49 protein-coding genes, 4 tRNA genes, 1 other RNA gene and 2 pseudogenes (2 of these 56 running past the window's edge) are annotated in these 57,671 nt (G+C 41.2%); 28 read left to right on the forward strand and 28 right to left on the reverse strand.

The genetic code is table 11. The features are described 5' to 3' along the window. Together A3217_RS06145 and A3217_RS06150 are read left to right on the forward strand one after the other, a co-directional pair. Positions 1 to 978: the 3' portion of a CCA tRNA nucleotidyltransferase gene (locus tag A3217_RS06145; RefSeq protein WP_066388941.1), read on the forward strand. It extends 375 nt beyond the left edge of the window; only the last 978 of its 1,353 coding nucleotides appear in the window; its start codon lies beyond the left edge, outside the window; its stop codon occupies positions 976 to 978. Next, on the forward strand, positions 975 to 2,879 hold the full coding sequence (locus tag A3217_RS06150; RefSeq protein ID WP_066388943.1) for an excinuclease ABC subunit UvrC: 1,905 nt from the start codon (positions 975 to 977) through the stop codon (positions 2,877 to 2,879). The genes A3217_RS06145 and A3217_RS06150 overlap by 4 nt, the downstream gene beginning before the upstream one ends. Positions 2,880 to 2,977: 98 nt before the next feature. Here the strand turns inward: A3217_RS06150 and A3217_RS06155 are convergent, their stop codons facing one another. The 4 genes and pseudogenes from A3217_RS06155 to A3217_RS09420 form a co-directional block, all read right to left on the reverse strand. Next, a complete protein-coding gene (locus A3217_RS06155; protein ID WP_066388944.1) occupies positions 2,978 to 5,866 on the reverse strand; it encodes a TonB-dependent receptor plug domain-containing protein in 2,889 nt (962 codons plus the stop codon). A 271-nt stretch (positions 5,867 to 6,137) separates the two neighbouring features. Next, positions 6,138 to 7,214: a UDP-N-acetylglucosamine--N-acetylmuramyl-(pentapeptide) pyrophosphoryl-undecaprenol N-acetylglucosamine transferase gene (locus tag A3217_RS06160; protein ID WP_066388948.1), complete on the reverse strand. Its 1,077-nt coding sequence runs from the start codon at positions 7,212 to 7,214 to the stop codon at positions 6,138 to 6,140. Continuing rightward, complete coding sequence (locus A3217_RS09415) at positions 7,214 to 7,900, reverse strand: rhodanese-like domain-containing protein (RefSeq protein ID WP_335339537.1); 687 nt, start codon at positions 7,898 to 7,900, stop codon at positions 7,214 to 7,216. Before A3217_RS09415 ends, A3217_RS06160 begins: the two co-directional genes overlap by 1 nt. A gap of 210 nt (positions 7,901 to 8,110) precedes the next feature. Further along, positions 8,111 to 8,599: pseudogene (locus A3217_RS09420) on the reverse strand (DedA family protein); the annotation flags it as partial. Between the two features lie 102 nt (positions 8,600 to 8,701). Between A3217_RS09420 and A3217_RS06170 the strand changes: the two are divergent. From A3217_RS06170 to pyrF, 5 genes are read left to right on the forward strand one after another with little or no spacing between them, the layout of a single operon-like run. Further along, positions 8,702 to 9,355: a carbonic anhydrase gene (locus A3217_RS06170; protein ID WP_066388949.1), complete on the forward strand. Its 654-nt coding sequence runs from the start codon at positions 8,702 to 8,704 to the stop codon at positions 9,353 to 9,355. Positions 9,356 to 9,376: 21 nt separating this feature from the next. Continuing rightward, complete coding sequence (gene kdsA, locus A3217_RS06175) at positions 9,377 to 10,198, forward strand: 3-deoxy-8-phosphooctulonate synthase (RefSeq protein WP_066388951.1); 822 nt, start codon at positions 9,377 to 9,379, stop codon at positions 10,196 to 10,198. Between the two features lie 31 nt (positions 10,199 to 10,229). Beyond that, complete coding sequence (ribH, locus tag A3217_RS06180; RefSeq protein ID WP_066388954.1) at positions 10,230 to 10,700, forward strand: 6,7-dimethyl-8-ribityllumazine synthase; 471 nt, start codon at positions 10,230 to 10,232, stop codon at positions 10,698 to 10,700. Between the two features lies 1 nt (position 10,701). Continuing rightward, entirely contained in the window at positions 10,702 to 11,352 is a 651-nt protein-coding gene (gene nusB, locus A3217_RS09625) for a transcription antitermination factor NusB (protein WP_082807902.1), read from the forward strand. A gap of 15 nt (positions 11,353 to 11,367) precedes the next feature. Next, positions 11,368 to 12,060, forward strand: a complete 693-nt coding sequence (pyrF, locus tag A3217_RS06190) for an orotidine-5'-phosphate decarboxylase (protein ID WP_066388956.1) — start codon at positions 11,368 to 11,370, stop codon at positions 12,058 to 12,060. 2 nt (positions 12,061 to 12,062) lie between these two features. Here pyrF and A3217_RS09050 read toward each other — a convergent pair whose 3' ends face one another. The 3 genes from A3217_RS09050 to A3217_RS06200 form a co-directional block, all read right to left on the reverse strand. Next, entirely contained in the window at positions 12,063 to 12,230 is a 168-nt protein-coding gene (locus A3217_RS09050; protein WP_156471871.1) for a hypothetical protein, read from the reverse strand. After that, positions 12,230 to 13,783, reverse strand: a complete 1,554-nt coding sequence (locus A3217_RS06195; protein ID WP_066388957.1) for a hypothetical protein — start codon at positions 13,781 to 13,783, stop codon at positions 12,230 to 12,232. The genes A3217_RS09050 and A3217_RS06195 overlap by 1 nt, the downstream gene beginning before the upstream one ends. 259 nt (positions 13,784 to 14,042) lie before the next feature. Further along, complete coding sequence (locus A3217_RS06200; RefSeq protein ID WP_066388958.1) at positions 14,043 to 14,831, reverse strand: purine nucleoside phosphorylase YfiH/LACC1 family protein; 789 nt, start codon at positions 14,829 to 14,831, stop codon at positions 14,043 to 14,045. Between the two features lie 507 nt (positions 14,832 to 15,338). Here A3217_RS06200 and nrfH point away from each other — a divergent pair. The 3 genes from nrfH to A3217_RS06215 all read left to right on the forward strand — a co-directional run bounded on the left by nrfH (position 15,339) and on the right by A3217_RS06215 (position 19,015). Beyond that, positions 15,339 to 15,848, forward strand: a complete 510-nt coding sequence (gene nrfH, locus A3217_RS06205; protein WP_066388959.1) for a cytochrome c nitrite reductase small subunit — start codon at positions 15,339 to 15,341, stop codon at positions 15,846 to 15,848. A gap of 32 nt (positions 15,849 to 15,880) precedes the next feature. Further along, the gene (locus A3217_RS06210; RefSeq protein WP_066388961.1) at positions 15,881 to 17,740 is read left to right on the forward strand and encodes an ammonia-forming cytochrome c nitrite reductase subunit c552; all 1,860 of its coding nucleotides are present in this window, start codon (positions 15,881 to 15,883) and stop codon (positions 17,738 to 17,740) included. A gap of 153 nt (positions 17,741 to 17,893) precedes the next feature. Beyond that, positions 17,894 to 19,015, forward strand: coding sequence for an ATP-binding protein (locus A3217_RS06215; RefSeq protein WP_066388962.1), 1,122 nt, complete (start codon positions 17,894 to 17,896; stop codon positions 19,013 to 19,015). A 56-nt stretch (positions 19,016 to 19,071) separates the two neighbouring features. Here A3217_RS06215 and A3217_RS06220 read toward each other — a convergent pair whose 3' ends face one another. Beyond that, positions 19,072 to 20,433, reverse strand: a complete 1,362-nt coding sequence (locus A3217_RS06220) for a patatin-like phospholipase family protein (RefSeq protein WP_066388963.1) — start codon at positions 20,431 to 20,433, stop codon at positions 19,072 to 19,074. Between the two features lie 140 nt (positions 20,434 to 20,573). On the opposite strand from A3217_RS06220, the gene A3217_RS08820 reads away from it, so the two are divergent. Continuing rightward, positions 20,574 to 21,077, forward strand: coding sequence for a MerR family transcriptional regulator (locus A3217_RS08820; protein WP_082807905.1), 504 nt, complete (start codon positions 20,574 to 20,576; stop codon positions 21,075 to 21,077). Between the two features lie 42 nt (positions 21,078 to 21,119). On the opposite strand, the gene A3217_RS06230 is transcribed toward A3217_RS08820, so the two are convergent. From A3217_RS06230 to A3217_RS06255, 6 genes are read right to left on the reverse strand one after another with little or no spacing between them, the layout of a single operon-like run. Continuing rightward, entirely contained in the window at positions 21,120 to 21,830 is a 711-nt protein-coding gene (locus tag A3217_RS06230) for a 1-acylglycerol-3-phosphate O-acyltransferase (RefSeq protein WP_066388965.1), read from the reverse strand. Then, positions 21,814 to 22,986 carry an SH3 domain-containing protein gene (locus tag A3217_RS06235; protein WP_066388966.1) on the reverse strand — a complete coding sequence of 391 codons (1,173 nt, stop codon included), beginning with the start codon at positions 22,984 to 22,986 and terminating at the stop codon, positions 21,814 to 21,816. The genes A3217_RS06230 and A3217_RS06235 overlap by 17 nt, the downstream gene beginning before the upstream one ends. Further along, a complete protein-coding gene (gene purQ, locus A3217_RS06240; protein WP_082807906.1) occupies positions 22,986 to 23,663 on the reverse strand; it encodes a phosphoribosylformylglycinamidine synthase subunit PurQ in 678 nt (225 codons plus the stop codon). Before purQ ends, A3217_RS06235 begins: the two co-directional genes overlap by 1 nt. Positions 23,664 to 23,672: 9 nt before the next feature. Further along, the gene (gene purS / locus A3217_RS06245; protein WP_066388967.1) at positions 23,673 to 23,912 is read right to left on the reverse strand and encodes a phosphoribosylformylglycinamidine synthase subunit PurS; all 240 of its coding nucleotides are present in this window, start codon (positions 23,910 to 23,912) and stop codon (positions 23,673 to 23,675) included. A gap of 24 nt (positions 23,913 to 23,936) precedes the next feature. Further along, positions 23,937 to 24,650, reverse strand: coding sequence for a phosphoribosylaminoimidazolesuccinocarboxamide synthase (gene purC, locus A3217_RS06250; protein WP_066388968.1), 714 nt, complete (start codon positions 24,648 to 24,650; stop codon positions 23,937 to 23,939). Between the two features lie 36 nt (positions 24,651 to 24,686). Further along, on the reverse strand, positions 24,687 to 26,021 hold the full coding sequence (locus A3217_RS06255) for a S41 family peptidase (RefSeq protein ID WP_066388969.1): 1,335 nt from the start codon (positions 26,019 to 26,021) through the stop codon (positions 24,687 to 24,689). Between the two features lie 192 nt (positions 26,022 to 26,213). Between A3217_RS06255 and A3217_RS06260 the strand changes: the two genes are divergently transcribed. Then, the gene (locus A3217_RS06260; protein WP_231860215.1) at positions 26,214 to 27,005 is read left to right on the forward strand and encodes a phosphatidate cytidylyltransferase; all 792 of its coding nucleotides are present in this window, start codon (positions 26,214 to 26,216) and stop codon (positions 27,003 to 27,005) included. 12 nt (positions 27,006 to 27,017) lie between these two features. Then, entirely contained in the window at positions 27,018 to 28,247 is a 1,230-nt protein-coding gene (dxr, locus tag A3217_RS06265; RefSeq protein ID WP_066388972.1) for a 1-deoxy-D-xylulose-5-phosphate reductoisomerase, read from the forward strand. A 22-nt stretch (positions 28,248 to 28,269) separates the two neighbouring features. On the opposite strand, the gene A3217_RS06270 is transcribed toward dxr, so the two are convergent. Then, the gene (locus A3217_RS06270) at positions 28,270 to 30,963 is read right to left on the reverse strand and encodes a valine--tRNA ligase (RefSeq protein WP_066388974.1); all 2,694 of its coding nucleotides are present in this window, start codon (positions 30,961 to 30,963) and stop codon (positions 28,270 to 28,272) included. Positions 30,964 to 31,032: 69 nt separating this feature from the next. Between A3217_RS06270 and fliW the strand changes: the two genes are divergently transcribed. From fliW to A3217_RS06320, 10 genes are all read left to right on the forward strand, one after another. Next, entirely contained in the window at positions 31,033 to 31,443 is a 411-nt protein-coding gene (gene fliW / locus A3217_RS06275; RefSeq protein WP_066388975.1) for a flagellar assembly protein FliW, read from the forward strand. A gap of 45 nt (positions 31,444 to 31,488) precedes the next feature. Further along, positions 31,489 to 33,522 carry an ATP-dependent helicase gene (locus A3217_RS06280; RefSeq protein WP_066388976.1) on the forward strand — a complete coding sequence of 678 codons (2,034 nt, stop codon included), beginning with the start codon at positions 31,489 to 31,491 and terminating at the stop codon, positions 33,520 to 33,522. A 69-nt stretch (positions 33,523 to 33,591) separates the two neighbouring features. Then, positions 33,592 to 33,667, forward strand: a tRNA-Lys gene (locus A3217_RS06285). Between the two features lie 73 nt (positions 33,668 to 33,740). Continuing rightward, positions 33,741 to 33,815: transfer RNA gene (locus tag A3217_RS06290), tRNA-Glu, on the forward strand. 16 nt (positions 33,816 to 33,831) lie between these two features. Then, positions 33,832 to 33,907: transfer RNA gene (locus tag A3217_RS06295), tRNA-Val, on the forward strand. Positions 33,908 to 33,944: 37 nt separating this feature from the next. Continuing rightward, positions 33,945 to 34,021: transfer RNA gene (locus tag A3217_RS06300), tRNA-Asp, on the forward strand. A gap of 298 nt (positions 34,022 to 34,319) precedes the next feature. Continuing rightward, positions 34,320 to 35,651 (forward strand): outer membrane family protein, encoded by a 1,332-nt coding sequence (locus A3217_RS06305; protein WP_066388977.1) that lies wholly within the window; start codon positions 34,320 to 34,322, stop codon positions 35,649 to 35,651. 30 nt (positions 35,652 to 35,681) lie between these two features. After that, positions 35,682 to 36,245, forward strand: coding sequence for a GTP cyclohydrolase I FolE (gene folE, locus A3217_RS06310; RefSeq protein ID WP_066388978.1), 564 nt, complete (start codon positions 35,682 to 35,684; stop codon positions 36,243 to 36,245). A gap of 51 nt (positions 36,246 to 36,296) precedes the next feature. Further along, on the forward strand, positions 36,297 to 36,623 hold the full coding sequence (locus A3217_RS06315) for a class I SAM-dependent methyltransferase (protein ID WP_066388981.1): 327 nt from the start codon (positions 36,297 to 36,299) through the stop codon (positions 36,621 to 36,623). A gap of 58 nt (positions 36,624 to 36,681) precedes the next feature. Next, a complete protein-coding gene (locus tag A3217_RS06320; protein WP_231860216.1) occupies positions 36,682 to 37,137 on the forward strand; it encodes a methyltransferase type 11 in 456 nt (151 codons plus the stop codon). 1,519 nt (positions 37,138 to 38,656) lie between these two features. Here A3217_RS06320 and A3217_RS09055 read toward each other — a convergent pair. The 3 genes and pseudogenes from A3217_RS09055 to A3217_RS06335 form a co-directional block, all read right to left on the reverse strand. After that, a pseudogene (locus tag A3217_RS09055) lies at positions 38,657 to 38,956 on the reverse strand (glycosyltransferase family A protein); the annotation flags it as partial. 77 nt (positions 38,957 to 39,033) lie between these two features. After that, positions 39,034 to 39,373: RNase P RNA component class A (gene rnpB, locus A3217_RS06330), an RNA gene on the reverse strand. A gap of 21 nt (positions 39,374 to 39,394) precedes the next feature. Further along, a complete protein-coding gene (locus A3217_RS06335; RefSeq protein ID WP_066388987.1) occupies positions 39,395 to 41,644 on the reverse strand; it encodes an AAA family ATPase in 2,250 nt (749 codons plus the stop codon). A gap of 163 nt (positions 41,645 to 41,807) precedes the next feature. On the opposite strand from A3217_RS06335, the gene A3217_RS06340 reads away from it, so the two are divergent. Next, positions 41,808 to 41,999 (forward strand): hypothetical protein, encoded by a 192-nt coding sequence (locus A3217_RS06340; protein WP_066388989.1) that lies wholly within the window; start codon positions 41,808 to 41,810, stop codon positions 41,997 to 41,999. A 143-nt stretch (positions 42,000 to 42,142) separates the two neighbouring features. Here A3217_RS06340 and A3217_RS06345 read toward each other — a convergent pair whose 3' ends face one another. From A3217_RS06345 to mraY, 4 genes are all read right to left on the reverse strand, one after another. Next, positions 42,143 to 42,439, reverse strand: coding sequence for an ATP-dependent Clp protease adaptor ClpS (locus A3217_RS06345; RefSeq protein WP_066388990.1), 297 nt, complete (start codon positions 42,437 to 42,439; stop codon positions 42,143 to 42,145). A 63-nt stretch (positions 42,440 to 42,502) separates the two neighbouring features. After that, on the reverse strand, positions 42,503 to 44,242 hold the full coding sequence (locus A3217_RS06350) for an ABC transporter ATP-binding protein (protein WP_082807907.1): 1,740 nt from the start codon (positions 44,240 to 44,242) through the stop codon (positions 42,503 to 42,505). After that, positions 44,239 to 45,681, reverse strand: coding sequence for a UDP-N-acetylmuramoyl-L-alanine--D-glutamate ligase (gene murD, locus A3217_RS06355; protein ID WP_066388991.1), 1,443 nt, complete (start codon positions 45,679 to 45,681; stop codon positions 44,239 to 44,241). The genes A3217_RS06350 and murD overlap by 4 nt, the downstream gene beginning before the upstream one ends. Positions 45,682 to 45,724: 43 nt before the next feature. Then, positions 45,725 to 46,816, reverse strand: coding sequence for a phospho-N-acetylmuramoyl-pentapeptide-transferase (gene mraY / locus A3217_RS06360; protein WP_066388992.1), 1,092 nt, complete (start codon positions 46,814 to 46,816; stop codon positions 45,725 to 45,727). Between the two features lie 143 nt (positions 46,817 to 46,959). On the opposite strand from mraY, the gene gpmI reads away from it, so the two are divergent. The 4 genes from gpmI (at position 46,960) to A3217_RS06380 (ending at position 51,619) form a co-directional block, all read left to right on the forward strand. Beyond that, positions 46,960 to 48,453, forward strand: coding sequence for a 2,3-bisphosphoglycerate-independent phosphoglycerate mutase (gene gpmI / locus A3217_RS06365; RefSeq protein ID WP_066388993.1), 1,494 nt, complete (start codon positions 46,960 to 46,962; stop codon positions 48,451 to 48,453). A gap of 215 nt (positions 48,454 to 48,668) precedes the next feature. After that, the gene (locus A3217_RS06370) at positions 48,669 to 49,931 is read left to right on the forward strand and encodes an MFS transporter (protein WP_066388994.1); all 1,263 of its coding nucleotides are present in this window, start codon (positions 48,669 to 48,671) and stop codon (positions 49,929 to 49,931) included. Positions 49,932 to 49,940: 9 nt separating this feature from the next. Continuing rightward, a complete protein-coding gene (locus tag A3217_RS06375; RefSeq protein ID WP_066388996.1) occupies positions 49,941 to 50,633 on the forward strand; it encodes a hypothetical protein in 693 nt (230 codons plus the stop codon). 131 nt (positions 50,634 to 50,764) lie between these two features. Then, the gene (locus A3217_RS06380; protein WP_066388997.1) at positions 50,765 to 51,619 is read left to right on the forward strand and encodes a YihY family inner membrane protein; all 855 of its coding nucleotides are present in this window, start codon (positions 50,765 to 50,767) and stop codon (positions 51,617 to 51,619) included. A gap of 79 nt (positions 51,620 to 51,698) precedes the next feature. Here the strand turns inward: A3217_RS06380 and pseI are convergent, their stop codons facing one another. The 6 genes from pseI to A3217_RS06410 all read right to left on the reverse strand — a co-directional run. Further along, the gene (gene pseI, locus A3217_RS06385) at positions 51,699 to 52,712 is read right to left on the reverse strand and encodes a pseudaminic acid synthase (protein WP_197456923.1); all 1,014 of its coding nucleotides are present in this window, start codon (positions 52,710 to 52,712) and stop codon (positions 51,699 to 51,701) included. Positions 52,713 to 53,429: 717 nt separating this feature from the next. Next, a complete protein-coding gene (locus A3217_RS06390; protein ID WP_066389003.1) occupies positions 53,430 to 54,422 on the reverse strand; it encodes a hypothetical protein in 993 nt (330 codons plus the stop codon). A gap of 10 nt (positions 54,423 to 54,432) precedes the next feature. Next, positions 54,433 to 55,197 carry a cytidylyltransferase domain-containing protein gene (locus A3217_RS06395; RefSeq protein WP_066389006.1) on the reverse strand — a complete coding sequence of 255 codons (765 nt, stop codon included), beginning with the start codon at positions 55,195 to 55,197 and terminating at the stop codon, positions 54,433 to 54,435. A 24-nt stretch (positions 55,198 to 55,221) separates the two neighbouring features. Continuing rightward, positions 55,222 to 55,935 carry a flagellar basal body L-ring protein FlgH gene (gene flgH, locus A3217_RS06400; RefSeq protein WP_066389008.1) on the reverse strand — a complete coding sequence of 238 codons (714 nt, stop codon included), beginning with the start codon at positions 55,933 to 55,935 and terminating at the stop codon, positions 55,222 to 55,224. 117 nt (positions 55,936 to 56,052) lie between these two features. Then, positions 56,053 to 56,673, reverse strand: coding sequence for a phosphoserine phosphatase SerB (gene serB / locus A3217_RS06405; protein ID WP_066389009.1), 621 nt, complete (start codon positions 56,671 to 56,673; stop codon positions 56,053 to 56,055). A 35-nt stretch (positions 56,674 to 56,708) separates the two neighbouring features. Next, positions 56,709 to 57,671, reverse strand: the 3' portion of a protein-coding gene (locus A3217_RS06410; protein ID WP_066389011.1) for an alanine racemase. 102 nt of this gene lie beyond the right edge of the window; 963 of the gene's 1,065 nt are visible here — the last part of the coding sequence; the start codon falls outside the window, past its right edge; it ends in the stop codon at positions 56,709 to 56,711.

Raw genomic sequence — 57,671 nt, forward strand, 5'->3', positions numbered from 1 at the left:
ATTTTTGGCAATGCTTTGAGCGAAGATGTGCAAAGACGCGATTTTAGGATAAATGCACTCGCCTTTGATGAAAATCTTCGTGTAATGGATTATGTGGGCGGATTACAGGATTTAAAAAGGCGTCAAATTGCTTGTATCGGCGAGCCAAAGGAACGCTTGAGCGAAGATAGTTTGAGAATCTTGCGTGCCTTGCGCTTTTGTGCGTGTTTAGGATTCACAATCCACGCACACACAAGAGACGCGCTTTTTGCTTGCGCGCCTTTAATGTTGCATTTAAGCAGTGAGCGCATAAAATCCGAACTTGACAAGCTCTTATTGGGTGAAAATTCTCACAAAGTGTTGGTGGAGTTTGATAGGATTTTTAAGATTATTTTTTTGGATTTTTGCAAGCTCACACAGAACCATCTTTCAAGCCAGTTAAAAGATTCTCTGCTTTTTAATCCACGCGCACTTGCCCTTTTACCACGTTTACCAAAAAAGCTAGAACTCCGCTGGGTAGCCTTGCTCTATGCATTTGCAATGGCGCAAAATATCTCACAAAAACAAGCGCACGAAAATGCCAAACAAATCTTAAGCGCGCTGAAAAGCCCAAAAAAATTTAGCGAGGAAGTTTTAAGCCTTTTTAGCGCATTTTTGCACTTTTGCACACTCCAAACAAGCCACAGCAAAGCGCTTTCAGACATCAAACTCAAACGCATTTTTTGCACCTTAAAGCGCGAAAGTTTAGAATCTTTCTTTACACTTGTGCGCGCCAAAGAGCCAAAGTTCAAAAGAGAATCTTTGCGTGCTTTAAGCGCAGTGCTAAATGTAAAAGAACTAAAAATTAATGGGAACGATATAAAATCCCTTGGTATAAGCGATGGTGCGCACATTGGCAGGATTCTTTGTCGGCTTTTAGAATCCGTGCTAAAAAATGAAGTGCCAAACACACACAACGCCTTATTGCAGCGCGCAAAAATCCTAAAGGAAATTTTATGAATCTCTCCCTCTCCACCCTGCCAGAAAGTGCTGGTGTGTATCAGTATTTTGACAAAGATGACAAACTACTCTATGTTGGCAAGGCAAAAAATCTCAAAAAGCGCATTAAAAGCTACTTTGCCAAAAATGCCAACCTAAGCCAGCGCATAGCCATTATGGTATCTCAAATCGCACGTATCCACACGCTTGTAACGCCAAATGAACAAGATGCGTTGATTTTAGAAAACTCGCTTATTAAAAGCCTCAAGCCAAAATACAATATTTTGCTGCGCGATGACAAGACTTATCCTTATATTTTTATTGATAAAAATAAAGACTTCCTAACGCTTGAAATAACGCGCAGTGTGATAAACAAAAAGAATATTTTGTATTTTGGTCCTTTTAGTTTTGGTGCGCGCGACTTGGTTGATGGGATTTTAGAAACCACACCTTTAGTGCAGAAAAAATCCTGTCTTCAAGGTAAAAAAGCCTGTCTTTTTTATCAAATCAAACGTTGTCTTGCGCCGTGTGAAGGCAAAATAAGCAAGCAAGAATATGAAAAGATTCTCAATTCCGCACTAGAACTTTTAGAAAACAAAAAAAAGCTTATCAAACTTTTAGAATCTAAAATGCAAATTTTTGCGCAAAACTACGCTTACGAAGAGGCGGCGCGCTTGAGAGATAGAATCTCCAAAATCTCACAAATGCAAAAGCACTCTGTGATTGACTTGGCGCAGTCTTGCGATATGGATATTTTTGTCTTTGCTACGCGCGCGCAAAAAACACAAATCCAAACAAAAGCGCAAAAAGGTGCGATGCAAAAAGGCGTGTTGATGAAGCTATTTGTGCGAAATGGGCGCATAAGCTCGAGTGATTTTGTCTTGCTTCATATTAGCGCACTTGATATGGTGGATTCAGATTCTCTAAAATCCGCGCAATCCCCCCGCACGCAATCCACAGAATCTAGCACGACAAATCACAATCTTTGCTCGCTTTACACACAAGTCCTACTTAATCACTACAAGGCGCACACACCACTTTTGCCAGATTCTATCCTTTTGCCCGCAAATATCACACTTGAGGGCAAAGATGAGCTAGAGCGCATTTTACAAGAGCGTTTGGGTAAAAAAATCGAGATTTTACAACCCAAAAAAGGCAAAAAATTAGAGCTTATCAACCTTGCGCGCAAAAATGCCCTAGAGCTTTTGCATCTGCATACAAATGAGGAAAATATCCAAGAATCTAGACTTTTGGAACAAATCGCTACGCTTTTTGGGCTTGATGAGATTCCTTACAGAATCGAGGTTTTTGACACTTCGCACCACAGCGGGGCGCAGTGCGTGGGTGCTATGGTGGTGTATGAAAATGGAGAGTTTAGAAAGGATTCTTATCGGCAGTATAATTTAAGTGGAAGTGATGAATACGCGCAAATGAGCGAGCTTCTAACGCGCCGTGCGCTAGATTTTGAAAATAATCCCGCGCCAAATCTCTGGCTTCTTGATGGGGGCAAGGCGCAACTCAAACTCGCGCGCCAAATTCTAGAATCTAGTGGCACACAAGTCGATACACTCGCTATCTCAAAGCATAAGCTCAATGGACGCGCACACCGCGCAAAAGGAAGCGCACAAGATATTTTGCACGCAGTGCAAAAAAGCACGCAAGAGCCAAAAGAATTCAAGCTTTCCCCAAATGATAAAAGCTTGCAGTTTTTGCAAAAACTACGCGATGAGGCACACCGCTTTGCTATTACTTTCCATAGGGCGCAGAAAAATAAAAATCTCACAAAGCTCAAAACGCTCACCCAAATGCGCGCACTTACACCCGCCCAAGTGGATAAATTACTTAGAATCTATGGCGAAGTGCGCGTGATTGAAAAACTCTCAAATGAGGAAATCACAAACGCACTAAGAAAAAGAGGTTGAAAATAAATCAAAATATTAAGCCTCCAAAAAGGTTTAATATATGAAAGCCTTAATTTATAAAGGATTTAAATTTATGATATGTAGTGGTAAATACGCGCTTAGTATTTATATCCCACTTGTGCCCAAAACTGCCTACCAACTTCATATATCGGTGTGGCAGTTGTGCCGGCGGTGGTATCATAGCGCGCACTTGTGATTGCAAGATTTTTAGAATCTAGCACATTGTAAATGTCAAAGTTCATATACAATATATTTCCGCGCCATACATTGACTTCAAAGCCCACACGCATATCCCATGTAAAAGCACCCTTTACCTTAAATGGTCGGAAGGTATCTAGCGGAGTTTCTGCCACGCCATCACCATCAAGGTCTGCGTAATCTGGCGGGCGCGTGGCATTTGTGGAGGTTGCAGGTATGCTTGCCATAACATTATAAGTACTTCGATAGCGGAAAAAGTTATTAAGTAGCCACTTCGTGCGCCCAAGCTCAAAATTATGCGTGGTGGTAAGCCGTAACGTGTAGGGGCGGATATAATTATCAGCGGGCTTGTCAGCATAGCGCACAAGCTCTCCATTCCAGCTTATCCACTGATTTGCAAGCTCGTTATTTGTGAGCGCATCAGTATAGTCAGTGTAGTTTCTTCGGACATTTGTCCAATCAAGTGCTAGGAGTGCAAAATGACGCGTGTTGAAAAGCACTAATGGTGTGTTGTTCTGCAAAGTGAGCGTGATTATATTTGTGGTGCTTCTACCTTCGTTGTTATAGCGATGAAATGAGTTTCCATCTGGTGTAACTTGGCTAGGACATCTAGCAGCTATTTGTCCATTTTCATCATAACAGCCCATTCTTATCTCATCTTTACCCTCACGATAGATGTATTTTACACCAAGATTCCAAGCGTAGATTCTCTGCATAAAGCCCACAATATATTCATTAACATAGGGGATTTTTAGCTGTTGAAAATTTGTGCTATTGGCTACGCTGTTGTAGCAGTTATTGTAATCTTTGGCGTCGTTACAAGATCTGCCTCCTGCTAGTGCTTCTTCCCAACTTATGTTTGGGTCATTTCTCCTTATATCCGTTCGTAAAGCACTCATTCCCTCTGCTAACGCATACGCAAAGATATTGCGCCCATAGTAGCGGTTTGCGCCAAAAGTGAGCTGTGTGGCAAGGTTTTGCCTGCCTTGCCATTCATTCCACGGGGCTTCGTAATTGAGTGCCAAACGCGGGGCAAAGGTAACCTTTCCCATATAAGTATCAGAATCCACCCTTAATCCCGGACGCACATTAAATGCACCAGCACGCCCAAAAGAAACATTTACAGAATCTTCTGCAAAGACACTTGCTAATACATTGCGCAAAGCCACACTGCCTTTTTTATAAAAAAGTGCATTTCTAAAATACTGCCCATAATTCCAAACAAGAACATTTCCATTCTCAACTACATCACTAGAGCCTAAACCTGCTGAACCGTATTTTTGGGCATCATATACTTTTGCTACATCACACCATTGCAATCCTGTTTGCAAACACAAGGCTTGTTGGCTTTGTGTCATATAAGTTGCTGATGGTCTAGGTGCAAGGTAATAGTCTCTAGGATTGCTATTTTGCGCATATTGATAGCCTAGCTCTGCGCCAAGCTGTATGGTGTGTGTAGTGTTTGCTAGCTCAAAAGGCGTGAAGTCTTGTATGAGTTTATTATTAAGTGTGTGTTGCGTGGAATCAAAAGGCGCATAACCCCCCTCTCTTGCTAGCCCCACCCAATTGCTCCAATGTTTAGATTCCGAAACAACCCAATCTTTAAAATCACTCCAGCCAATGGTGGTAGTAGAATTCTGCATATATGAGTAACTAAGAGTATTTGTAAGCACACCTAAGCTGTTTTGCCAAATAGCTTTTAAACCTGCATTATGCCCGCCGGATTTAAAGTTATAGTAATCATCTTGCGTACCCACAATAAAACGATAATCTGACTGCGGGGCGTAGGTATAGGTAAGTTCCAACCTCAAATCATCGCTTGGGTCATAATAGGTTTTTAAGAAAAAATTATAACTTTGGCGCTTTTGTTCTTGTTTGGCAGTAGCGTAATTTGCTGGGTCTATTGGTGTAGGGCGAGAATGATTTGTAACTAAATGCTGTCGCACAGGAATAATGCTTTGTGTGCTTGTAAAGCTCGCAAGCACACCAAAGCGCTCATTAATCTTAGATTCTACACTAGCACGGATTAAATGCTTTATAAAATATGGTTGATTGGCTTCTGAACTAGAATTTAGAAGATTTTGTAATTGTGCCTCACCACCATCTAAATGGTAATTTGTCATTGAAAATGCGTCGGGCTCGGCGTTTCCTTGCGTGATTTGATAGCTCACATTTGCGCCAAAATCTTTTGTCGGTCGGCGCGTGTTTGCTTCTATCACACCACCGGTGAAGCCCCCATACGACGCACTGATATTAGAATCTTGCACTTTGATAGATTCTAGTAGGCTTGTATCGATATTAAATCCTTGAGAGCGTCCCGGAGAGCCACCATAAACGTTTGCCGTGCCTGCTGGATTCAAATCATTATTCATTCCCATACCATCTATCATAAAAAGATTCTGATAATGCAAGCCTCCGCTAATGCTGATTTTTGCCGGGTCGATTTCGCCGGGCGTGGCACTTCTAAGCTGCGCGGTATCATATTGCACATTTGGTAAAATCCGCAAAATGCTCGTAATGTCGCCATTTCCGCTGGGATTAGAATCTAGTATTTTGCGATCTAAGCTCTCCCCGCTTTGAAACTTTTGCAAATCCACATCAACACCCTCAAGCGCGGTGACTTTGTTTAATCGCACTTTTTCTTGTGGTAATCCCGCATCGCCCGCATTTGTCTGCGTCTCTTGCACGCTAGGGCTTGTATCGTAGCGCATTTGGGTTTGAGTTTGCGCGCCTTGTAGCACACTTGCTCCACAGCACAAAATTGCAAGGCAAAAACTTTTCTTAACCATATTACTCCTTAAATTCTCATTATAAGCAAAAAATGGGAATAACGCTTAGAGAATACCAAGAACAAAACAACAATGAATGATTTTATGCTTTGAATCTCCAGACACACAGAAAAGGGAACAGAATCTACAAATTTCAACGTTAGAGAATCCACAAACCCTACCAACAGAAAAAGGTTGAGCATTAGCGCGCAAGCGAAGTGCAACGAAGCTGGAGCGGAGCCAAAGCAGGATTCACTCCCGCGAAGGTGATACAATCTCAAAGGAATAGAATCTACAAGACAGATTCTATTTGCGTAATAATCTCTTTTGCACCATTTGGGGAAGTTGCGGAATGCAAGATTTGAGAGATTTGCGAAATTTTTGGCTTTAGATTCTGCAAAAATGTTAGCACCTTTGCGGAATCTAGCTTATATTCAGTGCAGATTTCTGCAAGCCCTTTTTTCTGAAACTCAAGGGCATTGAAATACTGATGATTTTTGTGCGCATAAGGATAGGGGACAAAAAAGCAAGGCAAGCCATTTGCACAGGTTTCCCACACACTTGAAGCCCCTGAGCGCGAAATGCAAACATCGCTTCGTTCCATAAGCTCAACAAGATTTGGGTTATAGCTAAAGGCATTCACGCGCTCTAAAATTCCTTGTTTTGCGTAAGCTTCTTTGACGCGCTCAAAGTCATTTTTGCCACATTGATGAAAAACTTTTATCCCAAGCTCTAAGAGTTTTGGCGCAAGCTCTAAAGCGAGATTATTTATCGTGCGCGCACCTTGCGAGCCTCCAAGAAACAATACAGAATCTATTTTCTCCCGCACGCGTGCTTTGACAAAAAACTCTTTGCGTATCGGATAGGCGCACTGCACGAAATTGCGCGCTTTAAAAAAGCCTGTATGCTCTTGTGGGAATGAGCTAAAAACTGCCTTTGCAAATGGAGAGAGAATCTTATTTAAACTCCCGCTCATCGCGTTTTGCTCGTGGATAAAAAGCGGAATCCTGCAAATCAGTGCGCCAATGCTCGCCCCCGCTGCGCTAAATCCACCAACGCTAATAACTGCATGCACATTGTGTATTTTAAAAATTTTGCGCGCAAGCTTAGTGGCATTTGCAACTTTTAAAAGCGCTCCAAGCTTTGCTAAGCCTCTTTTATTCACCACGCCCGTGCTTTGCAAAAAATAAGTTTTGACAAAAAGCGCCTCATTTGCGTTGCTCGCACTAGATTCCCCAAACCAAAGCTTATCCTGCCCCAAAGTCGAGCCAATATACACACAAGGGAGATTGCGCGCTTTTAGCTCCAGCGCGAGCGCCTTTGCTATGGCTAAATGCCCGCCTGTGCCACCACCTGTGATAGCAAACATTAGTGCTTATGCTCGCTATGATTATGTGCGCTGTGGTCGTGTTTCTTATTATCGTTGTGCTCACAGCATTTAGGCATTTGCGTTGTGATAGGCTTGCCTAGTGCTTTCCACGCGCCAAAACCACCCACAAGGCGATAAAGCTCTGTGTATCCTAAATGTTGCGCCCAAAGTATAGCAGTATGCGCGCTCCCAGCGGGTGCGAAGATAGAATCTCCTTCATCATAAAACACGATTTTTGCGCCCTTATCTGCTCTTAAAAACTCTACAAACTGCTTCAGATCGCCATTTTGAGAATCCTCTTTCCAATTCCACTCGCTCCCATCTTCATTTAAACTTAATGATTTGCCAAAGCCAAAATGTTTCGCATTTGGGATAAGTCCGAGGTTGTAAATCCCGCGTGGCAAGGTAGCGATAATCACAAAATCATTAAGTTGTGAAGCCAGACTTTCAGAATCAATAAGCTTGTAGTCATTATTATCCGCGCGTTGCTTGAGTGCGATTGCCTCTTGTGTTGATTCTTGCATTGATTCTTGTGATTTGTTTTGTGTGCTAGATTCTGTATTTTGTTGAGAATCTAGCATTTGCAAATACGCCAAATGCAAAGCGACAAATTTATTTCCAGAATCCATTTTTTGTGCTTTATTAGGAAGTGTAAAAAACGCTGTCCCGCCGATAAATACGACCATCACAAGCACCACGCTTAAAGTTCTTTTTAGCTTGCTTTCTTTAAATTTCTGCCACAACACATACGCCACACCCACCGCACACACAAAAATCAATGTGGCATAGCCGGCAAATTTCGCGTAGGATTTAATCGTGCTTTGCGCACCATCAAGCTCTTTTGAAGTGAAAGCGTGGATAATGTTTTCCACCTCAAAGCCCGAGCCAAAAAGCTTGCCAATATACCAACCAAGTATTGTCAAAATCACCACCCAAATACCAGCACCAAGGCTTGTGTAAAAGCTAAATTTCGCAAGATTCATTCTTGCCAAGCCCGCAGGAAGTGAGATATACTGCCTAATGCCCATAATAAGCCGCCCAATAAAGGTGCTTACCTCGCCGTGTTTTTTGAAATAATTTTCCATTTTTTGCATTGTGGATTCTGTAAAGAAAAAATATTTGCCAAAGCGAATGAGAAAATCCCTGCCAAATTTTATCGCTAAGTAGTAGTTAAACAGCGCGCCTGCAAGTGAGCCTGCAATGCCTGCAATCACCGCAATCACCGCGCTCATCTCGCCCTTATACGCCAAATAGCCCGCAGGTATCATCACCACTTCTGAAGGGAAAGGCACGAAGCTAGATTCCAAAAACATCATCGCAAATACCCCAAGATACCCCGCCGCGCTGACAAAATTCACAATAAAATCAACAATTTGCCCAAACATTGCAATCCTTTTTGTGGTTTGTTTAGAAAATAAAGTCGCCATTATAAATGCTTTTGTTATAATTTGGCTTTAAATTTGCAACTACATTAAGGGTAAATTTTTATGAAAGAATTATTTGAGGGTGCGATTAGATTCCAAGAGGAGGATTTCCTCGCGCACCAAAAGCTTTATGAAAGTTTGAAAAAATCTCAAAATCCTCATACGCTCTTTATTAGTTGTGCAGATTCTCGCGTGGTGCCAAATCTCATCACAAGTTCGGACCCGGGCGATTTGTTTGTGGTGCGCAATGTGGGAAATATTATCCCACCTTACACGGAATCTAATCTTATGCGTAAAGGCTATCTTGCGACCACTTCAGCAATTGAATATGCTTTGACGATTTTAGAAGTGCAAAATGTCATTATTTGCGGACATAGTAATTGTGGCGCGTGTGCAGCGATTTATGAGCCTCCACAAAAGCTTGAAAACGCGCCTTATGTCAAAAAGTGGATTGAGCTTTTAGAGCCGGTCAAGCAAAAGGTACTAGCACTAAAGCCTTCCAGCAAGTCAAAACGTGTGTGGCTAACCGAGCAAATCAATGTCGAGCAGCAACTTGAAAATCTGCTTACTTATCCTTTTGTAGAAGAGCGCTTTGATAGAGGCGAGCTAAATGTGTATGGTTGGTATTATATTATCGAAACAGGGGAGATTCTTAACTATAATATGATTAAGCGCGAGTTTAAGCCAATCGTGCAAAAGAAAGCAGAAAAAAAATAAATCTTAAGGAGGAGATTACCTATGATACTAATGAGCGGACCTTGCGTTATTGAAAGCTATGAGAATCTAAGCGCCACAGCAAAGGCATTGCAGCCAATCGCGCAAAATGAAAAAATCGATTTTTACTTCAAAGCAAGCTTTGATAAAGCAAATCGCACGAGTTTGGATTCTTACCGCGGACCGGGTTTGGAGAAAGGTTTGGAGCTTTTGGCGCAGATTAAAAAAGAATTTGGATATAAAATCATTACAGATATTCACGAAAGTTGCCAAGCAGAGGCGATTGCGAAGGTGGCTGATGTGATACAAATACCAGCATTTTTGTGTCGACAGACAGATTTAGTCGTCAAAGTCGCTGAAACTGACAAAATTGTCAATATCAAAAAGGGGCAATTTATGAATCCCGCTGATATGCGCTATGTGGTGCTGAAAGCAATAAAAACGCGTGGCGGAAATGAAGCCACTTATGAAGAAAGCAAAAAATATGGAATCTGGCTTACCGAGCGAGGCAATAGCTTTGGGTATGGGAATCTTGTCGTTGATATGCGCTCACTTGTGATTATGCGTGCATTTGCGCCCGTGATTTTTGATGCGACACATAGCGTGCAAATGCCCGGAATTGCTGGTGGCAAAAGTGGTGGAGATAGCTCATTTGTCCCATATCTTGCGCGTGCAGCAGCGAGCGTGGGCGTAGATGGATTTTTTGCCGAAACGCATTTAGATCCAAAATCAGCACTAAGCGATGGGGCGAATATGGTCCCAACAGCTAAGCTTTTTGGCTTAGTAGATGATTTATTGCACTTGCAAGAACTTTTACCCACATTCAATTCCACACAAAATGCGTAAAAACTAATCTCATCAAAGAAGGAGTAAAAAAATGAATATCATTGAAGGGAAATTGCAACTGCGAGGCGATGAAAAAATCGCAATCATCGCTTCTCGTTTTAATCACCTCATCACAGATAAACTCATTGAGGGCGCGAAAGACTGCTTTTTGCGCCACGGGGGGAATGAGGACTTGCTAGATTTAATCCTTGTGCCCGGCGCGTATGAAGTGCCTTTTGCATTGCAAAAAGTGCTCTCACAAGGTGATTATGATGGAATCTGCTGTCTTGGCGCAATTATACGAGGCTCTACACCACATTTTGACTATGTCGCAGCAGAGGCGACAAAAGGCATTGCCAACACCACATTAAAATACGGCGCGGCGGTAACTTTTGGCGTGCTCACCACTGATACAATCGAGCAAGCCATTGAACGCGCAGGCACAAAAGCCGGCAACAAGGGCTTTGAAAGTATGAATTCGCTGATTGAGCTTGTGAATTTGTATCAGAATCTAGGGGTGTAATTTGGCGACACGCACACAAGCACGCAACGCGGTTATAGGCATTTTGTATGCGTATGATTTAGGAAATGAATGTGCGCTCAAAAATGCCAAAGAAATTTTAGAAGAAAAGAGAATCCGCCACAAACAGCAAGAATTTGCGCTATGTCTAACTTTAGGCGTGGTAGAGCAAAAAGATTCACTTGATAGCCTTATAAGCGCGCATTTGAAGGAATGGGATATTGAAAGGCTTGGGAGCATTGAACGTGCGATTTTGCGACTTGGCGCGTATGAAATGTGCTACCAAAAGACTGATGTGCCAATTGTGATAAATGAGGCAATCGAGCTTAGTAAGGCATATGGTGATGATAACGCGCCAAGGCTCATTAATGGCGTGCTAGATTCTTTGCAAAAAGCGCTCAAAGATAAAGATTTGCAAGAATATCTAAACGAGATAAAAGCCACGCAGAGTGCTTTAAAGCAAGTTGCTCTCAATGCGCCACAAGCAAAAGAGCGCGCGCAAAAACAAGATTCTAAGCTTTCTAAATATCCTAAATCTCCTAGCACGCGCGCAAAAAATGCTAAAAGCACCAAATACACAAACTCTAACACACAAAGCCCAAAACCTCGCAAGAGTTTTAAGTGCGCAGATTCTACAAAGTCAAAAAATCCATAAACTTAAGGAGAATTCATGCCAAAACTTTGCGTTGCACTAGATTTAGATTCTAAAAATGAAACTTTGTCGTTGGTGCGCGATGTGAGGCGCTTTGACAAAGAGCTTTGGTTAAAAATTGGCTTGAAAGCATATTTACGCGATGGGGCGAGCCTTTTGGAAGAAATCCGCGCTTTAGGGGATTTTAAGCTTTTTTTGGATTTGAAGCTTTATGATATTCCAAATACGATGCTTGATGCGGTATGTGAGATTGCAAAACTGCGGGTAAATATGCTGACAATCCACGCAAGCAGTGGTGTCGAGGCGATGAAGCTTTTGGGCGCTCAATCACGCGCGCAAGACAATTTCCCGCTGATTTTAGCAGTGAGCGCGCTTACAAGTTTTGATGCACAGGGCTTTGAGCTTATTTATAATGCCCCGCTTGCAAACCACGCGCGCAAAATGGCAATGCTCGCAGATTCTAGTGGGATTGATGGTGTGGTGTGCTCGTGCTTTGAAGTGAGCGAGATTAAGGCTTACACAAATCCGAATTTTCTCACGCTCACGCCCGGAATCCGCCCTTTTAACGAATCTAGCAACGACCAAAAACGCGTGGCAGATTTAGCAATGGCAAAACGCGTGGGAAGTGATTTTATTGTCGTTGGACGCCCGATTTATCGTGCAAAAGAGCCTTTAGACGTGGTAGAAAAAATCTTAGAAAATCTCTCATAAATTCAAAAAATGCGCACTTGTATTGCATCACCTGCGCGGGAGTGAATCCCCCGCTTCGGCTCACGCATATACTCCGCATTATCTTGGAAGCTTTGGTTTACAGATTCTGTAATTGCTTTTGAACTTCTTAAGATTCTGATTGCTTGACTTCTATTTTCATCTCCACGCATTATCGCACGCGATATACATAAAATTTTAGTGGTAAGCCAAAGGAATTTTTACTTAGCATAATTTCACCTTCTCCTGCATATTGTTTGCCAAAATATTTGATAAATGATTTTATGCCAAGTCGCGGGAAGTTGTAGCCAAAATCGCTTTCAAACAAGCGCTCATACTTAGAATCTAGCTTTTCTAAGAAGGCATTGCTAAATTCAAATGTCATATAAGGACTTAGTATTACAACATCTCCACTTTGTTTTGGCATAATATCATTACTACGAAAAACGCTATAAGGGCTCTCTGGCTTTGGTTTCCCTAAGATACTATTATCAATTGTCAAGTCTGATTGCAAATCGAATGTATTTGCCCCATAATGATTAAGCCATTCTGCAAGACTTACATACACCTCAACGCCTGATGCACGATTTACACCCTCAAGATAGATATTTGTGTGAGGATGCTCTCTTATGTATTTACTTAAAAAATCAAGCGTCTGCTGGAATCCATTTGGCACAACTTTATAATGTGCGTATTGGCTAAGGCTAAAAGGCAGGCTATTAAAGACAAAAACAATACAAGCAACAATCAAAAGAAGTTTAAAAAATTTTAATTTTAAAAAGTTTAGAATCCATCCACCAAGCGCAATAAGCCCAAAGATATAAGCAATCAACACATAATGCACATCGCCAATCCTTAATACTAAATATTCTGCCACAAGCACCAAAGCAGCGCACAAGCTAGAATCAAGCAAAGCACTAAAAGGCTGTTTTTTGATAAAAACACCATAGATTCTATACACAAAAAAACAGGGCAATACAAGCAGCAAAAAAGGTTCATTAAGCGAGTAGCTAAACGCAATCTTTAGCAACACAATAAGCTGGTTGTAAGGCGTATCGCCATACGCGCCACTGCCTTCTTTTTGCAACACAACAACAAACACATACACAAGCACCCAAATAATGCTTGTAAGTAGAAGTGCAATATCAAGGATTTTTACCCTAAAATGAGAATATTTGAAGCTCAATACAAAATGTAAAAATGCAAAAACAAAGAGCATAGCAAAGCCCGTTTCTTTATAATAAAGCGCGATAGTTGCGCTCAAAACTCCAAGCACAAGAGCAAAAGACGCGCTTTGTTTGTGAGGGTTTTTTAGCACAAAAGCATAGCTTGCTAGAAAAATACTAAAAAACACAAATTCCATACGCTCTGGCACAAAAAGTCGCAAAAATGAAGTAACAAAACTTGGCGCACAAAGCACAAGCGCGATAAGCGCATAAGAAATTATTTGGTAGCGCGCAAAATTTTGTTTTGCTTGTGAGGCAACGTGGTTGTCATCAATCATTGCAAAAAACACAGGCAATGCGTATGCCAAACAAAACGCAACCAAAATCACACAAAGAGCATTAAAAGCATAAAACACGCCTGCATTCACACCAAACAATGCGCTTAAAATATTAAGTTCCTGCCCATCTAGCGGGTAAAAGCGTCCAATTTCAGCATTGATAAAAAATGGGATTTGTTCACCGATAAATAAAGTTTTTGTAAAAGTATGATCATCAATCACACTAAGATTTGCATTTATAGCAACAAGAAAAGCATAAAGAAAAATAAAGCACCAAAAAATAACATTCCAAGCCCTTAAACAAGGGGCTTGGAATACACTATTGCCCCCCCCCCATCATAGAATCTATAAAGCTCATACCAACTCCTTAAAAAATTTTAAATTTGAAAAAAGCGCGACATTATAGCAAATTTTATGAAAGTTTAAGATTGAAGTTTTACGCGTTCTTTAAGGAAAAATTTCTATACTAAATTTATTTCTCTCAAAGAAGTCTTCCAAAAAGCCCAAAGCGACCTGTTGTGCCTTCGCGCCGATAAGAGAAAAAAGATTTATCACAGCAACTACAACCTTGCATAAATTCACTCTCCACAATGCCTAACTCGTGAAATTCAGATTCTAACATTGCTTGCAGTTTGAGATAAGTTCTACCCTCGCGCGTGGTGAGAAAAGCCTCCGCCTTTTGTACGTGTTTAGAATCTGTGGCTATTTGCGCTACATATGAGGAGACCTCGCTCCCCACCTCATAGCAACACTCCCTAATGCCAACACCCACAAACGCATACACATCGCGTGCGTGCGTGCCAAAGTGCTCACGCATAGATTCTAACGCACGCGCGCAAATCTTGCCAAAAACTCCCGCGCGTCCAGCGTGAATGAGCGAAAGAGCATTATTGCATTTATCATACAAAAGCACAGGATTGCAGTCCGCCACAAGCACGAGCAGTGCGCAATCTTTTCTATTTGTAAGCAAAAAATCGCCTTCACCCAAATTTGCAATCCCACTTATAGCGCGCGAGATGCTCACACCCTGCGTGCTATGAATCTGCGTAAGATAGGCAAGGGATTTTATAGGCTTGCTCTTTGTCTGTAACGCACAAAAGGCGCTAAATGCAATTTGCAGATTCTGCTCCACAAGGTGCTTTTCATCGCCCACATTAAAGCCGAGATTTAGGCTCTCATAAGGCTTTTTACTCACACCACCAAAGCGATTGCTAAGTGCAAATGAAACGCCACCCGCAAAAGTTTTGATGGATTTTTCAAAAGCAAACATATTTATCCCTTAAGAAAATAAAATTTTGAAAGGCATTATACAGCCCTAAATTACAAAAACTGCCACAAAGCCCTACAATTTCCATAGCCCCACCGACTTTATAATCTAGCTCTGAAAAATTTTGCTTTATTAGTTATTTGTGCTAAGAATTCTCGCTCTTTGGATTCTATTCCTTTAAATTGTATCACTTACAAGAGCAAAAGCCCTTATAAGCTTCGCTTCTATATCCATATAATTATATCGCCTGCGCGGGAGTAAATCCCGCTTCGGCTCCACTTCGCGTGCATACTTGGCGCGTTTTGGGGGCTTAGATTCTAAGATTCTGCAACGCTGTTTGGTGGTTTTAGAATCTCAAAAAGTGGGTAAAAATGTCAAAAAGATTCCAAAAATACCCCAAAAGTAAATGTATTCTAAACAAAATTATATTGCTTTAAGAAAACCCACACTACAATTTCCTTTCATATTAGAGCCAACTCTAATAAAACAATACAAAGCAAGGAGGGTTTTTTGAGTTCATACAACAATCAGCGTTCATCGGCGTTATCAAAGATTTTTGTTCTCTTGATTGTTGTCATACTTGTAAGTGGTGCATATACCTTCTACAATGCCAAAGGCTTTTCATATCTTAGCAATGACCCAGCAGCGTGTAATAATTGTCACATTATGAATGATGTGTATGATGACTATCTTGCTGGATCTCACTCGCAAAAAATTGCGGGAAAAGAGCGTGCGACTTGTGGCGACTGCCATTTGCCACATAGCTTCATTTCTAAGTGGATTGCAAAAGCTGAAAGTGGTGTAGGACACGCGTATGCTTTTACTTTCAAGCTCGATTCGTTGCCTGTAAATCTCAGTGCAAATGACAAAAGCAAGAGAATAGTCCAAGATAATTGTATAAACTGCCACATAGACTATGCGGGGAATGCAGTCAATCCCACAACACACGCAGATGGAAAAACACAAAGTCTAAGCTGTGTATCTTGCCACGCAGGCGTAGGACATAAGCGTGGATTCTAAGATGACACAAACCACAAATTTAAGGAGAAAAAATGCAAAAGAAAAGTAGTTTAATGCCCGTTCTTATCGTGCTAGCTATTGTTATAATAGTTGGTATTTTTTGGCTCAACAACAGCATCAGCGACAACAAATCAATCACGACTACCACAAGTAAAGGTCTAGTCGAGCTCACTGATGACAATCCGACTTTTGATTATTGGGGGAAAAACTTCCCAGAATACCGCGATATGTATTTGAAAGTGGAGACAGAAGCACCAAAATATACAAATTATGGTGGGAATCTCGCTTATTCTAAGCTTATCCGCTATCCACAGCTTACAGTGCTTTGGGCGGGCTATCCTTTTAGTTTAGATGCAAATGAGGAGAGAGGACACTTTTGGATTCAAGTCGATCAAATGGATACAGCAAGAAATAACAAAGACTTCCTAAACGCACATGGTTTTGCGAAGTTTGGCGGACAACCTGCGGCTTGTATGAACTGCCACAGTGGCTGGACACCATGGCTTTATAAAAATGCAGCTAAAGGTGATTGGGTGCGCTTTAACTCTACAAAATACTGGACTATGATTAAAAATGTGCCAGCAGTAGATGGTATCGAACCAAATTCTGACGCACACAGAGGACCACATGGCGGAACTAGAATGGGTGTAACCTGCGCTGACTGCCACAATCCTGATGGTATGGGACTTAGAATCACACGCCCAGCGCTTATAAATGCACTTGTAGATTTTAGAGGTTATGAAAAAGATGAGTATCAGGGCGTAAAGGCTGACAGAAAAGAGATGAGAACTCTTGTATGTGCGCAATGCCATGTGGAATACTATTTCCGCCCCACAGGCTCTAAAGTCAAGGTTACAGGCGAAAGCATCGCAAAAGATCCAACTAAAAAATGGTGGAATGGCGAACAAAAAACTTATGATGAATTTGACTTATGGAGAGATGGCAACGAGCCCACAGAAATCGAAGTTGATGGTATCGAGCTAGTATTCCCGTGGAGTGCGTGGAAAAAAGGCGAAGCTTTTAGAATTGAAATGTTTGATGACCACTATGATGCAGCACGCGAGAAAGGCATTTTCGCATCAGATTGGCAACATAAAGTTACAAAAGCACCTATGCTTAAAATCCAACACCCAGAAACTGAACTCTTTAGCGGTGGTGTGCATGCACAAAATGGTGTAAGTTGTGCGGATTGTCATATGCCTTACACAAAAGGAGCAGGTGGCAAGAAAGTTACACAGCATAACATTACTTCACCTTTGCAAGACATTAACGCAGCGTGCAAGACTTGCCACTCACAACCAGAAGAGTATATTAAAGCGCAAATTGCTGATATTCAACGCTCTGTGGCTTATGACCTAAGAAGCGCAGAATATGCGACAGTGAGTCTTATCCAAGATATTGGCAGATTAAGAGGTGAGTTAGGAAAACTAAGCGCATATCAAACTGATGGCAAGCCAGATGATGCAAAAATCTCTAAAGCATTAGCAGAACCATTGGAATTGCACCGCAGAGGACAAATGAGGGGTGACTTCGTAGGAGCGGAAAACTCTACGGGATTCCACAATCCACGCGAAGCAAGCAGAATGCTTCTTCAAGCAGTAGAAATGGCTAGAATGGGACAAACTAAGCTTGTAGAAATTGCAAATGCAAACGGCATCAAAGGCTTTACAACTTCAAATGTTGGTTTTGAAGAGATTCAAAAACTCAATCCGGGTGAAATCACCTACAAAGTCGATATGAACGGACATAAAGCAGGCGATCGCTACTATGACCATCACAATGTTAATGGTCCAGCACCAAAAGAATTGCTTGAGCTAGATGCGGATACAAAACCTTATAACTACAAAAAAGTAGATAAGGTAACTTCTCATCTTACAACCTACAAGGATTAATCCTTTACACGATCCTAGCCCTCGTTTTATAAATGCGAGGGCTAGGATTTTATCTTTCCAAATTTACTTCATTTTTAAATCCATTTCAATCTTATTTTGTTTTTTACACCCCAATTTTAAATGCTATAATTTCCCAAAAACTCGGAGTTTGCAATGATTTTTAACGCATTGAAAGAAAATCTGAATGAACGCACGATTTTGCCTCGCCGTTATGGAATCTTGCCCGGACGCACCTTTCTTTTTGGCGCACCAAAATCAGGTAAAACCTCGCTTGCCCTGCAATTTGCACTTTCTTATAAAAAGCCTATGTATTTGGATTTGGATGATGTGCGACTAAATTCTGCGCAATTGCAAACCTACTTACTGAAAATATTTTTGGAAAAAAAACTCGACATTCTTGTGCTTGATAATTTTAAGCCCACGCTCACTTTACCAAACCTACAAAATATTATCCTACTAGGTGCGCGCGAGCTTGTGCCAAGTGATTTTACACCAAAATGTATTATGCCGCTTTGCTTTGAAGAGTTTGTGAGCTTTAGTGCTAAGAATTTTTCGCTGAAAAATCTCTTTGCTTTTTTTCTTAAAGATGGCAATATGCCTGAAATGCTAGAAACCCCACATTATAAAAAAGAACAACGTAGAAGGGAGGTTCTCAAGCTTTATTTTGGTGCGGATTTAGAAATTTTTCTTTTTTTACTTCATTTTCAAGCCCAAGCTGTGAGTATTCATAGAATCTACACTGCGCTTAAAAAACAGACAAAAATTTCAAAAGACAGAATCTATGCTTTGCTAAAAAAATGGGAGGAAAATGGTGTGCTGTTTTTTGTCCCGCATAGCCTTGAGTGCGCAAATGAGCCTATGCAAAAACTTGCTAAAAAGCTCTATTTTGCAGATTTTAGCTTAAGCTGGATTGTGAAATTTGAAAACAATATCCTAGCGCAGTTTGAAAATATGCTGTTTTTAGAGCTTGTGAAAATACACGAACTTGGCGGGGGCACGATTAGCTATGAAGAAGGTATGCTTGTGTATAAAGACTGCGCATATTTGCCTATCCCCTTTGCTACGCGCGAGCTTTGTGAAAAGCGCTTGCAAAAATGCACGCAAAATACCGCTTATATTATCACGCTTAGTTTCGAAGATAGCGGGGAATTTCAACGCAACATACGCGGAAAAAAAGAGCGTGGAGAATCCGCACATAAAGACTCTCAAAAAATTTTTTGGCACGCGCTTAATTTCATCGACTTTGCCCTCGGCGAATTAGCATTAAAACTTTGACTCAACTGCGCGCTTATTTGATTTCTTATCATCGCGCTAAATTAATTGCATATATTTTAGAGGTTTAAAACAATTTCTAAAAGCACACAAGCGCTTATTTTTACGCTTTTTGGCTCGAGTAATTCCGCATTTGGCTTGTATTCCAAAAGCTGTTTTTTGAAATGCTCAAAGCGCACACCACTTGCCATTCCTCGCATTATATACAGCATCGTATCAAATGCGGATTTTGTCTCCTTTGTCTCTGCGCTAGAATCTGCATCTCTAGCAGATTCTAATATCTCGCTAAATGCGCCACTCTCAAAGTGCTTCCTTGCCATCGCTAAAACCTCGCGCATATCCCACACCTTCGTGCGCTCAAAATTACATAAACTCATATAAGATTCTACAAGAAAGAACAAAATCTCATGCCAGCGCACTTTTGGCTCTTTATGAAAATTTGCAAGTTGAAGTAATTTATCACAAAATGGCGTTTGCGAGGCGACTTTTGAAAAAAGCCCTGTGTTTGCCATTTGTACGCCAAACTTTGCTGAAAATGTCGTGGCTTCATAGCTTTTATTAAGCTCTTGGCTAAGAATCTGCCTTAAAAGCGTGTGGATTTTTGCTTCTAAATTTTCATCAATACTTTGTGGCGCAAAGCAATAGCACTGCCCCACAAACTTTCCAAACGCGCGCATAGTTTCCAAATAACCCAAAGTAATATTTTGCTCAATGGCGTTTTTTGAAAAATCAAGCATACTACCTAGATACATCGAAGGACGAATGTGTGTTACCAGCGGATTTGTATCATATTTGCTCTCAAAATCCCAATTAAGCGAAACAGCCACAACCTCCTGAGCGCCCATTTTGTAAGCCAAACCAATAGGCACATTATCATAATAACCCCCATCAATGAAGCTTTTTCCCCCGAACTCAAAAATCGGAAACGCAGGAAAACACGATGCAGAGGCGAGTACCCATAAAGAGAGCGTATCTTTATCCATCATATTTTTTCGCACTTCATAGGGCGTGAGACTTGGGATTTCAAGCGTCACAAGCCCAAAATCTAGCTTTGAAGATTCTATTCTTTCCCAATTTAGATAATGATTCAAAATCCCTTGCAGTGGAGAAGTATCCATACCTTTGTTTTGTGCGTAGGATTTGAGAAATGGCAGAATCTTTTGCGTGTTCGCAAAATAATAATCCATATCTTGCGTGAAATTAAGCCCGTGCGAAATAACTTTTTCAACGCTGATTTTCTCCCATAGCTCGCACAAAAGCGCAAAATCATTCTGCACGATAAGCGCACCATTAAGCGCACCGATACTCGTGCCAACAACTAAATCAAAGCTCTGCTCCAATTCCACAAGCGCCTTATACGCACCTACTTGATACGCCCCCTTAGAACCTCCACCGCCTAGCACCAATGCTTTTTTCGCCATCATCACCCTTTATAGAATCTTAGAATTTCGGGGCGATTATAACAAACCTTGCACGATAGAATCCCGAGAACAAATCAAGCAGAAAAACTAAAATCTGTTATAATCTAGGCTTTTAACTAACCTTATTAAAGGACAAAATTATGGCATACACGATTATTGAAGTAGAGAGGCAAACAGGCATCGCATCAAGGACTTTGCGCTTTTGGGCAAGCAAGGGGCTATTCCCGGCGTTGCAAAAAGATTCTAATAATATCCGCTATTTTAGTAAAAAAGATGTCGAGTGGGCGTGCTGGATAAACTGCTTCCGCGAAATGGGTATGAGTATAGGTGAAGTGCGCCGATATATCGAGCTAGCAGGGCTTGGTGATGAGACTATTATAGAGCGCCGCAATATGATTGTGCGCCAAAAGCAAAATGTGCTAGAGGAGATTTCGCGCCTACGTACAATCCTTGAGGTGATTGATAGGAAAGTCGCGTATTATGATGATATACACTCGATACAAATGCTTGAAAAAGAGGAAAGCGAAACGTTACAAGGTCCCGTACTCACTGCGAGTAAAGAGTATGAAACGCTTTATAAAGCAACAAAACCTCGCTCATTTAGAAAACATAACGAGCGCTTTCGTGCAAATACAGCAAACTAAAAAAACCTAACATAATCTAGCTATTGTGCCAAAAATCTAACTTCAAACAGCCTTTATATTATTGCATTCTGCGTAGTGTTTTGCATAGGTTTCTTGCATTAATGTTTCTAGCTCTTCATACCATTGCGGATTCTCAAAATTTGGCGTGAAAGATTCTAGCGCGACAAGCCTTGCCTTGTTGGTCTTTGAAGAAATAGGCGAGGTGTCATACATCTTGCGTGTGTTGATGAGCAAAATTGGTTGGATTTTTAGTTTAAGCCTTTCTGCTAGCACTTTTGCCCCGGGCTTAAAAGGAAGCAGTTTTTCCTTGCCCTCCCCACGCGTGCCTTCAGGGAATATCACAATTGGGCGCCCTTGTGCAAGCTTTTCCTTAGCCATTTTGAGTAAAAACACAATCCCACTTTTATCCTCTCTATTGATTAAAATCATTTCAGGCAAAGTCAGTGCATAGCCATAGAACGGGATTTCACCTAGCTGTTTTTTAGCCACCCAACAAATATTACTCGGATGGAATCCTTCTAAAAACATAATATCATTCACGCTTTGATGATTTAGCACAATCAGTTGTGCGCTTGCGTCAAACTCCCCTATACGCTCGACATGAAAGCCATTGAGTTTAAAAAAATAACGACATTGCAAGCGTGCTTTGCGCCCATTTTGCTTTGTCCTTGTAAAATAAATCTGCAAAATGATGACAGGCAGATAAATCGCAATGCTAAGCGTGGCAATCCAGCCTCTAATTTTTGACAACATACACGCTCCTTACCCAGCCTATTTGAGAATCCCCAATAAGCACCTTGTAAAACACAACATTTTCGCCATCGATATTTACCTTGCGAGAATCCAGCACCTCAACTTGCATATCAGATTCTATGATGCGTACGATTGTAGATTTATTCATCGGTAAAATACTTACCTGTGCACCCTTTTTTAGCACGCCTTGAAAGCTACTAAGTGTGAGATTATACACGCTCACACCAATCAAAATTGCCATCGCAAAAAGCGCGAGTTTGCTACGCTTCCAAAGAAAAAGCCCAAAAAATAGCGCAACACCTAAACCCAAAAAGACAAACTTAAACAACGTATAGCTCACCTTCGGCTTTAAGTCGCTCTGTGTACTAACAGAATCCGCACTCACCACAATCGGAATACTCACACTTTCAAAGCGCGATGCCCGCAGGTTGAAATATTCAAAATTCAGCTCACGCAAGGACTTTGGCACGACAACATAATAAATCGCGCCCATTTTTTCCTCACCCATACGCAATTCCTCAAAGCCCTGATTTGGTGCATTTGGGAAGCTCATATCGCGCACATTTGGGCTTTTGACTTGAAATTCAAAAATAACAATATTGTTCGTATCGTCATAAATCTTGCTTTTGTGGCGCAACACCTTGAAATCCTCGCCAAAAATACCTATATAACGTGGATTTGTTTTGAGATTGAGCGCTTTTAGCGGGATAGCACCGACACTTGCGACCTCTTCATAGCTAGAATCTGCACTTAGCGCACGCACACTTAAAGGTGGAATGCTAGAGTATTCATTTTTAATCTTAAAATGATAAGTTACTTGATAGCGATCCTGCCCGATAGCGCGCCACTGCGCGTTTTTATTGAGAATCTCAATGCGATCTTGGGCTACTTTATCAAAATTCGCCCCTACAAAACTCGCACCTGCATAAAATGTCGCCTCATAACTCACACTTACTTCCTGCCCGATATAGAGGCTTTCTTGCGGGAATTGCAAGACTTTGAGATAAGCGATTTTTGCTCGCACTTGTTCAGAATTTGCTAAATCTTGCGCTCCTTCTGTTGAAACTTGCTCTGCTAAAGCTTGCGTACCTAGCACACTCCCACAAACAAGAGCACAAAGAAAAAATGTAAAAAAATGTAAAATAAAATTTTTCATTATGCCTTTATCCCTGCTTTTTGCGCGACTTCATAGACTGAAGCGAGCATTTGCGCGCCATCAGTCCCACCAAGCAAAGATTCTATCGCGCGTTCAGGGTGTGGCATAAGCCCAAAAACATTCTTTTCTTTGTTGCAAATGCCGGCTATATAGCTAATTGAGCCATTAGGATTTTCCACATAACGCAAGAGAATCTGCTCGTTTTGCTCTAATTCTTTTAATAATGTTTCATCAGCAAAATAGCTTCCGTCAGCGTGCGCGATAGGAAGGCTAATAAGCGTGCCTTGCGTGTAATCTTGCAAAAAAGCGTTATTGGTATTCACCACACGCAAAGCTTGATTTTGACTAATGAAATGCAAATTATCATTGCGCTTTAAAGCACCCGGCAAAAGTCCAGATTCGCATAGAATCTGAAAGCCATTGCAAATACCAAGCACAAAACCGCCATTTTTTGCAAATGCACTCACCGCGCGCATAATAGGCGAAAAGCGCGCAATCGCCCCGCTACGCAAATAATCCCCATAGCTAAAACCGCCCGGTATAATCACAAGCGCGCAAGAAGGTGGCAGAGCCTCCTCTTTGTGCCAAATAATCTTGCTTTCAATCCCTAGCGTATCATACGCATATTGCATATCCTTTTCGCAGTTTGTGCCCGGAAATTGTAAAATCGCTACCACATTTTTTCCTTACACACGCTCAATTTGATACTCTTCAATCACCAAATTTGCAAGCAACTCTTCACACATCTCTTTGGCGATTTTTAGCGCCTGTGCTTCATCAACGACATCTAAATCTAAGAGAATCTCACGCGCTAAACGCACACCTTTAAGAGATTCAAAACCATGCGTGTTTAATGCGTGGTGGATTGCCTTTGCTTGCGGGTCAAGCACGCCATTTTTCAAACTCACAACAGCTTTTATTTGCATTATTTTCCTTTATAGCAAGTTTAATTATTTAGACAAAATGCGCTTAAGCACTTCCTCATAGGCAACTTTCACACTTCCTAGATTCTGTCTAAATCTATCTTTATCAAGCTTTTGATTTGTCTGCTTATCCCAGAATCTACAACTATCAGGGCTTATCTCATCAGCCAAAATAATATTTCCCTCTTTGTCTCTGCCAAATTCTAGTTTAAAATCAATCAACCTCAAATCGCGCTCTAAAAAGAATTGCTTCAAAATCTCATTAATCTTGCGCGCTTGGGATTTCAAAAACTCCAATTCTTTAGAATCTTGGGTAATATTTAAAATCTTGCAATGCTCATCGTTAATAATTGGGTCACCTAGCGCGTCATCTTTGTAGTAGAACTCTACCAGTGCGAAAGGCAGCTCCCTGCCCTCTTCAATACCTAGCCTCTTGGTAAGTGAGCCGGTGGCGACATTACGCGTAACCACTTCAATTGGAATTATTGAAACCCTTTTGCAAAGCATATGTGTTTCATCGATTTTTTTTATAAAATGCGTTTTAATACCTTCTTTTTCCAAAAGCTCAAAAAGCGCAGTGCTAATATGGCAATTTAGCGCGCCTTTGCCCTCCTCACTGCCTTTTTTCTCGGCATTAAACGCAGTCAAATCATCTTTGAATTCAGCAATCACTTCATTTGTATTTTCACTTGCGAAAAGCCTCTTGCCCTTGCCCTCATAAATAATCGCGCCCTTTTGCATCGTCCCTCCTTGTAAAAACTCTTTAAGATTTAAAATTTATTTGCTCGGCTTAAAGATATTCCACGCTTTAAGAATATCAATCGCGCTTTTAAGCTGGATATCCTTATACACATCTTCGCTATTTATGATTTTTGCTTTAGAATCTTTTTGCGTTTCTTTAGAAGAACCCTTGCCCTCTTTAGTGTCTTGGATTTTTTCAAGCTCACCTTGCAAATGGCGCTTCAAATCCGCTTCCTTGATAGAAAAGCTATTGCTAGATTCTGGAACAGCTCCGGGATATACAAGCACATCTGGTTGCACACCCACAGCTTGGATTGTGCGCCCGCTTGGAAGATAATATTTTGCGATGGTAAGCTTAATAGCTTCATCATTATCAAGGCGAATTACCACCTGCACGCTTCCTTTGCCAAATGTAGGCTCACCAACCAAAATCGCGCGCTTGTGATCCTGCAAAGCACCCGCGACAATCTCACTCGCACTCGCACTTCCACCATTGACTAACACCACAAGTGGTAATTCCGCATACGGCGCGATTCCGCTTGCTTTAAACTCGATATTTTCATTTTTATTGCGTCCTTTTTGGGAAACAATCACACCGCTTTTGATAAAAAGTTTTGAAAGATCTACCGCCTGATCAAGCAATCCGCCCGGATTTGAGCGCAAATCAAGCACAACGCCATCAACCTTGCCTAATGCCCTAAGACCATTCTTCACTTCAAGCGTTACATTTTTATCAAAGGAAGTCACACGCACATAGGCATAATTGCTTCCCTCAATCTTTTTTACCTTCACAGATTCCACGCGGATAATATCACGCACGAGATTAAAGATTAGTGGTTTATTTTCACCTGAACGCACGATGGTAAGCTCTAGCTTTGTTTTAGGCTTGCCACGCATAAGATTTACCGCGCTATCTATTGGCATACCTAGCGTGCTTTCATCATTTATCTTTAAAATCACATCGCCACTTTTAATGCCCGCCTTGTATGCCGGCGTATTGTCAATGGGCGCAACAACGGTGAGCGCGCCATCTTTCATATCAAGCGAAAGTCCAATGCCGCCAAACTCACCCTCTGTCTGACTTTTAAGATCATCAAATTTCTTTTTATCCAAATACGCCGAATGTGCGTCAAGATTACTCAAAAGCCCATCAATTGCTTTATCCACAATCGCATCAATTTTAAGCTCATCGACATAGCCTTCCTCTATCGCGCTAATGACTTTGCGTAGTTTTTTATACGCATCAAGCCTATTTTGCTCTTTATCATCTGCTGCATTTGCATTGAATACTAGCCCAAGACACGCGATTACAAGAAAAATTCCTGCTAATTTTTTTACATCTCTATACCTTATGTTTTTTTGCCAAAACATCTTTGTTAAACCCCTTCTTTTTTCTTTAAGAACCCTTTTGGGTGTTAAAATTTATACATATGGATACCAATGTTCGCCTTAAATGTTGGGATTCTACCAAAAAAACGCTACTTTTTAGCAAAAACACAAAGGGAAATTTGCTATAATACGCGCTTACTTTAATCAAAATAACTCCAAACCAAAAGGATTTTCTTGCAAATATTTTTACAAAAACTTAAAGCACTTTTTTTTAGCTCCCCAAACAAACAGCGCTACATCACCGCGCTTTTACTCATCGCAATTTTAGCGCTTGTATTGTTTTTGAATTACAAAGCACTAACTTGGGCGATTTTGGGCGCACTTTTTATACTTGGAGTGAAAGAATCTTTTGGTCTTTTTAAGATTGAAGGCGTATGGCATTGTTATGCTTTTTGCGCGCTTGCTTGGGTGGGTGCATATTTTAGCGCTAAGCCCCTTTATTGTGGATTTTTTGTCCTCTTGCTCTATGCTTCCTATCTTGCTTATACCAGAAAGATTAGCCCAAAAATGCTTTTACCTTTTATCTATCCAACTTTGCCGTTTTTGTGTATTTGGGAAGTGTATATAAACCTCGATAGATTGGGACTTATAAGTCTCATTATGATAGTCGCGCTCACAGATACAGGCGCATATTTTGGCGGAAAAGCATTTGGTAGGACGCCATTTTGCCCCACTTCGCCTAAGAAAACCATTGAAGGTGTGATTGTAGGCGTGCTTTGTGGCGTGATTGCAGGAAGTGTGTTTTTTGTAGGATTCTTTCCTAATTTTGCCTTAGCACTTGTTGGCGCATTTGTAGTCTCTGTGCTGGCTGTATTTGGCGATTTGTTTGAAAGCTACTTAAAGCGCACAGCTCAAATAAAAGATAGCGGTGGAATTTTACCCGGACACGGGGGCATTTTAGACAGGGTTGACGCGATTTTATTTAGCGCCATTGGCATGCAATTTGTGCTTTCATTTTTTACATAATTTTAAAATTTTATGATTCTCCTAGGCAGCACAGGCTCAATTGGTGTCAATACCATAAAAGTCACAAAAGCTTTCAATATCCCCATAGAATCCTTAAGCGCTGGGCGCAATATCACTTTGCTAAATACCCAAATGCGCGAAGTGTTGCCGCAAAAAATTGCTATTGCAGATTCTAAAGATATTCCAAAACTTGATAACGCGTTTATCAAAAAGCATAATATTAGCGTGTATTGCGGAGAATCTGGGCTTTTAGAAATGATTACAGATTCACAAAGTGCGCTTGTTGTAAATGCGCTCGTTGGCTTTGCTGGGCTTGCCCCGAGCCTGCAAGCAAAGCAATGTGGCAAAAAACTAGCACTTGCAAATAAAGAAAGCTTGGTTGTGGCGGGCTGGCTTTTAAAAAACCACAAAATCACGCCTATTGATAGTGAGCATTTTGGGCTATGGTATTTGGCGCAAAATACGCAATTTTCACACGCACAAGATTCTGTAAATTTTCAGAATCTACAAGATTCTAAACATTCCCAAAACACGCAAGATTCTAAAAAAAATCAGAATTCACAAGATTCCCACGCGCAAAATAGCATAAAACAGCTTTTGCTTACTGCCAGTGGGGGCGCACTACGCGATATGCCATTAGAAAAGCTTGCAAATGCCACGCCACAAGAAGCGCTCAAGCACCCAAATTGGTCAATGGGGCAGAAAATCACCATCGATAGTGCGACAATGATAAACAAACTTTTTGAGGTGCTAGAGGCGCGTTGGCTCTTTGGTATCGAGTGCATTAACGCGTTAATTGAAAAAAACTCGCTAATCCACGCGCTCATAGAGTTTGTCGATGGCTCGCTGTGCGCGCATATTTGTCAGTCCGATATGCGCTTACCTATCGCCTATGCGCTAAATCCAACCCTTGCATGCACGCAAAATATCATCACGCCTCTTGATTTGAGTGCGCTTACTAACCTTTGCCTTGCGCCCATTGACACAAAGCGCTATCCATTATGGAATCTCAAATCCACACTCTTAAATGCGCCAAAACTAGGTGTGGCACTCAACGCAAGTAATGAAATCGCTGTGGGCGCGTTTTTAAGCGGGCGGATTAAATTTGGCGCGATTGAAAAGATTATTTTGCGCGCACTTGAAAAGTTTGAATCAAGCAAAAACTGCACGCTTGCAAGTTTGGACGAAATCAAAGAGCTAGATTCTGCTGTGCGCAAATACAGCCTTGCATATTGTGACTAAAAATAGAATCTTAAGCACAAGCCTAAACTTGCAACGCCTTTAACTCGTTTTGCACTTTTTGTTGCAATTCCTGCGCGTTTTTTAGTCCAGCTTTTGTCTGCTCTAAAACCTGCATTGGAGCATTTTTTACAAAGTTTGGATTTTCTAGCTGGGTTGCAAGCTTCGTAATTTCCTTTTGCAATCTAGAATCTTGAGCGTTCAGACGCATAATAATCGCGCTCAAATCGATGCCCTCCAGCTTCACAAAGCTTTGTGCATACTCGCTCACATCGCCAATACAACCCTGTGGTTTAGAATCCACAAGGCTAATTTTTTCAACCTTTGCAAGCTTGCATACAAAGCGTTCCAAAAGTGCAGAATCCACCTCCACATCAAGCTTGAAAAATACCTGCGAGATTGTGGCATTCCCAAGCTCTAAGGTCGCTTTCAAACGGCGCAAAGACACAATGCAATCTTTAATGCGCGCAAAATGTGCCTCCAAAAGAGAATCTGCACGCGCCTGCTCCTCGCTCCTCTGCCCTACCTGCGGAAATGGCTCAATCATAATCGAGGTAGAATCTGCAAGCTTCGTGCCTCTTAGCATTTGCCACAAATCCTCGCTCAAAAATGGCATAAATGGATGCAAGAGTTTCAAAGCCTGCATAAAAATCGCGCCAAGCTCAAAAATCGCCTCTTTTTGCGCCTTTGCAAGCTCAATACCCCAATCACAAAATTCATTCCACAAAAAGTGCTCGATAATACTTGTGGCTTCATTAAAACGATAGGTTTCAAGAGAGGCGCGCAATTGTGTGATTGTGGTATTTAAGCGCGCGCGCAAATAGCACCCAAGCGGTGTGTTAAAATCTTGCAACTCTGAAAAAGTAGGATTTTCTGGGCGCAACTGCTTTGCATACAACATCAAAAATTGCGCGGCGTTATAGATTTTATTTGCGAAATTTTTTGACAAATCAAGTTGCGTGTAAGAAAGCTTAATATCGCGTCCCTGCGCGCAAAGGCTTGCAAGACAATAGCGCAAACAATCCGCGCCATAACTTTTGATGATTTCAAGCGGGTCGATGATATTGCCACGCGACTTACTCATTTTATTGCCAAACTCATCGCGCACAAGCGCGTGCAAATAAATATCCTTAAAAGGCAGCTTGCCAAGCAAAGATTCCCCACTAAGGAGCATTCTAGCCACCCAAAAAAAGAGAATATCAAAGCCGGTGATAAGCAAAGAATTTGGATAAAAGCGTTCTAAATCATCACTTTCATATAGAGAATCTTGCGTATCACCTGCAAACTCTCCATTCCCCCAACCAAGCGTGCTAAACGCCCAAAGCGCGGAACTAAACCAAGTATCAAGTACATCAGAATCTTGTGTTTGAGCGCGGGCACTACATTTAGGACAAGTGGGATTATCAACTTCGCTTGCGATTTTTTCCCCACACTCACAATACCACACCGGGATTCTATGTCCCCACCAAAGTTGGCGCGAGATACACCAATCGCGCAATTCATTCATCCACGCATTATAATTATTCAGCCAAGCAGGTGGGAAAAACTGCGCTTCCTTAGCATTCACGCGCTTGATAGCATTTGCGGCAACTTCCTTTTTGACAAACCACTGCTTTGAAATATAAGGCTCAATCACGCTCCCGCAACGATAACATTTACCAACTTTGTTTGTGTAAGATTCTATTTTTTCTACAAAGTTAAGCGCCTGAAGTTTTGCAATAATTTTTTCCCTCGCACTCAAGCGTTCCAAGCCTTCAAACTCCCCTGCAAGCGCGTTTAGAATCCCTTTTTCATCAAACACCACAAATGAAGGAATATTATGCATTTTTCCCACTTGATAGTCGTTCATATCGTGCGCGGGCGTTACCTTCACGCAACCTGTCCCAAACGTCATATCCACACAAGAATCTGCAATGATAGGGATTTCTTTTTCACTCAAAGGCAGGCGCACAGACTTCCCTACCAAATGCTTATAACGCAAATCCTGCGGATTCACCATCACTGCACTATCGCCAAAAAATGTTTCCGGACGCGTGGTGGCTACAACCACATATTCGCTAGGATTCTCAACCAAAAAATAGCGCAGGTAATACAAACTGCTTTCATTCTCCTCATACTCGACTTCTATATCGCTCAACGCACCATCATGCACGCACCAATTTATCATATAAGAATCTTGCACGATAAGCCCTTGATTGTACCAATGCACAAACGCTTTTTTCACGGCATTTTGCAAGCCTTTATCCATTGTAAAGCGCAATCTACTCCACGCAGGTGAAATGCCAAGCTTACGCATTTGTTCTAAGATTTTCCCACCAGATTCTTCTTTCCACTCCCACACTTTTTGCAAAAACGCCTCTCTGCCCAAATCCTGCTTATTCACACCCTTTGCAAGAAGTTGTTTTTCTACAATGTTTTGCGTAGCAATCCCAGCGTGGTCCATTCCGGGCTGATAAAGCGTAGCATAGCCGTCCATACGCTTATAGCGCACGATAATATCTTGCAGGCTCAAGGTTAGCGCGTGCCCGATATGTAGCACGCCGGTGACATTTGGTGGAGGCATCATAATGCAAAAATTTTTCTTCTTGCTTCTATCTACTTCAAAATACCCGCGCTCTTGCCAAATCTCATAAATCTGGGATTCTATGCTCGCTGGATTGTAGCCCTTTTGAGTATTGGGATTTGTATTTTTAGTCTGTGTTGGAAGATTCTCTTGCATAAAAGTGCCTTAAAGTCTTAATCTTGTGTTATAATCACGCCATTATAGCCAAAAAATAAAGGAGAATTTATGCAATATGAAGTCAAATCGCCGATTCTAGGTTTTGAAAATGTCGTGCAAGTGGAGTTTGAAAAAATTGATGATGTATTTTGCAGAATTAGTGCGCTTGATGGCTCAATGGGACTTATTTTGATTAATCCTTACGCACTTTTAAAGGAATATAATTTCAGCATTCCTACCGCCACAGAGCTTATGCTGGATTTGAAACAAAGCGATAAAATCGAGGTGTATTGCGTGCTTGTGGTGCAAAGCCCGATTGAAGATTCTCAAGTGAGCTTCCTTTCACCAATTGTGTTTAATCCGAGTAAAAAATATATCGCACAAGTAGTGTTAAATCTCAAAGATTATCCGAGTTTTGGCATTACAAAGCCTATCAAAGAATTTTTACCAAAAGAATTACTAGAATCCCTGCGTCCATAAAAGCTTCAACAAAGCCCAATACTTTAGGAATCTACACTCTAGCTAATGCCTATTTCACTTCTAAACGCACAACAGCGCGCTGCTGCAAGCGCGCCACGCGGATATAATCTCATCATCGCTTCGGCTGGCACAGGCAAAACTTCCACGATTGTGGGGCGCATCGCGCATCTTTTGCAAAGTGGTGTCGCGCCAAAGGAGATTCTGTTGCTAACTTTTACAAACAAAGCGAGTCAAGAAATGATAGAGCGCGTGGGTAAATTTTTTAGCCCAAAAGTCGCTGGAGAGATAGAATCTGGTACTTTCCACGCTGTGGCATATCGCTATTTAAAGCAACATTCTCAAATCCGCTTAAAACAACCAAAAGAATTAAGAGTGCTTTTTAAGAGCCTCTACGAAAAGCGTGTTTTTCTCAATCGCTCAAGCCAACCGCCCTACTCAAGCCAATATCTCTATGATATTTACTCACTTTTTATTAATAGTAGTTTTAGCGGAAGCTTTGGTGAGTGGATTACCAAAAGGCAACCTCAACAAGAGGAATACACCGCTATTTATGAGGATATGCTTGCAGAATTTACTGAGCTTAAAAAAGCCCATCATTATGCGGATTACAATGATTTGCTACTCCTTTATCGAAAGGCGATTAGCCAAAAAACACCAGATTTCGCCGAGGTGCTTTGCGATGAGTATCAAGATACTAATCCCCTGCAAGATTCTATCCTTAAAGCACTCAAGCCAGAAAGTCTTTTTTGTGTGGGTGATTATGACCAAAGCATTTATGCTTTTAATGGTGCGGATATTAGCATTATTAGCAGTTTTGCAAGCACTTATGAAAATGCAAGAGTCTTTAGTTTAAGCAAAAATTACCGCTCCAGCGCGCAAATTCTCGCTCTTGCAAACAAGGTCATCGAACACAATGAGAGAATCTACCCCAAAAAGCTTGAAGTCGTTAAGAACGGGAATTTTGAAGCACCAAAACTTTTGGGCTTTGATGAGCTGTTTTTGCAGTATCAAGGAATCGCGCAGGCAATCGCGCAAAGCAAACACACACATTCTGATATTGCAATCATTTTCCGCAATAACTCAAGCGCTGATGGGCTAGAAGCCAGCCTAAGAACACTCAATATCCCGTGCAAGCGCAAGGGAAGCTCGAGCTTTTTTGAAAGTAAAGAGGTTGTGCTTTTGCTTGATTTATGTGCGATTGTCACACATAAAAGCGATATGATGGCGTATATCAACGCGCTAAGTTATGGTAAAGGTATAGGAAGCGCGGTGGCAAGAGATTTATTTGAATCTTTATTGCGACTTGGCGATGGAAATGCGTTGCAAGGGCTTTTTAAGCCAAATCTTTCCGTGAGAAGTTTCGAGCAAAAAGCAAAAAACACGCAACTAGGACTTTTTGATGATTTTTTTGCATTACAAGCAAAAGAGCGTTTTAACGCGCTGTTAGATAAAAATTTTGCCTCACACCCACTTTTTGAACACCCAAAGCTGAATGCTCAAAGCGCGGAATTTCTCAATGAATTTTACCTTTTGCTTTCTCAAACAAAAGAGCTAAAAACCCCAAAATACCTTATTTTGCAAATTTCACAAAGCACATTTTTTCAAAAAATTACACACACACTTGCAAAAGAGCGCGCAAAAAACAAAGATGGCAGTATAGATTCTCCAAAAGAGGAAAAAGCAAAGGAGAATATCGCGCGCAAAATCTCTCTCCTGCACGACTTAGCGCGTAGCTATCAAGATATGTCAAGCTTCTTAAATGCGATGGTGCTCATCTCAACGGAGGCAAGTGAGGGTAATGGCGTGAATCTGCTAAGCGTGCATGCGAGCAAGGGATTGGAGTTTAGAGATGTGTATGTGGTGGATTTGATGGAGGGCAGATTCCCAAACATTAAGCTTGTAAATAAGGGTGGAAGCATTGAAGAGGAACGGCGACTTTTTTATGTCGCGCTCACGCGTGCAAAGGAGAATCTCATTTTGTCTTACGCGCTCAAAGATGTGTTAAAAAATATCGATTATGTGCCCTCGCGTTTTTTGTATGAAGCAAATCTTTTACAAAAAGAGAGCGAAAGTTCTTGACAAAGGCGCATAAAATCACTATAATTTTGCCTTTTGAAACAGCCGCACTTTATTTTTGCTTAATTAAATGACCCGTTAGCTCAGCTGGTAGAGCAATTCCCTTTTAAGGAATGGGCCGTTGGTTCGAATCCAACACGGGTCACCACCATTTTCTAGTTTTCCAAAGTTTTTAGGATTCTCTTAAAGTTTTTCTAGCTTTGGTGTTTTTAAATAAAAGTGGCCCCGTCATCTAGCGGTTAGGATACCACCCTTTCACGGTGGCTACAGGGGTTCGAGTCCCCTCGGGGTCACCACTTTTATTTCCCATTTGGTCGCTTAGCTCAGTTGGTAGAGCGCCACCCTTACAAGGTGGATGTCATAAGTTCGAGTCTTATAGCGACCACCACTTTGCCACTTTTTTAAGAATCTTGTGGAATATTTTTGGAGCGGTAGTTCAGTTGGTTAGAATACCTGCCTGTCACGCAGGGGGTCGCGGGTTCGAGCCCCGTCCGTTCCGCCACTTTTTCATAATTTACCCACCTTACGCACTTACCCCACCTTACGCACAAGGTTAGCCTACTTTTTTAATACTTAGCCCAAAACCCATCTTATCGAGCCCATCTTGCCACCTTAAAACATTTTTACTCTTTTTTCAAAATCAACAACACAAGTAATAACAAACAATAAAAAGTTACAAATCGCCAACCTTCCCTAGCATATTTTTACAAAGCAGACAATACTCTTTAAACTTTCTGCTATACTTCCACACTTGGACTACAAGTTTTTCGACTTCAGATTAAAATTTAAAAGGAACGGATATGAAAAAATTTGTCTTTTCTCTTGTGCCTTTTGCGATGACAGGCGCGCTGCACGCATTTGACTACAAAGTGAATGGCACAGCAGAGACTTTCACAAAATGGGGTTTTAATAATCAAGCGCTAAATATCCAAAGAGGTATCGCGCCAACTGAAAGCTTCACAACGCTTTTTAGTCAGCTTAATATCAATGCGGATTTGGGCGCAGGGTTTGAAGTCGGGCTTGGCGGTGCGATAGGCGGACTTGCCTTTGACTCTACTACCAACGCTCCAGCAACCACAAATGGCGCCGTAGGCACTCCCGTGCAAAACTCATATTATGGCGTGAGCTGGGATAAGGCTTCTTTGCAAAATTATATGGTGCAAAATGCCTTCGCGCAGTATAATTCTAACAATGTCTATCTCAAGCTTGGGCGCTATGAATCAGGTAAAGTAGGTAAATATTTTAGTGGCTACAATCAAGGTGCTGAGGGCTACATAACCTTTAGCGCATTTAAAGTTTGGGGTTTTTGGTCTAACCGCAGAGCATTTGCCTACAATCAATGGTTTAATGACTTTTACCGCGTGCATGGGAAAGATTCCAAAGGGCACAATCGCCAAACCTACGCATTTGGTGTCGATGCAACATTTGGCGGATTTGGCGCATCACTTTTCACTTATTTTGTGCCTACGAAATTTACAGCTCCCGGCGCTAGTTTAAGCTATGATACAAACCCACAATTTGATGGTAGTGGCGTGCGTACCATTATCAAAGCCAATGCAATTTTCCCTCAAAAAAACGCTGGCTTTAATAGTTTAGGTCGCAATTGGGGCGTTATAGAATCAAGCACTGCTTCGCTTTTATTAGATTTAAAAACTCAAGTCAATAACTTCTCATTTGGCGCAGGGGTTTATAAAAACTTTGGCAATGCAAACGCACTCATTGGGACTTGGGGAAATCCGCTCAACGCTTTGCTTGACATTTGGACAGCAAGCGCATACGAGCAAGGAGCAGCACTCAATGATATTGTAGGCAAAGATGCATTTACAGGTTTTGGCTTTGTGGGCGCGACACACGGCGCGCTTGATTGGCAGATTCTCGCGCGCGGGACAAATTCACCCAGAAGCGCAGAATCTAGCCTTGCACTCATCCTCAAATACAAGCTCCGAGAAGATATTAGCGTGGGTGGGAAAATTGAAGGCTTTATAGACACAACAAAAGCCGGCTACAATCCCATTTATGGCTATTATAGAGTAAATGGTGGCAGCGGCGGAATTGATAACACAGGCGGAATTGCACAAAAGCGCACAGACGACAGAAGCCATATATTCTTTTATATCGCGCATAGTTTTTAGGTATTTTACAAACACAAAAGTAGCTAGCCAATGGGACACAATCGTTTGCTAGAGCAATTTAGTGGATTTTTTCACACACTTTGTGAGAATCTTGGTGAAAATCCCAAGCGCGAGGGTTTAAAGCAAACGCCACAGCGCGCAGTGCAGTCTTTTAGCGACTTATTGAGTGGCTATAAGCAAGACCCAAAGGAATTGCTAGGCGCGACCTTTCAAGAGGGTGTGTGTGATGAAATGGTGATTGCTAAAGATATTGAATTTTATTCTATGTGCGAACATCATTTGTTGCCATTTTTTGGACACATTAGCATAGGCTACATTCCCGATGGGCGCATCGCCGGGCTTAGCGCGCTGGCTAGGGTGGTGGAGGCGTATGCGCGAAGACTGCAGATTCAAGAAACGCTAACAGAGCAAATCGCCCAATGCCTCCTTGATACACTCAAGCCAAAAGGTGTCATCGTCACCTCGCAGGCGCGTCATCTCTGTATGAGTATGCGTGGCGTGCAGAAAAATCCTATCATTATCACTTCCGCGCTACGCGGACTTTTTAAAAGCGACCCCCGCACCCGCGCGGAGTTTATGCAGTTAGTGAAATAAGAATCTTGAAAAAATGCTACACGCGTTTCAAAAAACCTCAAAGGAGCAATGATGAAAATGCTAAATTTTGCCTGCGGAGCGAGGATTGCTAAAGGTTGGGAAAATATCGACTTTAGCCCGATTGATAAAAATGTAAAAAAAGTTAATTTACTTTCTCAATTGCCATATAAAGAAAATTACTTTGATGTAGCTTATAGCAGCCATTTTTTGGAGCATTTGACACCAGAAAATGCACGCAAGATTCTTGCCGAAATCAAACGCGTTTTAAAGCCCAATGGGATTTTGCGTATTGTCGTGCCAGATTTAGAAAATCTTTGCGTTAATTACCTGCAAAGTCTCAATAAACTTAAGCCTCTAATGGGGGGGGGGGGCAAGTAGCCTTAAGCAAGATGAAGAAATATATTATGATTGGTTGCTTATTGAGCTTTTTGATCAAATGGTGAGAGTAAAAAGCGGTGGGGAAATGCTCGCCTGTTTTAACAAAGTCAAACAAACACAAAATACTAAGCTCGCAAAATTTATCAAAAAGCGCGTGGGCGATGACATTCTAGCGCAACCCAAACAGCCACAAACCACAAAACTTGCAAAAATTACAAAAGATAAAATCTTTAATAAATTTCTTTCTCTTTATCTTAAAGCCTTGCGCGCACTTGTGCCAAATAACTTGCGCGATGAAGTATTTATCACCACAAGTATTGGCGAAAGGCATAAATGGATGTATGATGCTTTTTCACTTTCGCGTCTGCTAGATTCTGAAGGTTTTAGGGATATAAAGGTGCTTGACTTCAAAACTTCCAACATTCCAAATTTTGAAACATATTTGCTTGATATGAATGCCGACAAAAGCCCATATAAAGGAGTTTCGAGCCTTTATATGGAATGCGTGAAGTAGCTTATCTAGCTACTTCACCTAGCCTAGCCCTTCTCCCTTTCCGCCACCGCCTGAACTCACGCTCTAAGTCCTTTTGCCATAGGTAAAAACGATGGATTCTGCTTGTGATTGGTCGCAAGAGCGGACAAAAGACTAAGACTTTCTGATAAAAACTTAAACGCGTATTTTTCAAATAAGGCAACAAAATTGAAAGCTTTGGACGCAAATTTAGCGGATCAGCCTTGCAATCAAAGAGCAATAAAAACTGCTTTGCATAATAAGGCATAAAGGCTTGTTCAAAACTTTGCACCAATTCTTTATTTTCAAAATTTTGTAAAAATTCTAGTGTATGCAAGGTAATGAGCGCCCACGAACTGGCAAAATTATATTTGCTTACAAGTTTTGTGTTGCCATTAAAATAAGGCAAAAACTTCTCTAAATAGGGAGGGATTTTCACCGCCGCATTGTTGTGATTGCAAGTGCTGCCAGCGCGCAAGCGATAGTAATAATACTTCTCTGGCAAGATTAAAATATTTTTAGCCTGCATAAAAAGCAATACGCCAAAAAGTATATCCTCGTGGTAGATTCCATTTAAAAATCTAAGTTTAACGCTTTGCAGGAAATTAAAATCAATCACAACCCCACGTGTAACGCCAAAATAATTTGCTTTTCTCTGTATGGTTTTTTCCAACCAAACAGATGTTGTTAGAAAAGTCGCTTTTGTAATACCCCAAGCTTCCTGCCATGTGCAATCAGGCTGAGTTGGCTTTTCTATGTCTTCAAAGACTAAGGTGTCATCATAATAAATTATCTGCGCCTTGTTGTCCGCATTCGTCTCCAGACAGGATTGAATGCAAGTCAAATGTAGATAATCATCAGAATCCAAAAAGATAATGTAATCAATATGTGGAGGAATATGAATGGTATGTGTGGATTCTAAAGAGTTTAGAGAGTTTAGAGAGTTTTTGGTGTCATTTTGCAAAGTATTTTCTTGTGCTTTGCTAGCTTGTGTAAAGACTTTCTTGATGTTGTAGGGATTTGGGTTTGTAACTTCATAGGTTTGTAGAGCTTTTATTCCTTCAATGCTATCGCCTGCGCGGGAGTGAATCCCGCTTGGCTCCGCTTCGCGTTCATACTTTGTATTTTGTTGGTTGATTGGGTTTGTAGATTCTGCAACGATGTTTGGTTGTTTGGAATCTATTCCTTCAATGCTATCGCCTGCGCGGGAGTGAATCCCGCTTGGCTCCGCTTCGCGTTCATACTTTGTATTTTGTTGGTTGATTGGGTTTGTAGATTCTGCAACGATGTTTGGTTGTTTGGAATCTATTCCTTCAATGCTATCGCCTGCGCGGGAGTGAATCCCGCTTGGCTCCGCTTCGCGTTCATACTTTGCGTTTTGTTGGTTGATTGGGTTTGTAGCTTTTAAACTAGTATTATCCCCCCCCCCTATTTGCTCATTTAGGATTCTCTTAGCAAATCCTGTTTCTTTTTTGCTTATGTTTTGTTTGTCTTGGCTTTTGTATTCCTCAATATTGCTTTTTTGCAGTGTTATATTCCCACTGAAATATTCAATCCCTACATTTCTAGCACTGCTTAGTCCTCCATTTTCTTTATCAAGGAGGACAAAGCGAGAATCTCTTAAAACATATTCTTTTGCTATTTCTAGATTCTGTGCTTTTGTGCTTCCATCATTGACTAAAACTATATGTAGATTCTTATAGGTTTGATTGATTACAGAATCTAAGCATTCTCTTAAATATTGCTCCACATTGTAGATTGGGATAACTACGCCCACTTTCTTTTCTTGCTTTTGATTGAGTTTGGGGGAATGGTTATGCATTTTGAAGTCCTCCTTAGATTCTATGGCTCAAATTTAAAGTGGGAATTGTAAAGAAATTTTACTTAACTTTTAATAGAATCTTGGGCGTGGCATAAGCCGAGTTCTGTCGTGGGTGGTTATTTATCTAGGGGACAAATCACTTTGCCTCTCGTGCGAAGGACTTTAAATTTTAAGACTTCCAACCTGCCCTTCTTGCTACGGATTGGGTTTGCATAGCACTTAATATTGCTAAAAAGTCGGTGAGCTCTTACCCCACCTTTTCACCCTTGCTTAAAAAAAGCGGTTTTTTTCTGTTGCACTTTCCCTTGACTTACGCCAGCCATTTGTTAAATGGAATCCTTGTCTTAATGTAGCTCGGACTTTCCTCTTGTGCTGTTTTGCAAACAAAAAGGCACAAGCAACCACCTGCCACACCCAAGGGCGCAATTATAACAAACTTTACACAATCTCCACACAAAGCTCTTGCTTAGAATCCGCATTTCTAGCTTTTTTCACGCTGATTTTTACCTTCCCACCGCGTCTAAGCTTCCCAAAGAGAATCTCCTCACTCAAAGGTTGTTTGACTTGAGAATCAATAAGGCGCTTAATCTCGCGCGCACCCAAATCATTATCCATACTCCTTGTAGCAAGGAAATCTAGCGCGCTAGTTTGTGGCAAAAGTGTGATTTTTTTCTCACTTAGCTGAGCATTTAAATCATCTAGGAATTTTTTTGCAATAAGCTTGTATTCCTTCACGCCAAGCGCGTTAAAATGCACCACGCCATCAAGGCGCGAGCGAAACTCTGGCGAGAAAAGATTTTTTATCGCACCCTCACTCTTGCCCTTATTATCCATATTAAAGCCAAGCGTGTTGCCCTCCTTGCTTCCAGCATTACTCGTCATAATAACAATGACATTTTTAAAATCCGCACGATTACCCGCATTATCCGTCAAACTCGCAGAATCTAGCACTTGCAAAAGGACATTATAAATATCACTATGCGCCTTTTCAATCTCATCGAGCAAAAGCACGCAGTAAGGATTCTTGCGGATACTATCCACAAGCAACCCACCCTGCTCAAAGCCCACATATCCCGCCGGTGCACCAATAAGCCTTGAAATGGAATGCGCCTCCATATATTCACTCATATCAAACTTCACAAACGCAATGCCCAAGATTCTAGCTAGCTCTTGACTTAGCTCGGTTTTCCCAACGCCACTAGGTCCAGCAAAAACAAAGCTTCCAATGGGTTTATTAACCTCTCCTAAACCTGCCTTGTTTTTCAAAATCGCGCGCACAACCTCATCAATTGCCCTATCTTGCGAGAAAATGCGCTCTTTTAGTTTTTTGTCTAGGTTTTTTAGCACCTTGCTTTCATCTTGATTGATTTGAGATTTTGGGATATGCACGCTTTTTGAAATGATAGATTCAATGTCTTTGAGTCCAATTGTAGGGATTACGCCAAGTTCGGCATCTTTTTTTTGAGAATCTTGCATTTTTATTTTATGATATGCGCCACTTTCATCAAGCAAATCAATCGCTTTATCTGGCAAAAATCTATCGCTTATATAGCGGTGAGAAAGATCCACGCACGCTTTGATAGCAGATTCCAAATAGCGCACATTGTGGAATTTCTCATAAATTGGCGCAAGTGCTTTTAGAATCTTGTAGCAATCCTCCACGCTGGGCTCTTTTACCTCAACCTTTGAAAATCTCCGCAAAAGTGCTTTATCCTTGTCAAAAGTCTGCTTAAACTCATTAAATGTGCTCGCGCCAATACAACGCAGACTACCGCTTGCAAGCGCGGGTTTCAAGAGATTTGAAGCGTCAAGCCCGCTATTACTCGTAGCGCCCGCACCTACAATTGTATGAATCTCATCGATAAAAACAATGCTATTTGGGATAGATTCTAGCTCGCTAAGCGCGCCTTTTAAGCGCTTTTCAAAATCACCTCGATACTTACTCCCTGACACCATCGCAGCCAAGTCAAGCGCGAAAATCTGTGCATCGTGCAAAGCCATAGGTACGCGCTTATTTGCAATCTCAAGCGCGAGCCCTTCAGCAATGGCCGTTTTCCCCACGCCAGATTCTCCGATAAGCACAGGATTATTTTTCTTGCGCCGACAAAGAATCTCACTTAGACGCAAAATCTCCTCACTGCGCCCGATGATTGGGTCAATCTTGCCTTCTTTGGCGGCTTTTGTGAGATTTTTTGCAAATTGCGCAAGGTAACTTTCATTGCCTTGTCTTGTAGCCTCTGCACCATCGTGCGCACCTCTAGAGCGTTGCTCCTCCTCGATAAGCTGTGCAGTGAGGATAAATCTGTCAATGCCTTGAGACTCTAAAACTTTAGCCGCATAGCTCTCACGCTCCTCCAAAACCGCAGCTAGAAAGTCGCCCACTTCAGCTTGTTTATTGCCCTGCGCCTCGACATGCGCGACCATAGAAGTAAAAATGCGCTCTAAAGCTGGCGTGTGCTCTGGGCGAGAATTGAGATTCTGCAAACTTGGGAGGTATTTTGTCAAATAGCGATAGATATATTCTCCCATTTGCGCGACATTACCACCGCATTTCTCTAGCAATTCCTCACCCTCTTTGTTACGCAACAGCGCGAAAAATACGTGCTCAGTTGTAAGAATATTATGTCGCATATCCCTAGCGATATTTATCGCCTCCGCGATCACTTGTGCAAAATTGTTACTTGCCATTTTCAAACCTTTTAAAATATTTTTTAAATCATTGTAAAAAACTTTAGCTAATCACTACCATAAAACATTGCATTTTTCTTGCAAAGTGCATTTTATCTAAAGAGCTAAAATGTGTCTTGCTTGCGAAAATTTAAGAGGATAAAAAATTTAAGGAAGCAAAAAAATGATGGTTGTGCTAAATGAAAGTTTCAAAACTCTTTTGCGCGATATTTTACCTAACAAAGAGCAGGCTGAGGCGTTGGAGAAAGCCTTTGTCGAGGTTGTCAATATAGGACTACAACAAAGAATCGGGCTTGATGGGCTAAAAATTCGCACTATTGTAGCAATGGGCGCAATGCTGAAATTTATGCTTTAGTTTTATTCCTTGAAGCGTTTTGCCTTAAAATATAGTATCTTTGCTGGGGGGGGTGAATTCTGCTTTGCTTGCGTGCAAATACTCAACGCGTTTTTCTTGTTGGAATCCAAGATTCTCTCCCGCTATTTGAAAGTTTTGGGAATCTACACCTCGCGTGTTTCCATACGCAACGGGTGTCCTTCTTTGCGGGCGCGCTCTAGTGTGAGTTTGACCTTGAGCTCAGCAATATCATAGGGGTAGATTCCGCACACGCCCAAGCCCTCTTCGTGTATGCGTAGCATAATGTTCTTTGCGTCATTAAAGTTTTTGTCAAAAATTTTTATCAAAATATCCACGACAAACTCCATCGTCGTCCAATTATCATTTAAAATTATCACTTCGTGTAATTTGGGCTCTTCTAAAAGCAAGTCTGTCGCGCTTTCTGTATTGCTTCGTGGCATTAAACTCCTTTAAATTTTTAGGGCGTATTCTACCAAAACTTTTCCATTGAATAAGAAAGAATTTCACGCCCTTTTTAACTCAATTTTACGCTCGCAACGCTCAATCGTATTAAGCCTGTGGGCGATAACAAGCAAAGTCTTATTCTGCGCAACATCATAGACTTGATCCATTATCTTTGCCTCAGTTTGAGAATCCAGCGCGCTTGTGGCTTCATCTAGCACCAAAATTTCAGGGTCATCATAGATTGCGCGCGCAATACCTATGCGCTGTTTTTGCCCACCACTTAGCAGTATCCCGCCCTCGCCTACGCGCGTATAGATTCCATTATGTTCGTTGAGGAAATCAAGGATATTTGCCTTTCTACACGCCTCTATCACGCGCGATTCTTCCATCATACTACCAAAAGCGACATTCTCTGCCACGCTCCCATCAAAAAGATAGATAGTTTGAGGGATATAGCCGATTTTTTTGCGCCACGAGCGCAGATTGTGGTTATTTATCTCGACATTATCAACGAGAATCTTGCCCTCTTTTGGCTTGTAGATTCCGATGATTAAATCAACAAGCGTGCTTTTGCCCGCACCACTTGATCCGCAAAATGCGATTTTATCGCCCTTGAAAATCGTAAGATTGAAATTTTCAATAATTGGCTTATTGGCATCATAATAAAAGCTAATATTTTTTAGCTCGATTTTTTCTTTAAAATCACACGGGCGGGAATCCTCTGGGTCTGTGTGATAGAGCAAATCATCATAGACCGCAGAGACAGATTTTGAGTTAAACGCCATTTGTCCATAAAACTGCAAGATTCTATTCACAGAGGGCAAGATTCTATACAACGCCAGCGCATACATTGAGATAATTGGGAGCACGCGGTCAAAATCCTTGTAATAAAGCAAAATATACGCAACACAACCAACTAAAATTCCAAATCCTAAAGATTCTAATAAATAACGCGGTGCAGGCTGGGAAGTGCTAAAAAAGATTTGTGCATTTGTTAGTTTCCTACTTACATCATCAAATTCTTGGCAGACTTCTTCTTGATTGCCTTTGAGCTTAATAATCTTAAAATTTCCAAAGGTTTTTGTGATGATTTCATTAAATTTTGCCTGCGTCTGCAACCTCGTAGCGCCAACCTTTTTTAGCTTCCCACCTAAAATTGTTATAATCAAAAAAACCTGCACGCTTAACACCACGCTTAATACAAGAGTCATCTTCCAGCTTGTAAAAAGCAGTAAAACATACATAATGATAATGGTAAAAATTTCAGCAAAAATTTGCAAAAAATATTGCATATAAGAAGAGGCGCTAAGTGCCTCATTTGCGATTGTAGAGCGAATCTTATCGGTTTTACGTTTGACAAAATCTGTGTAGTTTAGCTCAACTGCTTTATTAAAAAGTCTATACGCAAAATAGTGAAACTTGCGAAAAGAAAACCGCGCCAAACAATAAGTGTAAAAAATGCCATACAGCGCGCGGAAAATATAAAATCCCACAAGCGCCTCACAAAAAAAGAGCATAAAACTAAAGGTGTTTTCAAAAGCAAAAAACTCATAAATCGCCTTTGAATAGGGATTTGCAAAGATAAGTTCTGGCTTAGAAGCAAAGGTGATAAAAGGCATAATAATGCTAATGCTCGCCGTCTCAATCACCGAAAATGCAATCATGCCAACAAACAAAAAGCACAAAATAATCTTATCTCTGCGCGTAAGGAGCGCGCGGAGTTTGTTTATGGTAGCAAACGTGCTTGTGGTTTGCTTACGCTTTTCTAAAACCCTTTTGCGTTTTTTTGAAAAGCTCATAATATGTCCTTTGGTGAGTTTTGGTTTGATTGATTTTCTAACGCATAGCGTTTGAAAAGCTCGCCGCGCTCTTTGTAAGAGCTAAATTGGTCTAAACTTGCAGCAGCTGGGCTTAAAAGTGCCACATAATCCGTTGTATGCAAAAGCTTGATTGCATCAATAGCAGTTTTTAGATTCTCACAATTTTGCGCGCTTAAATTGTATGCGTGCGCAAGCTCGCAGATTTTTTGTGCATTACTTCCGATAGCAAAGATTTTTATAGCGCACTGAGATGTATCACTTTTGCGGGAGTGAAGTTCGCTTTTCTTTATTTTGTGCTTGGATTCTATTTTTTGCATAGTGGTAAAAAGCGGGGTTAAATCCGCGCCTTTATCATCACCGCCTAAAATAAGCAAGATTTGAGAATCTTGATAGCGCAAAAGTGCTTGGATGGTCGCATCGACATTTGTGCCCTTGCTATCATCTACCCACAAGCGATTTTGAGTATCTCTAAATTCCTCAATCCTATGTGCACCGATTTTAAAGCGATTTAACACTTCGATTTCCCCACTATCACAAAGCAAACGCGCCACACCAAAAGCAATGAGAGAATCTAGCAAAAATGGCTCGCTAAAGCGTAAAGATTCTATCTTCACACCAAACGCGCGCGCCAAATCTTTAGAATCTTTATAATAATACGCCCTGCCTTGATAGTTTTTGCATAGCTTATGCGCACACAACTCCTTTGGCAAAATCGCAAAACTTTGAGAATCCATACGCGCTAAAGGGCTTAATTTATCGCTAATGTAATTTTCAAAACTCCCATGCCATGTGATATGATCCTCACTTAAGGGCAAAAGTGCATACACCTTTGGCACGGCGATATGCGTGTAATGCAAGGCAAAAGAGCTGGTTTCTAAAATCCAAATAGGCGCTTTATTTTCATACAGCGCGCAAAGTGGCGTTCCAATATTTCCCCCGCTTTGCGCACCCAAATGTGATAAAAGCGCGGTTGTCATTTGCGTAGTCGTGGTTTTACCATTCGTTCCGCTAATCCACGCATTTGCGGGTATTTGCGCTTGTGAAAGTTTATGCTCTCGCATTAAAAGCGCGTAGAAAAAATCATACTCACTTAAAAGCGCGCGCTCCTTTTTTGCGTGCAAAATAAGGGGATTAAGTGGCGCAATGCCCGGTGAAGTAAGAAAAAAAGAATCTAGCTCCTGTAAGTTTGGGAGGGTGAGAATCTTATGAAAAATTTCATCTGCAATAGATTCCCGCGTGCTTTGTGACGTGCAATCTTGCAAATGAGAATCTTGTGGCATAGGAAGCAGCTCATTACCAAATATATCGTTTTGTGCATGCGTAAATTTTAGATCATAGATTCGTAGCTTTTTGCCAAGCGCGTTCAAAAACGCCACAATCGGCTTTGTGGTAACGCCTAGCCCAAGTATTGTAATCATTTTGCGCACCTTTTTTGTGTTTTTTTGCATTGTGTTTGAGAATCTAGCGGACTTTGAGCGTCAAAAGCGCGATAATATTTGCTAATAGCGAGATAATCCAAAAGCGCACGATGATTTTATTCTCCGCCCAACCTTTTTTTTCAAAATGATGGTGGATTGGCGCCATAAGGAAAATGCGCTTGTTGCGGTATTTGTAGCTACCAACTTGAAGCATCACAGAAAGCGTTTCAAACACAAAAACAATGCCTATCAAAATAAGTAGCACCTCATTGCTTGAGACAATCGCCATATATGCGATAAATCCACCAATCGCAAGACTCCCACTATCACCCATAAAAACTTCCGCCGGGTGGCAGTTATACCACAAAAAGCCAAAAAGTGCGCCCATAAGCGCACAACTCACCACCACAAGTTCCCCACTATTTGCTAAACGCGGATAATACAAATACGAGGAAAGTCCGATATGCCCGCCAATATACACAAACACACTTAGAGAAATAAGCGCAAAAATACTCGGCGCGCTCACAAGCCCATCAAGCCCATCGGTAAGATTCACAGCATTTGCAGTGGCGACAAACACAAGCACCCAAAACAAAAGCGCGAGAATTGGAATCTTCAGCCCAAAAATATCAAAGCACGCTAGAGAATCCATATCAAAAAGTGGCTCTTTCATAAATGGCACATACAATTCACTTCCCTTGCCAATCTGCACGAGGACAAACGCAAAAACAAAGCTAAAAGCTAAAAGCAACGTCATTTTGACTTTAGCACTCATTCCAGCATTTGAATGCAAAGAGATTTTCATATAATCATCTCTTCCGCCAATAAAGCTAAATCCAAGCAACACCGCAAGCCCTAGCAACGCAAAAGCATTACTTATATCCATACAAAAAAGGCTCGCTACAATCGTGCAAAACACAAACACCATACCGCCCATTGTTGGCGTGTTTTTCTTGCCCTCGTGCGGGATAAAGGCAGAAATAGGCTGATTTGCCTTCTTTGCGCGCGCCCACTTGATAAAATAAGGCATCAATACTAGACATAAAACAAAAGAAAGAAAAAACGCAACGCCCGCTCGGAAAGTGATATATTGAAATAAATTAATGTGTAGCAGCGCGTGAAACCAATATAGCATAGCCACCTCCAAAGATTTACAAGCACAAAATTTTACGAGCAAAAGAAGCGGGATTGTATCGCTAAATTTGTAAAACTTTGCTAAATTTCAGTGCTTGCTTTTATCTGCATAAAATTATTTAGCAAAATTTGCGGAGGATAGAAATGGGTAAAAAAGCGCTACTTGTGATAACTGATGGAATCGGCTTTAGTGAAAAAACTACTTATAACGCATTTTTTCACGCAAAAAAGCCAACTTATGATTATTTGCTAAAAAATGTGCCTTATGCGATGATACATACCTATGGCTTGAGTGTTGGCTTGCCAGAAGAGCAAATGGGAAATTCAGAAGTAGGGCATATGTGTATCGGAAGCGGACGCGTGCTGTATCAGGATTTGGTAAAAATCTCGCTTGCATTGCAAAATAATGAGCTCGATTCTAATCCAGCACTTCAAAGCGTATTTGATAAAAGTCAAACTATTCATCTTTGTGGGCTTTGTAGCGATGGGGGCGTGCATTCGCACCTTTCACACTTACTAGGTTTGGCGCAATTATGCGTGAAAAAAGGCAAAAAAGTGTGGCTGCATTTAATCACTGATGGGCGCGATGTGCTACCCCAAAGTGCGTTAAAATACTTAGAAGAAGTAGAGAATCTTTGCAAAAATACGCCTAATGGCAGTGTGAAAATCGCTACGATTAATGGGAGATTCTACGCAATGGATAGAGATAAGCGCTGGGAGCGCGTGGAGAGGGCTTATGACGTGATAATGAGTGCGCAAAATCTCCAAACTTGCACCCCAAAAGAGTATATAAACGCGCAGTATGAAAAAGGCATTTTTGATGAGTTTATTGAGCCTGCAAGCTTTAATAAGTATGAGGGAATGCAAGAAAATGATGGATTTATTTTTGTAAATTTTAGGTCTGATAGGGCAAGAGAAATTGTAGAATCTTTGGGGAATGAAAGCTTTGAGGGCTTTGCGCGCAAAAAATATGTAAAGCTTCACATTGCCACAATGTGCGAGTATGACGCCACTTTCACCTTTCCAATTATGTTTCCAAAAGAAAAAATTAAAAATACACTTGCAGAAGTTGTCTCAAAGGCAAATATGCGCCAGCTTCACACCGCAGAGACAGAGAAATATGCGCATGTAACTTTTTTCTTAAATGGTGGAAAGGAAGAGGAATTTGAGGGTGAAAAGCGCGTGCTTATCCCCTCACCAAAGGTGAAAACTTATGATGAATCGCCTCAAATGAGCGCGCCGGAAGTGTGCGATGTGGTGCTAGGAGCGATGAATGAGGGTTATGAATTTATTGTGGTAAATTTCGCAAATGGCGATATGATAGGGCACACGGGGAATTTTGATGCTGGGATAAGAGCCGTGGAGGCTGTGGATAAGGAGCTAGGCAGGATTTTAGAATCTGCGCGCAAAAATGATTATAGCGTGGTGATTACAAGCGATCACGGGAATTGTGAAGAGATGAAAGACGCACAGGGCAATACGCTCACAAATCACACCGTGGGCGATGTGTGGTGCTTCGTGCTTGATAAAGATGTTAAAGAAGTGCAAAAAGAAGGCGGCTTGAATAATATCGCCCCTACGATTTTAAAATTACTGGGCTTACCAAAGCCACAAGAAATGGATAACGCGCTTTTTTAATCCCCTTTTCAAAATGCCATTCTCTTTATGTTTTCCGCTGGGACACTCGGCGCTTTTTTGGTTGATGAGAAACTAAGATTCTTCGCTATGCTCAGAACGACAAGGACTTGTTTTACAGATTTTTGAATTTAGCCCATCACAAAACGCCCTAATTATTGTATAATCCAAACCTTTTCACTCACAAAATCACAAATTATTTAAGGAGATTTTTCATTATGGCACGCTTAAAAAATGAAGAAGTGAAAGTGCTTTCCCTTAGCTCACTTGGGGGAATGCTTGAATTTTACGATTTTATTATTTTTGTGTTTTTTACCGGCGTTATTGGGGTGCTTTTTTTCCCTTCAGATAGCACTTTCTGGCAAGATATTAGCGCTTATAGCACCTTTGCGGCGGGGTATTTTGCAAGACCACTTGGTGGGATTATTATGGCGCATTTTGGCGATAGAAATGGGCGTAAAAATATGTTTATGCTTTCCATTTTGCTTATGGTTATCCCAACTTTTGCGCTAGGTTTTATGCCCACTTTTGAAGAAATTGGCGTGCTTGCGCCCATAGCTTTGATTGTGATTAGAATCTTGCAAGGCATTGCCATTGGCGGGGAATTGCCCGGAGCGTGGGTGTTTGTATGCGAGCACAGCGAACGCAGAGTGCTTGGTTCAACGATGGGTATTTTCACAAGTGCAGTGGTTTCAGGGATTTTGCTAGGAAGCATTGTAACACTCTTTGTGCATATGAATTTTAGCCCGGCGGAAATCAAAGAATACGCGTGGCGCATTCCATTTATTTTGGGCGGGGTTTTTGGAATTATTTCAATTTTCTTGCGTAGATATTTGAGTGAAACACCGGTGTTTAAGGAAATGCAAGCGTTGCAACAAACGCAAAAAATGCCCATTAAAGAGGTGGTGAAATCACATAAAGTAGGTGTTGGATTCTCATTCTTAAGCACTTGGATTTTGACTGGTTGTGTCGTTATTAGCGTGCTTTTGACGCCTAATCTTTTAGCACAAAAATTTGAAATTGATGCGATTTCAAAAATCGTCTATCAAATCATCGCAATCTTTTTCTTAGCCTCTGGAAACGCGCTAGGTGGGATTTTAAGCGATAGAATCGGCTTAAAAAATGCAAGCCTGCTTTTTGGTGGCTCGCTCATGCTTTTTGCCTGCCTCTTTTATGGCTCAATCGTGCAAGGCGTGCATTTTGACCTAGTTTTGCTCTTTTATTATTTGATGGCACTAAGCGCTGGAGTTATGGTTTTCACGCCCTTAATCCTTGTAGATAGCTTCCCTGCGCCCATTCGATACAGCGGGATTTCATTTGCATACAATATTTCTTATGCTATTTTTGGTGGTTTGACGCCGATTTTTTTCGCCTTTGTCAAAGATGAATATCCTTTCTGCTTAGGCTTGTATATGATGTTTTTAGGGCTTTTAAGCATTGTGCTAGCGGTGGCGTTTGTGAAAAGATTCAAACAGGTTTAAGGCTCAAATTTGCGTAAGATTCTCATTTTTGCGCTTATGTGCGTGTTTTTGGGCTGTGAGTTTGAAGACAAATACGCCAAAAAAGCGCAAATGCACGAGATTCAAAGCACGCCATTTGTAAGCATTTATACCGATAACATCGCGCAAGCAAAAATTTATGACGCATTCTTAAAGCGCACGCCTAGCAAGCCTTTGCAATCCCTATCGCGGGGCATTCCAGAGGAATTTAAAATCACACTCAAAGACAATGAACAATACACAGACTTGCAAAGCTTTAGCCTACGCACATTTGACAAAACGCACTCCGCGCTTAGGATACGCACACAGCGCGTGCTTTTAGAATCTTTTCTAACTGATAAGGAGCGCAGGGATTTTTTGCAATTGCCAAAAATCTCTTTAGTAGCGCTAGATACCATCACCACAAAGCGCGCGCAAATACACGACAAAGACACAGGAGAGGTGCAAATAAGCAAACATATCACAACAAGTTCAGCGCAATTTTTTGGCTGCTTTTTACTAAATTCTAAACCTCTTATAGAAAATAAAAAACTCACAAGACGCGTGCAAGCAAAAGCCCAAAACTTCTTTTCACGTTATGAGTTTGGCGCGCCGGATATGGAAATTACACTTTTTAAAATCTCAAGCAAAGATTGCCAATCTGATGAAGTAAAGGTATTTCTTTTTCGCACATTTGGGGGTTAAGGAATGTATCTTTTTGCTTAATAAAATTTGCAGATTCTGTAATGCTGTTTCCAAATCCCCCACCAAACACACAACAAAGAATCCAACCCAAACCTGCTACAATTAGCCCTCAAAAAAATTTAGGAGAAGCAATGCTTGCAACACATTTTAAAAAAATTGGCACACTCTATCGCAAAATAAGAATTGAATTTCACACAATCTACAATTTTTTTGACCAGCAACTTATCTACGCCGCTTCGCTAAGCTTTTATAGCATTTTTGCGCTTATCCCGCTGTTGCTTATTTTTTTCTCAATCCTGCTTAATATCCCGCAGTTTCACGCCCAAGTCCAAGACCTCAAAGAAACAATTCTTTCAAATATGCTTCCTACGCATACTGATATGCTTTCTCAATACCTTGACACCTTTTTAGAAAACTCCACAAAACTCGGCGTGATGGGGATTGTCTCTGTGCTTATCACTTCAATTTTATTCTTTCGTAACTTTGAATACGTCGCGGCAAAAATGTTTAACTCTAAGCCAAAAAATTTCCTAGATTCCCTCGTGGTGTATTGGACGATGATAACGCTTTTCCCCATCTCACTAGCCCTTTCTGTGTATTTTAGTTCAGAGGTGCAAAAGACGCTTAAAGGCGTGGCAGATTTGAGCCTGCTTTTTGATTGGCTGCCTTATGTTATCACTTGGTCGATGTTTTTGCTCCTTTTTAAAATCTCGGCAAACAAGCCCTTAAATCTTTTAGCGCTTGTTTGTTCTAGCCTTGGGACGACGATTGTGTGGCTTATCACAAAATGGGGCTTTGTGTATTATATTTTTTACAATGAAACTTACAAAAGCATTTATGGGCAAATTTCGATTTTGCTTTTTTTGATGACTTGGATTTATGTCTCTTGGGTGATTATATTATGCGGAATGCGCGTATGCGAGGGATTGATGAGTAATTTTGGTAAGAAAATCGAGCAAACCTTTGGCTTTAAAAGTATGGTCTAGCTCCTTAAACAAGTGCCATACTTTCCAAAATAGCAATAAGACAAGCACAAAAAATAATAATTGATTTAAAAATATTTGCTTAATGCGTGAAATCGCCTCCTCTTAATGGCTCACCAAAGTGCAAATCGCGTGTCGCCTTGCACCCTAAAATCTCGCTATAACTTTTTGGGTGCAAGCCACCCTCTATGTTTGGGCGCAAGATTTTAATATTTTGATGCGTTAAAATCGCGCCTTTTTTAATCTCTTCACTCACCCAAATTCCACGTGCAAACTCCCTGCCTTTTTTTGGCGCATTAGAATCCACCCCATTTCCTAACGCACAAAATGTCTCATCAATAACCTTGCTTAGCTCTGTAAATCCGCGTGCATCAAGACTAAAGCTACTATCCGCACTCTGCAAGCTTTTATCCAAAATAAAATGCTTTTCAATCACACTCGCGCCCAAACTCGTCGCAATGCACGCACAAAGTGTATCTAGCGTGTGGTCAGATAAACCAAACTTCACGCCAAATTTTTCTTTAATCCTTGGCATTTGCGCTAGATTCATAGAATCTAGCGGGGCAGGATAACTACTCACACAATGCAAAAGCGTAATATCATACGCGCCATACTTGTAGCACACTTCTAATGCGAGTGCGATTTCTTCATCATTTGCAATGCCACTTGATAAAATCACAGGTTTCTTACACCGCGCCACCTCAGCGATAAGCTCCAAATCTAGCACCTCAAAACTCGCAATTTTATACATTGGGCAATCAAGGGATTCTAAAAACTCCACACCTTTTGGTGAAAATGGCGAGCTAAAAACAAGCAATCCTAGCTCTTTTCCTAGCTTAAAAAGCTCCTTATGCCACTCCCAAGGTGTTTGCGCCTCTTTGTATAAATCATACAAATATCGCCCTTCCCACGGCGAGCCTTTGATTTGAAAATATTTATTTTTTGCATTCAAAGTAAGGCAATCAGGCGTGTAAGTTTGCAATTTCACCGCCTTTGCGCCACTTTTGGCAATGGCTTGAAAAGAATCTTTTGCCACTTCCAAACTTCCACTATGATTTGCACTTAGTTCTGCTACAAGTAAGGGCTTTTGAGGGATTTTAGATTCACATAAAGAGATTTTTGGGATATTTGCTTGTAGCATACAAACGCTCGCCATAGATTCCCGCAGTATAAGGGATTTTCGCATAATATCCACATCAAAGCTTTGAGAATCTCTACATAAAAAATCCTTCAAAACACCGCTTAACTCATAGCCATTGCGCAAATAAAATACCCTTGCTTTAGAGTTTTTGCTCATTACTTCTAAAAAAAGCGCGTGCAAGTTGAAACCACTTAGCGCGATTTTTTCTAGCATTTTGAGAATCTTTGCACCTTTTTTAGCAAGTGTGGATTCAAAAATATTTGCATAGATTCCCACATACGCGTGCTTGTGCGTGAGATTAAGCCGACTAAGCGAACCCACACCTAAAAATTTTAGAGAATCTAATGGCGGGACGCTTTGGGTATTTTCATCTTTTAAAAGCAAAGGAGATTGAGAAAAAACGCGCGCAAGATTTTCTAATGTGGCTAAGGATTCTGCAGAATCCACAAGCTCAAAAAACGCCCAATATTTCGCGCTTGCATTGTTATGCAAACCTTGCACAAAATCAAAATGCCCCTGCTCTGAAATATGACTAGAATACATAAATTGCGCGATTTCTGGCGCATTACGTAGGGCTAAAATCTTTAAAAGCCACTCTTTATTTAACGCACAAAAATCAATCGCAAAAAAATGCGTACATTGATAATTCACCTTTTCCCCTTGCTCGCACACTTACAGCGCAAAAATTTGTTGCAATAACCATGGAAGCTTATCGCCAATTTTTAGCGCGCTTAAAATCGCCTGAGATTCCTTGCGCCATTGATAGCTTGCAAAATCTAGCAATATTGGGATTTCTCCCAAACTCTTTGCGCGTAAAAATGCACCAAGTGCTTCAAACTGCTCTATTTGAAAATACTGATTAGGCGCAGATTCTATCATAATGCAAGGAAGCGCACACTGCGCTAGCTCGATAAGCGTTCCACCACCGGCACTTATGGCAATATCGCAAGTTTGCATAAGCGCACTAAAATCGCTCGGGGTTAGATTGCGATAAACCTTAAGATTGTGCGCTTGCGGAATTGTGTGCGGATAAAAATTCCCCAATACCAAATGAAGCGTGGGCGTGTGCGCAAGATTTTCTGTGGTTGGCGCAAGCGAAGTAAAATGAGCATTTAAAAGTTCCACACTTTGCGCGCTAAAGTTTTGCAAATCCGCGCCACCAAAGCAAAGCAAGATATTTTTAATCTCTTTTTTGCATTCAAAATTTGACGTGAAAAATTCAAACGTTGGCGCATATTCAATACCGCAAAAATAGCGCACTTTTTGCTCCTTGCTTAAGTTTTTATAAAGTTTATGTGCGTTTAGCGCGCCATTTAGCACAAACGCACATTTTGGATACACACTGCGATTGGTATCATCAAGACAGAGCAACGCTTTTGGCGCAAAAGAGAGCAAAGCACTAAAATGCGCACGCGTGAAGAAATAGCTATCAACAATAAGATTTGCACCCTTAAAATCCACGTGTGAGGGGAGATTCTGCAAATTTTTATGTGTATTTGGCAAAAAATAAATTTGTGCTGACGCGCAAGGGGCAAGGGAATTTGCAAGGGGTTTTGTAAGAGAATCTAGCAATCTTGCGATTTTTTTACATCGCATTTTATGTCCTAAACCCGCATTTTCTCCGCTATCATAGAGAAAATAAAAACTCTGTATCGCCTCACTCATAAAACTAACTTTAAAAAAGATCAAATTTATAGCGGTATTTAAACTCCGCTAATTCCCAATCTTGCGGCGTGTCAATATCCTGCGCGTCAAAAAAATCTAGCTCCATGCCAAGAGAATGCGGGGCAAAAATAGGCAATTCCTCCAAAAATGCGCCCGCACGTCCAAAATAAAACTGCCCCGCATCATAAAAAAGTGCCTCCAAATCCTGCGTGCGCGTGTTTTGAAACTTTGCCTCCAAAGGCTTGACAAAGCCTTGTGCTTTTTGTGGTAGCAGAATCTCCTCTTTTTGCAGTGTGGTTGCGTGGTTTTCTTGTAGCGAGGTTTGTGAAGATTGCAATCTAAAGCCTCGCAAGGGATTATGACTAAATCGCAAAGCGCTAAAGACATACTGCGCGCTTTTTTGTGATTCTAGCAAGGCAAAGGCGTTTTGCAAAATATGCGCTTGCAAAAGTGGCGTTGCTGGGTAAATACAACAAATAATATCTTGCGGTTTTAACTCCAATTCCCTTGCAGCATGCGCGATAACGCTCAAAGTAGGCGTAAAATCATCGCTCAAATACGCTGGACGCAAAAAGGGTGTTTGCGCGCCAAAGGTATTTGCAACTTCTGCAATTTCTTTAGAATCTGTGCTTACTATAATTTCATCAAAAAGCTTAGATTCTCGCGCACAAACAATTGGGTAGGAAATAATGGACTTACCTAAAAAAGGCTTGATGTTTTTGTGTGGAATTCTCTTTGAGCCTGCGCGAGCGGGGATTATGGCGACGATTTTCATAGAATCTTACAATGCACGCAAAGCTTAAAATGGCCACAAACTTTCAATCCCATCACTCACAGGGTTTTTACTGCGTGTTTGCGAGATAGGACCAAGCGAGCGATAAGCGATTTTTGCATCAGCTAAATAGCGCGACTGCACGGAATTATTTTTCTCCACATCATAGGGACGCACCACGCCACTCACTTGTAAAATCTGCTTTTCACCATCAACTAGAATTTCCTTTTGTCCCGCGATAAAATAATTTCCATTTTCTAACACCTTGATAATGCGCGCGGTGATGGTGGCGTTAATAGAATCTGTGTGATTTTGATTGCCTCCACCGGTAAAGTTTGTCGTATTATTCGCCTTTGTGAGCGTGTAAGCACTCATATCATTAAGCTCTTGGGCAATCTTTTTTTGCTCTTCATCGCTCCCGCCATACTGCAAGCTCGGGGGCGTGCTAGCCCCGCCACTTGTGCCGTTGTAGGCTTTGGTGGTGGCAAAATTCGCGCTAGCACTTTCACTGATGATAATTGTGATTAAATCATCTGGCTTCATCGCGCGTCTATCGGCAAAAAGCGGACGATCACCCGTACCAAAAAGTGAGCCCGCGCGCGGAATGTCTGGGATAAATTCTTGTGCTGGAGATTCCTCAACATATTCAGGGATTTGACTAAAATCGATATCCGCTTCAAAGCCTAGCAACTGGAAATGTAACGCAAAAAATATCGCAAAAATGGAGAATTTTTTTTTCACTTTTAGCTTTCCTTGCAGAGATTTTATACAAGATAAAGCAAAGGATATTCCTTGAAATAAAAGATATTTGTTTTCTGTAAAAAGCTTATTTGCTTCACTATTTTTTAGCCAGATGTTTTACACATACTTTTCAATCTCTCTTAAATCCTGCTTATCGATAATAATATTTGCCGCTTCTTTTAAGACATTTTTCGCACAAAAGGCTATACGCGTGTCAGCAGAGGCAAACATACTCAAATCATTTGCGCCATCTCCCACACATAGCGTATTTTGCCTTTCTATACCAAGCAGATTCTGCAAGCGCACAAGCATTTCACCCTTTGAAGTGCTAAACATCATCTCACCACCTATCTCGCCACTTAACACATCATCTTTGAAATGCAAAATATTGCTAAAATCAGAATCTAGCCCCAAAACCTTTGCAAAATGCCTTGTAGCAAGACTAAAACCACCGCTAAAACACACAACTTTATAACCTTTGCTTTTAAGAATCTGCACGATTTCATGCGCACCAAGATTAAGCGGAAGATTCTCACAAATCTCTTTTGCGCGAGCCAAACTTAGCCCCTTAAGCAATGCCACACGCGATTTTAGGCTTTCATAATAATCAAGCCTCCCCTCCATCGCCTGCGCTGTAATATGCGCTACCTGTGCTTCCACGTTACATTCTTTAGCTAAAAAATCAATCGTCTCGCCATTCATCAGTGTAGAATCAAAATCAAATACTGCTAATTTCATTTTTTCTCCCTTTTAAGCCATTTGTAAAAAACATTTCACACAACCACGCGCGCGATATTTGGCGAAAGGTGCGCTAAAATCTCATAGCTAATCGTGCCAAATACCCTCGCCACATAGCTTGCGTCATTCATCAAGCACACTTTTGGCGCATCACTCGCGCAAGAAAAGCAGTCCATTGACATACGCGGAAAAATCTCATATCCTTCAGCGGTGTGGAATTTCTCGCCATTTTTCTTTAGATTCTGTGCGTGGATTTCATTAAAGCGAAAAAATCCATCGCCATAGCCGACATCATAGGTGCTAACAATGCTTTTTGTTTCTACTCTACCTTTCCCGCCGTAGCCAATTTGTGAATCTTGCTCTAAGGTTTTAGAACAGATTCTCTGCGCCCAAAGGCTCGCAACAGGGCGCAAGTCCGAAGCAATCGACAAGGGGGCTTCCAAATAGCCATAAGCGGCAATTCCTATGCGAACCAAATCATCTTGTAAGGCGTGGGATTGACTTTTTACGCGCAACGCACCAGATGAGCTTAAGGAGTGAAAACGTGGGGTTGGAATCCCAAAACGCACACAAAGGCTACTTACGTGCGCTTTTAGCTCGCTAAATTTCCATCTTTGTTTTTCAAACTCTGCTCCACCCTCATCGCCATAGGCAATATGTGCTAACACACCAAAAAGCGTGAGGTTTTTTCCTGCAATAAGAGTAAAAAAATTTTCTAATTCACTAGGCTGTATGCCGTTGCGATTCATTCCAACATTCAGCTTTAGCTCGATTTTATCGCCACTTTTGAGCCTTTCTAGCATATGCGTATCACTCACCACGACCGCCATATTTGGTTGAAGAGTTTGCTTAGGTGTCACACCACCATAAAAAATACTTATAGATTCAAATAAATGCGCTACCTGTAAGGCTTCGTTGTAATTTTTCACAAACACATTTTTAATGCCATTTTGCTTGGCTAAATGTGCCATTTCAATCAAGCCATGCCCATAAGCATT

This window comes from Helicobacter himalayensis (assembly GCF_001602095.1).
Classification (GTDB): domain Bacteria; phylum Campylobacterota; class Campylobacteria; order Campylobacterales; family Helicobacteraceae; genus Helicobacter_F; species Helicobacter_F himalayensis.

Coding starts and splice junctions, on each gene's coding strand:
- A3217_RS06150 (WP_066388943.1), top strand. CDS start 975: ATGAATCTCTCCCTCTCCACCCTGCCAGAAAGTGCTGGTGTGTATCAG.
- A3217_RS06155 (WP_066388944.1), bottom strand. CDS start 5,866: ATGGTTAAGAAAAGTTTTTGCCTTGCAATTTTGTGCTGTGGAGCAAGT.
- A3217_RS06160 (WP_066388948.1), bottom strand. CDS start 7,214: ATGTTTGCTATCACAGGTGGTGGCACAGGCGGGCATTTAGCCATAGCA.
- A3217_RS09415 (WP_335339537.1), bottom strand. CDS start 7,900: ATGGTCGTATTTATCGGCGGGACAGCGTTTTTTACACTTCCTAATAAA.
- A3217_RS06170 (WP_066388949.1), top strand. CDS start 8,702: ATGAAAGAATTATTTGAGGGTGCGATTAGATTCCAAGAGGAGGATTTC.
- kdsA (WP_066388951.1), top strand. CDS start 9,377: ATGATACTAATGAGCGGACCTTGCGTTATTGAAAGCTATGAGAATCTA.
- ribH (WP_066388954.1), top strand. CDS start 10,230: ATGAATATCATTGAAGGGAAATTGCAACTGCGAGGCGATGAAAAAATC.
- pyrF (WP_066388956.1), top strand. CDS start 11,368: ATGCCAAAACTTTGCGTTGCACTAGATTTAGATTCTAAAAATGAAACT.
- A3217_RS09050 (WP_156471871.1), bottom strand. CDS start 12,230: ATGCGTGGAGATGAAAATAGAAGTCAAGCAATCAGAATCTTAAGAAGT.
- A3217_RS06200 (WP_066388958.1), bottom strand. CDS start 14,831: ATGTTTGCTTTTGAAAAATCCATCAAAACTTTTGCGGGTGGCGTTTCA.
- A3217_RS06210 (WP_066388961.1), top strand. CDS start 15,881: ATGCAAAAGAAAAGTAGTTTAATGCCCGTTCTTATCGTGCTAGCTATT.
- A3217_RS06215 (WP_066388962.1), top strand. CDS start 17,894: ATGATTTTTAACGCATTGAAAGAAAATCTGAATGAACGCACGATTTTG.
- A3217_RS06220 (WP_066388963.1), bottom strand. CDS start 20,433: ATGGCGAAAAAAGCATTGGTGCTAGGCGGTGGAGGTTCTAAGGGGGCG.
- A3217_RS08820 (WP_082807905.1), top strand. CDS start 20,574: ATGGCATACACGATTATTGAAGTAGAGAGGCAAACAGGCATCGCATCA.
- A3217_RS06230 (WP_066388965.1), bottom strand. CDS start 21,830: ATGTTGTCAAAAATTAGAGGCTGGATTGCCACGCTTAGCATTGCGATT.
- A3217_RS06235 (WP_066388966.1), bottom strand. CDS start 22,986: ATGAAAAATTTTATTTTACATTTTTTTACATTTTTTCTTTGTGCTCTT.
- purS (WP_066388967.1), bottom strand. CDS start 23,912: ATGCAAATAAAAGCTGTTGTGAGTTTGAAAAATGGCGTGCTTGACCCG.
- purC (WP_066388968.1), bottom strand. CDS start 24,650: ATGCAAAAGGGCGCGATTATTTATGAGGGCAAGGGCAAGAGGCTTTTC.
- A3217_RS06255 (WP_066388969.1), bottom strand. CDS start 26,021: ATGTTTTGGCAAAAAAACATAAGGTATAGAGATGTAAAAAAATTAGCA.
- dxr (WP_066388972.1), top strand. CDS start 27,018: ATGATTCTCCTAGGCAGCACAGGCTCAATTGGTGTCAATACCATAAAA.
- A3217_RS06270 (WP_066388974.1), bottom strand. CDS start 30,963: ATGCAAGAGAATCTTCCAACACAGACTAAAAATACAAATCCCAATACT.
- fliW (WP_066388975.1), top strand. CDS start 31,033: ATGCAATATGAAGTCAAATCGCCGATTCTAGGTTTTGAAAATGTCGTG.
- A3217_RS06280 (WP_066388976.1), top strand. CDS start 31,489: ATGCCTATTTCACTTCTAAACGCACAACAGCGCGCTGCTGCAAGCGCG.
- A3217_RS06305 (WP_066388977.1), top strand. CDS start 34,320: ATGAAAAAATTTGTCTTTTCTCTTGTGCCTTTTGCGATGACAGGCGCG.
- folE (WP_066388978.1), top strand. CDS start 35,682: ATGGGACACAATCGTTTGCTAGAGCAATTTAGTGGATTTTTTCACACA.
- A3217_RS06315 (WP_066388981.1), top strand. CDS start 36,297: ATGAAAATGCTAAATTTTGCCTGCGGAGCGAGGATTGCTAAAGGTTGG.
- A3217_RS06320 (WP_231860216.1), top strand. CDS start 36,682: ATGGTGAGAGTAAAAAGCGGTGGGGAAATGCTCGCCTGTTTTAACAAA.
- A3217_RS06335 (WP_066388987.1), bottom strand. CDS start 41,644: ATGGCAAGTAACAATTTTGCACAAGTGATCGCGGAGGCGATAAATATC.
- A3217_RS06340 (WP_066388989.1), top strand. CDS start 41,808: ATGATGGTTGTGCTAAATGAAAGTTTCAAAACTCTTTTGCGCGATATT.
- A3217_RS06345 (WP_066388990.1), bottom strand. CDS start 42,439: ATGCCACGAAGCAATACAGAAAGCGCGACAGACTTGCTTTTAGAAGAG.
- A3217_RS06350 (WP_082807907.1), bottom strand. CDS start 44,242: ATGAGCTTTTCAAAAAAACGCAAAAGGGTTTTAGAAAAGCGTAAGCAA.
- murD (WP_066388991.1), bottom strand. CDS start 45,681: ATGATTACAATACTTGGGCTAGGCGTTACCACAAAGCCGATTGTGGCG.
- mraY (WP_066388992.1), bottom strand. CDS start 46,816: ATGCTATATTGGTTTCACGCGCTGCTACACATTAATTTATTTCAATAT.
- gpmI (WP_066388993.1), top strand. CDS start 46,960: ATGGGTAAAAAAGCGCTACTTGTGATAACTGATGGAATCGGCTTTAGT.
- A3217_RS06370 (WP_066388994.1), top strand. CDS start 48,669: ATGGCACGCTTAAAAAATGAAGAAGTGAAAGTGCTTTCCCTTAGCTCA.
- A3217_RS06380 (WP_066388997.1), top strand. CDS start 50,765: ATGCTTGCAACACATTTTAAAAAAATTGGCACACTCTATCGCAAAATA.
- A3217_RS06390 (WP_066389003.1), bottom strand. CDS start 54,422: ATGAGTGAGGCGATACAGAGTTTTTATTTTCTCTATGATAGCGGAGAA.
- A3217_RS06395 (WP_066389006.1), bottom strand. CDS start 55,197: ATGAAAATCGTCGCCATAATCCCCGCTCGCGCAGGCTCAAAGAGAATT.
- serB (WP_066389009.1), bottom strand. CDS start 56,673: ATGAAATTAGCAGTATTTGATTTTGATTCTACACTGATGAATGGCGAG.